This window comes from Qipengyuania huizhouensis (assembly GCF_019711635.1).
Classification (GTDB): Bacteria; Pseudomonadota; Alphaproteobacteria; order Sphingomonadales; family Sphingomonadaceae; genus Qipengyuania; species Qipengyuania huizhouensis.
The window spans coordinates 1-55,820 of record NZ_JAIGNT010000007.1; the positions used below are offsets into that span (position 1 = coordinate 1).

The 55,820-nt window shown below is 61.9% G+C and carries 54 protein-coding genes, 4 tRNA genes and 1 other RNA gene (1 of these 59 running past the window's edge); 28 read left to right on the forward strand and 31 right to left on the reverse strand.

Translation table 11 applies throughout. The features are described from left to right. Positions 1-216: 216 nt before the first annotated feature. Together tsf and rpsB are read right to left on the reverse strand one after the other, a co-directional pair. A complete protein-coding gene (tsf, locus tag K3180_RS07720) occupies positions 217-1,143 on the reverse strand; it encodes a translation elongation factor Ts (RefSeq protein WP_221539644.1) in 927 nt (308 codons plus the stop codon). Positions 1,144-1,258: 115 nt separating this feature from the next. Continuing rightward, on the reverse strand, positions 1,259-2,008 hold the full coding sequence (gene rpsB, locus K3180_RS07725) for a 30S ribosomal protein S2 (RefSeq protein WP_221539646.1): 750 nt from the start codon (positions 2,006-2,008) through the stop codon (positions 1,259-1,261). Between the two features lie 349 nt (positions 2,009-2,357). Between rpsB and K3180_RS07730 the strand changes: the two genes are divergently transcribed. Continuing rightward, positions 2,358-2,609: a hypothetical protein gene (locus K3180_RS07730; protein ID WP_221539648.1), complete on the forward strand. Its 252-nt coding sequence runs from the start codon at positions 2,358-2,360 to the stop codon at positions 2,607-2,609. Here K3180_RS07730 and K3180_RS07735 read toward each other — a convergent pair. Then, positions 2,578-3,420, reverse strand: coding sequence for a CDP-alcohol phosphatidyltransferase family protein (locus K3180_RS07735; RefSeq protein WP_221539649.1), 843 nt, complete (start codon positions 3,418-3,420; stop codon positions 2,578-2,580). The genes K3180_RS07730 and K3180_RS07735 overlap by 32 nt on opposite strands. Then, positions 3,417-4,166, reverse strand: coding sequence for a phosphatidylserine decarboxylase (locus tag K3180_RS07740; protein WP_221539650.1), 750 nt, complete (start codon positions 4,164-4,166; stop codon positions 3,417-3,419). The genes K3180_RS07735 and K3180_RS07740 overlap by 4 nt, the downstream gene beginning before the upstream one ends. Before the next feature lie 100 nt (positions 4,167-4,266). Between K3180_RS07740 and K3180_RS07745 the strand changes: the two genes are divergently transcribed. Further along, positions 4,267-5,343 (forward strand): phosphatase PAP2 family protein, encoded by a 1,077-nt coding sequence (locus K3180_RS07745; protein ID WP_221539652.1) that lies wholly within the window; start codon positions 4,267-4,269, stop codon positions 5,341-5,343. Here K3180_RS07745 and K3180_RS07750 read toward each other — a convergent pair. Together K3180_RS07750 and K3180_RS07755 are read right to left on the reverse strand one after the other, a co-directional pair. Beyond that, positions 5,304-6,446: a beta-ketoacyl-ACP synthase III gene (locus K3180_RS07750; protein ID WP_221539654.1), complete on the reverse strand. Its 1,143-nt coding sequence runs from the start codon at positions 6,444-6,446 to the stop codon at positions 5,304-5,306. The two genes, K3180_RS07745 and K3180_RS07750, sit on opposite strands and share 40 nt — an antisense overlap. Positions 6,447-6,554: 108 nt before the next feature. Continuing rightward, positions 6,555-7,757, reverse strand: a complete 1,203-nt coding sequence (locus K3180_RS07755) for a winged helix-turn-helix domain-containing protein (protein WP_221539655.1) — start codon at positions 7,755-7,757, stop codon at positions 6,555-6,557. Positions 7,758-7,784: 27 nt separating this feature from the next. Here K3180_RS07755 and K3180_RS07760 point away from each other — a divergent pair, with 27 nt between their 5' ends. Beyond that, positions 7,785-9,224, forward strand: coding sequence for a serine hydrolase domain-containing protein (locus tag K3180_RS07760; RefSeq protein ID WP_221539657.1), 1,440 nt, complete (start codon positions 7,785-7,787; stop codon positions 9,222-9,224). 80 nt (positions 9,225-9,304) lie between these two features. Here the strand turns inward: K3180_RS07760 and K3180_RS07765 are convergent. Next, positions 9,305-9,390 (reverse strand) — tRNA-Tyr (locus tag K3180_RS07765). A 155-nt stretch (positions 9,391-9,545) separates the two neighbouring features. Here K3180_RS07765 and rlmB point away from each other — a divergent pair. Together rlmB and K3180_RS07775 are read left to right on the forward strand one after the other, a co-directional pair. Further along, positions 9,546-10,337 (forward strand): 23S rRNA (guanosine(2251)-2'-O)-methyltransferase RlmB, encoded by a 792-nt coding sequence (gene rlmB / locus K3180_RS07770; protein ID WP_221539660.1) that lies wholly within the window; start codon positions 9,546-9,548, stop codon positions 10,335-10,337. Positions 10,338-10,358: 21 nt separating this feature from the next. After that, positions 10,359-11,204 carry a hypothetical protein gene (locus K3180_RS07775; protein WP_221539661.1) on the forward strand — a complete coding sequence of 282 codons (846 nt, stop codon included), beginning with the start codon at positions 10,359-10,361 and terminating at the stop codon, positions 11,202-11,204. 74 nt (positions 11,205-11,278) lie between these two features. On the opposite strand, the gene K3180_RS07780 is transcribed toward K3180_RS07775, so the two are convergent. From K3180_RS07780 to hrpB, 7 genes are all read right to left on the reverse strand, one after another. Further along, complete coding sequence (locus tag K3180_RS07780) at positions 11,279-11,551, reverse strand: HU family DNA-binding protein (RefSeq protein WP_006834374.1); 273 nt, start codon at positions 11,549-11,551, stop codon at positions 11,279-11,281. 213 nt (positions 11,552-11,764) lie between these two features. Further along, entirely contained in the window at positions 11,765-14,158 is a 2,394-nt protein-coding gene (gene lon, locus K3180_RS07785) for an endopeptidase La (RefSeq protein WP_221539663.1), read from the reverse strand. A 297-nt stretch (positions 14,159-14,455) separates the two neighbouring features. Then, the gene (locus tag K3180_RS07790) at positions 14,456-14,797 is read right to left on the reverse strand and encodes a YbaB/EbfC family nucleoid-associated protein (protein ID WP_221539665.1); all 342 of its coding nucleotides are present in this window, start codon (positions 14,795-14,797) and stop codon (positions 14,456-14,458) included. Positions 14,798-14,807: 10 nt separating this feature from the next. Further along, the gene (locus K3180_RS07795; RefSeq protein ID WP_221539667.1) at positions 14,808-16,646 is read right to left on the reverse strand and encodes a DNA polymerase III subunit gamma/tau; all 1,839 of its coding nucleotides are present in this window, start codon (positions 16,644-16,646) and stop codon (positions 14,808-14,810) included. A gap of 50 nt (positions 16,647-16,696) precedes the next feature. After that, positions 16,697-16,791: signal recognition particle sRNA small type (ffs, locus tag K3180_RS07800), an RNA gene on the reverse strand. 34 nt (positions 16,792-16,825) lie between these two features. Further along, a complete protein-coding gene (locus tag K3180_RS07805; protein ID WP_221539669.1) occupies positions 16,826-17,104 on the reverse strand; it encodes an ETC complex I subunit in 279 nt (92 codons plus the stop codon). Between the two features lie 15 nt (positions 17,105-17,119). After that, entirely contained in the window at positions 17,120-19,567 is a 2,448-nt protein-coding gene (gene hrpB, locus K3180_RS07810) for an ATP-dependent helicase HrpB (RefSeq protein ID WP_221539853.1), read from the reverse strand. 205 nt (positions 19,568-19,772) lie between these two features. Here hrpB and K3180_RS07815 point away from each other — a divergent pair, with 205 nt between their 5' ends. After that, positions 19,773-20,576 carry a hypothetical protein gene (locus K3180_RS07815; RefSeq protein ID WP_221539671.1) on the forward strand — a complete coding sequence of 268 codons (804 nt, stop codon included), beginning with the start codon at positions 19,773-19,775 and terminating at the stop codon, positions 20,574-20,576. Positions 20,577-20,627: 51 nt separating this feature from the next. Here the strand turns inward: K3180_RS07815 and K3180_RS07820 are convergent, their stop codons facing one another. Then, positions 20,628-21,644, reverse strand: coding sequence for a polyprenyl synthetase family protein (locus K3180_RS07820; protein ID WP_221539673.1), 1,017 nt, complete (start codon positions 21,642-21,644; stop codon positions 20,628-20,630). A 67-nt stretch (positions 21,645-21,711) separates the two neighbouring features. Between K3180_RS07820 and K3180_RS07825 the strand changes: the two genes are divergently transcribed. Beyond that, positions 21,712-22,026, forward strand: coding sequence for a chorismate mutase (locus tag K3180_RS07825; protein WP_221539674.1), 315 nt, complete (start codon positions 21,712-21,714; stop codon positions 22,024-22,026). On the opposite strand, the gene K3180_RS07830 is transcribed toward K3180_RS07825, so the two are convergent. The 5 genes from K3180_RS07830 to K3180_RS07850 all read right to left on the reverse strand — a co-directional run bounded on the left by K3180_RS07830 (position 22,023) and on the right by K3180_RS07850 (position 26,001). Further along, a complete protein-coding gene (locus K3180_RS07830) occupies positions 22,023-22,661 on the reverse strand; it encodes a peptidase (RefSeq protein WP_221539676.1) in 639 nt (212 codons plus the stop codon). The genes K3180_RS07825 and K3180_RS07830 overlap by 4 nt on opposite strands. Before the next feature lie 40 nt (positions 22,662-22,701). Then, entirely contained in the window at positions 22,702-24,198 is a 1,497-nt protein-coding gene (locus K3180_RS07835) for a sensor histidine kinase (protein WP_425594522.1), read from the reverse strand. Further along, positions 24,146-24,826 carry a response regulator transcription factor gene (locus tag K3180_RS07840; protein ID WP_221539679.1) on the reverse strand — a complete coding sequence of 227 codons (681 nt, stop codon included), beginning with the start codon at positions 24,824-24,826 and terminating at the stop codon, positions 24,146-24,148. Before K3180_RS07840 ends, K3180_RS07835 begins: the two co-directional genes overlap by 53 nt. A gap of 87 nt (positions 24,827-24,913) precedes the next feature. After that, positions 24,914-25,219 carry a PepSY domain-containing protein gene (locus tag K3180_RS07845; RefSeq protein ID WP_221539681.1) on the reverse strand — a complete coding sequence of 102 codons (306 nt, stop codon included), beginning with the start codon at positions 25,217-25,219 and terminating at the stop codon, positions 24,914-24,916. A gap of 62 nt (positions 25,220-25,281) precedes the next feature. Further along, entirely contained in the window at positions 25,282-26,001 is a 720-nt protein-coding gene (locus K3180_RS07850) for an SIMPL domain-containing protein (RefSeq protein WP_221539684.1), read from the reverse strand. Positions 26,002-26,133: 132 nt separating this feature from the next. Here K3180_RS07850 and K3180_RS07855 point away from each other — a divergent pair, with 132 nt between their 5' ends. From K3180_RS07855 to K3180_RS07865, 3 genes are read left to right on the forward strand one after another with little or no spacing between them, the layout of a single operon-like run. After that, positions 26,134-27,696: an amidohydrolase family protein gene (locus K3180_RS07855; RefSeq protein ID WP_345719450.1), complete on the forward strand. Its 1,563-nt coding sequence runs from the start codon at positions 26,134-26,136 to the stop codon at positions 27,694-27,696. Between the two features lie 42 nt (positions 27,697-27,738). Further along, on the forward strand, positions 27,739-29,544 hold the full coding sequence (locus K3180_RS07860) for an ABC-F family ATP-binding cassette domain-containing protein (RefSeq protein WP_221539685.1): 1,806 nt from the start codon (positions 27,739-27,741) through the stop codon (positions 29,542-29,544). Beyond that, positions 29,541-30,122 carry a uracil-DNA glycosylase family protein gene (locus K3180_RS07865; RefSeq protein ID WP_221539687.1) on the forward strand — a complete coding sequence of 194 codons (582 nt, stop codon included), beginning with the start codon at positions 29,541-29,543 and terminating at the stop codon, positions 30,120-30,122. Before K3180_RS07860 ends, K3180_RS07865 begins: the two co-directional genes overlap by 4 nt. Positions 30,123-30,160: 38 nt before the next feature. On the opposite strand, the gene K3180_RS07870 is transcribed toward K3180_RS07865, so the two are convergent. After that, positions 30,161-30,634, reverse strand: coding sequence for a DUF6456 domain-containing protein (locus K3180_RS07870; protein WP_221539689.1), 474 nt, complete (start codon positions 30,632-30,634; stop codon positions 30,161-30,163). Positions 30,635-30,726: 92 nt separating this feature from the next. Between K3180_RS07870 and K3180_RS07875 the strand changes: the two genes are divergently transcribed. Beyond that, a complete protein-coding gene (locus K3180_RS07875) occupies positions 30,727-31,299 on the forward strand; it encodes a helix-turn-helix transcriptional regulator (RefSeq protein ID WP_221539691.1) in 573 nt (190 codons plus the stop codon). 19 nt (positions 31,300-31,318) lie between these two features. On the opposite strand, the gene secF is transcribed toward K3180_RS07875, so the two are convergent. From secF to yajC, 3 genes are read right to left on the reverse strand one after another with little or no spacing between them, the layout of a single operon-like run. Next, the gene (gene secF, locus K3180_RS07880; protein WP_221539693.1) at positions 31,319-32,296 is read right to left on the reverse strand and encodes a protein translocase subunit SecF; all 978 of its coding nucleotides are present in this window, start codon (positions 32,294-32,296) and stop codon (positions 31,319-31,321) included. Positions 32,297-32,308: 12 nt separating this feature from the next. Then, positions 32,309-33,904 (reverse strand): protein translocase subunit SecD, encoded by a 1,596-nt coding sequence (gene secD, locus K3180_RS07885; RefSeq protein ID WP_221539695.1) that lies wholly within the window; start codon positions 33,902-33,904, stop codon positions 32,309-32,311. A gap of 26 nt (positions 33,905-33,930) precedes the next feature. Beyond that, positions 33,931-34,257: a preprotein translocase subunit YajC gene (gene yajC, locus K3180_RS07890; protein ID WP_221539696.1), complete on the reverse strand. Its 327-nt coding sequence runs from the start codon at positions 34,255-34,257 to the stop codon at positions 33,931-33,933. Between the two features lie 207 nt (positions 34,258-34,464). Here yajC and K3180_RS07895 point away from each other — a divergent pair. Continuing rightward, positions 34,465-34,541: transfer RNA gene (locus tag K3180_RS07895), tRNA-Pro, on the forward strand. A 91-nt stretch (positions 34,542-34,632) separates the two neighbouring features. On the opposite strand, the gene K3180_RS07900 is transcribed toward K3180_RS07895, so the two are convergent. Then, on the reverse strand, positions 34,633-36,615 hold the full coding sequence (locus tag K3180_RS07900; RefSeq protein ID WP_221539698.1) for a putative bifunctional diguanylate cyclase/phosphodiesterase: 1,983 nt from the start codon (positions 36,613-36,615) through the stop codon (positions 34,633-34,635). Positions 36,616-36,936: 321 nt separating this feature from the next. Between K3180_RS07900 and K3180_RS07905 the strand changes: the two genes are divergently transcribed. Further along, on the forward strand, positions 36,937-37,572 hold the full coding sequence (locus K3180_RS07905) for a PilZ domain-containing protein (RefSeq protein WP_282098550.1): 636 nt from the start codon (positions 36,937-36,939) through the stop codon (positions 37,570-37,572). Here the strand turns inward: K3180_RS07905 and K3180_RS07910 are convergent. Continuing rightward, positions 37,556-37,702 (reverse strand): hypothetical protein, encoded by a 147-nt coding sequence (locus tag K3180_RS07910; RefSeq protein WP_221539703.1) that lies wholly within the window; start codon positions 37,700-37,702, stop codon positions 37,556-37,558. The genes K3180_RS07905 and K3180_RS07910 overlap by 17 nt on opposite strands. A 53-nt stretch (positions 37,703-37,755) precedes the next feature. On the opposite strand from K3180_RS07910, the gene K3180_RS07915 reads away from it, so the two are divergent. The 5 genes from K3180_RS07915 to K3180_RS07935 all read left to right on the forward strand — a co-directional run bounded on the left by K3180_RS07915 (position 37,756) and on the right by K3180_RS07935 (position 41,028). Further along, positions 37,756-38,172 carry a holin family protein gene (locus K3180_RS07915; protein ID WP_221539704.1) on the forward strand — a complete coding sequence of 139 codons (417 nt, stop codon included), beginning with the start codon at positions 37,756-37,758 and terminating at the stop codon, positions 38,170-38,172. 21 nt (positions 38,173-38,193) lie between these two features. Then, a complete protein-coding gene (locus K3180_RS07920; RefSeq protein ID WP_221539706.1) occupies positions 38,194-38,628 on the forward strand; it encodes a type II 3-dehydroquinate dehydratase in 435 nt (144 codons plus the stop codon). Positions 38,629-38,702: 74 nt separating this feature from the next. Next, positions 38,703-39,188 carry an acetyl-CoA carboxylase biotin carboxyl carrier protein gene (gene accB, locus K3180_RS07925; protein ID WP_247710408.1) on the forward strand — a complete coding sequence of 162 codons (486 nt, stop codon included), beginning with the start codon at positions 38,703-38,705 and terminating at the stop codon, positions 39,186-39,188. 3 nt (positions 39,189-39,191) lie between these two features. Continuing rightward, a complete protein-coding gene (gene accC / locus K3180_RS07930; protein ID WP_221539708.1) occupies positions 39,192-40,541 on the forward strand; it encodes an acetyl-CoA carboxylase biotin carboxylase subunit in 1,350 nt (449 codons plus the stop codon). Between the two features lie 103 nt (positions 40,542-40,644). Beyond that, positions 40,645-41,028, forward strand: coding sequence for a cytochrome c (locus K3180_RS07935; protein WP_221539709.1), 384 nt, complete (start codon positions 40,645-40,647; stop codon positions 41,026-41,028). 70 nt (positions 41,029-41,098) lie between these two features. Here K3180_RS07935 and K3180_RS07940 read toward each other — a convergent pair whose 3' ends face one another. After that, the gene (locus tag K3180_RS07940; protein WP_221539711.1) at positions 41,099-41,560 is read right to left on the reverse strand and encodes an Lrp/AsnC family transcriptional regulator; all 462 of its coding nucleotides are present in this window, start codon (positions 41,558-41,560) and stop codon (positions 41,099-41,101) included. A gap of 236 nt (positions 41,561-41,796) precedes the next feature. On the opposite strand from K3180_RS07940, the gene K3180_RS07945 reads away from it, so the two are divergent. The 4 genes from K3180_RS07945 (at position 41,797) to K3180_RS07960 (ending at position 45,117) form a co-directional block, all read left to right on the forward strand. Further along, a complete protein-coding gene (locus K3180_RS07945; RefSeq protein ID WP_221539714.1) occupies positions 41,797-43,479 on the forward strand; it encodes a sensor histidine kinase in 1,683 nt (560 codons plus the stop codon). Positions 43,480-43,558: 79 nt separating this feature from the next. After that, positions 43,559-43,635 (forward strand) — tRNA-Ile (locus K3180_RS07950). A 34-nt stretch (positions 43,636-43,669) separates the two neighbouring features. Then, positions 43,670-43,746: transfer RNA gene (locus tag K3180_RS07955), tRNA-Pro, on the forward strand. A gap of 27 nt (positions 43,747-43,773) precedes the next feature. Next, a complete protein-coding gene (locus K3180_RS07960) occupies positions 43,774-45,117 on the forward strand; it encodes an MATE family efflux transporter (protein WP_221539716.1) in 1,344 nt (447 codons plus the stop codon). Here the strand turns inward: K3180_RS07960 and K3180_RS07965 are convergent. After that, positions 45,114-46,472 carry a M20/M25/M40 family metallo-hydrolase gene (locus K3180_RS07965; RefSeq protein WP_221539718.1) on the reverse strand — a complete coding sequence of 453 codons (1,359 nt, stop codon included), beginning with the start codon at positions 46,470-46,472 and terminating at the stop codon, positions 45,114-45,116. The two genes, K3180_RS07960 and K3180_RS07965, sit on opposite strands and share 4 nt — an antisense overlap. Positions 46,473-46,609: 137 nt before the next feature. Here K3180_RS07965 and ettA point away from each other — a divergent pair, with 137 nt between their 5' ends. Beyond that, positions 46,610-48,283 (forward strand): energy-dependent translational throttle protein EttA, encoded by a 1,674-nt coding sequence (gene ettA / locus K3180_RS07970; RefSeq protein WP_221539720.1) that lies wholly within the window; start codon positions 46,610-46,612, stop codon positions 48,281-48,283. 73 nt (positions 48,284-48,356) lie between these two features. On the opposite strand, the gene K3180_RS07975 is transcribed toward ettA, so the two are convergent. Further along, positions 48,357-48,749, reverse strand: coding sequence for a CBS domain-containing protein (locus K3180_RS07975; protein ID WP_221539722.1), 393 nt, complete (start codon positions 48,747-48,749; stop codon positions 48,357-48,359). A 238-nt stretch (positions 48,750-48,987) separates the two neighbouring features. Between K3180_RS07975 and K3180_RS07980 the strand changes: the two genes are divergently transcribed. The 4 genes from K3180_RS07980 (at position 48,988) to K3180_RS07995 (ending at position 53,117) form a co-directional block, all read left to right on the forward strand. Beyond that, positions 48,988-49,263 (forward strand): hypothetical protein, encoded by a 276-nt coding sequence (locus tag K3180_RS07980; protein ID WP_221539725.1) that lies wholly within the window; start codon positions 48,988-48,990, stop codon positions 49,261-49,263. Between the two features lie 144 nt (positions 49,264-49,407). Continuing rightward, positions 49,408-49,845: an FKBP-type peptidyl-prolyl cis-trans isomerase gene (locus tag K3180_RS07985; RefSeq protein WP_221539727.1), complete on the forward strand. Its 438-nt coding sequence runs from the start codon at positions 49,408-49,410 to the stop codon at positions 49,843-49,845. A 246-nt stretch (positions 49,846-50,091) separates the two neighbouring features. After that, a complete protein-coding gene (locus tag K3180_RS07990) occupies positions 50,092-51,876 on the forward strand; it encodes a sensor domain-containing diguanylate cyclase (protein WP_221539730.1) in 1,785 nt (594 codons plus the stop codon). A 242-nt stretch (positions 51,877-52,118) separates the two neighbouring features. Further along, positions 52,119-53,117 (forward strand): RcnB family protein, encoded by a 999-nt coding sequence (locus K3180_RS07995; RefSeq protein WP_247710409.1) that lies wholly within the window; start codon positions 52,119-52,121, stop codon positions 53,115-53,117. 91 nt (positions 53,118-53,208) lie between these two features. On the opposite strand, the gene K3180_RS08000 is transcribed toward K3180_RS07995, so the two are convergent. Next, positions 53,209-53,766 carry a cytochrome b gene (locus K3180_RS08000; RefSeq protein ID WP_221539732.1) on the reverse strand — a complete coding sequence of 186 codons (558 nt, stop codon included), beginning with the start codon at positions 53,764-53,766 and terminating at the stop codon, positions 53,209-53,211. Positions 53,767-53,871: 105 nt separating this feature from the next. On the opposite strand from K3180_RS08000, the gene K3180_RS08005 reads away from it, so the two are divergent. Next, positions 53,872-54,540 (forward strand): prolyl hydroxylase family protein, encoded by a 669-nt coding sequence (locus K3180_RS08005; RefSeq protein ID WP_221539750.1) that lies wholly within the window; start codon positions 53,872-53,874, stop codon positions 54,538-54,540. Between the two features lie 9 nt (positions 54,541-54,549). On the opposite strand, the gene K3180_RS08010 is transcribed toward K3180_RS08005, so the two are convergent. After that, positions 54,550-55,820: the 3' portion of a lysine--tRNA ligase gene (locus K3180_RS08010; RefSeq protein WP_221539752.1), read on the reverse strand. Its footprint extends 358 nt past the window's final position; only the last 1,271 of its 1,629 coding nucleotides appear in the window; its start codon lies beyond the right edge, outside the window; the stop codon is at positions 54,550-54,552.

A 55,820-nucleotide genomic window follows, 5' to 3' on the forward strand; every position in this document is an offset into this window, starting at 1 on the left:
CACATGGGCGCCTCAACAAGCTAAGCTCAGTTCAAATTATCCCTTGCCAACGGAGAGCCGTCCACACATGTCGTTAGTGGAATTTCCCGTACCCATCCTCGCTCGCCGCCCAGATGGACGATAACCTTACCCACGTCGCGCAACCAATTCCCCCACGCACGAAAAAGGCCGCCGAAGCGAACTCCGGCGGCCCAATCGTTTAGCAAGCGCTTTCGCTTAGCCGCCGACGGCAGCCGCGACTTCTGCTGCGAAGTCGCTTTCTTCCTTCTCGATGCCTTCACCGAGCTGGAAGCGGACATAGTCCACCAGTTCGACCTTGGCGCCGATGTCCTTGCCGGCCTGCTCGACGACCTGCGAGATCGGGGTCTTGTTGTCGATCACGTAGATCTGGCTGAGCAGCGCGTTTTCCTTGGCATATTTGCCGATCGCGCCTTCGACCATCTTTTCCTGGACGTTCTCGGGTTTGCCGCTTTCGGCAGCCTTTTCCTGCGCGATGGCGCGTTCACGCGCGATCACGTCGGCGTCGAGACCGTCGGCGGTCAGCGCCTGCGGGAAAGCGGCGGCGATGTGCATGCCGAGCTTCTTGCCGAGATCTTCCAGCTTGGCCTTGTCGCCTTCGCTTTCGAGAGCGACGAGGACGCCGATCTTGCCGAGGTCGGGGGCAACCGCATTGTGCATGTAGGGCACGATCACGCCGTTGGTGACCGAAACGGTCTTCATGCGGCGGATCTGCTGGTTTTCACCGATCGTGGCGACATTGTCGGTCAGCTTTTCGGCAACCGAACCGCCATCGGGATAGCCCGCAGCCTTGAGCGTTTCGACATCGTCACCATCGGTGCCGAGCGCGACCTGTGTGGTCTTGCGGACGAAATCCTGGAACTTGTCGTTCTTGGCGACGAAGTCGGTTTCCGAGTTCACTTCGACGGCGACGCCCTTGGTGCCTTCGACGGCAATGCCGACGAGACCTTCGGCCGCGGTACGGCTCGACTTCTTCTGGGCGGTGGCGAGGCCCTTGGCGCGCAGTGCGTCGACCGCAGCTTCGATATCGCCATCGGCGGCTTCGAGCGCCTTCTTGGCGTCCATCATGCCCGCGCCGGTCTTTTCGCGCAGGGCTTTCACGTCAGCAGCAGTGAATGCAGCCATGATAAATTCCTTTTCGATTCTATGTGCGGGCACCGGGCCTGCTGTGATCAGCGGCCCGGCGCGTACTCCGCTTGTATGACGGGAGCATGGCGCTCCCGCCTTACGAGGATTGGCTTCAGGCCGCGGCTTCTTCCGGCGGATTTTCCATCGCGCCGACATCGCGTCCGCTATCGGTCACGCCTTCGCCCTTGCCCGAACGGGCCGCATCGGCAACCGCATCGCAATAGAGCTTGATGGCGCGGGCCGCATCGTCATTGCCCGGGATCGGGAAGGCGATGCCGCTCGGATCGACATTGGTGTCGAGCACGGCGACCACGGGAATACCAAGCACGTTGGCTTCCTTGATGGCGAGATCTTCCTTGTTGGCGTCGATCACGAACATCACGTCCGGAATGCCGCCCATGTCGCGGATGCCGCCAAGCGAAAGTTCCAGCTTGTCACGCTCGCGCGTCAGCTGGAGGATTTCCTTCTTGGTCAGGCCCGACATTTCACCCGAAAGCTGCTCGTCGAGCGTCTTGAGACGCTTGATCGACTGCGAGATCGTCTTCCAGTTGGTGAGCATGCCGCCCAGCCAGCGGTGGTTGACGAAGTGCTGACCCGAAGCGAGCGCGGCTTCGCGGATCGGATCCTGCGCCTGGCGCTTGGTGCCGACGAACAGCACCTTGCCGCCCGAACGTGCTGTCGAACTGATGAAGTCGAGCGCGCGCGCAAAAAGCGGCACGGACTGCGACAGGTCGATGATGTGAATGCCGTTACGCGCGCCGAAGATATACGGCTTCATGCGCGGGTTCCAGCGGTGGGTCTGGTGGCCGAAGTGTGCGCCGGCCTCGATCAGTTGCTGCATGGTGACGGTAGGAGCCGCCATGGTCATTTCCTTTCCGGTTGTACCTCTGGAAGGCTGGAACCCGAGGATAGCGGAGCTTCCCGCGATCGGGCACCGGTATGAGCGCCTTCCATGTGGATTTGCCCGCCGTTCGAAATGGCCCGAATTGGCCGATTCACTGGCGAACGCCGCGCGCATAACGATGTCCGCCGAATAAATCCAGTGCCAATTCATCGCGGAAAAGGGGAAACCGGGCGCAAAAAGCGCTTGACAGGTGAGAACAAAAAGAGAACATTGTTCCCATCGCCGGAACATCCGGCGGCATTCCGGGGTTTTCCCGCAAATTCGCCCCGGCTGTCAACAGCTTTATGCACAGGCGGCCGGGCAGGAGATGACCGATATGTTCGCGATTGTTCTCAGTACCGCTCTCGTCCTCGCCAGCATGGCAACGGTCCTCGTGCTTGCCGATAGCGGATTGCGCTGGTGGTCCGCCTTCGGCCTGCTGAAGCAGCGGATGAAGATCGGTTATGCCACTGCCGGTTGCGGACCGCGACCTGCGACCATCGGCTCCAGCGCGCCCGGGTTCGAACGCCAGCCGCGAACCTATCCGATCATTCGGCAGTCGGCACAGCGCGCCGCCTGACCCGCGCATAACGCATTTGCGTAAAAGGAAGCAGTACCAGATAGCCAATACCGATTGCGCTGAGCGTCCACCAAGGTTCGACCAGCAGCGCCGCAAACAACAATCCTGAGAACGCCAGTACCCACAGACGGATGCCCTTGCGCGGCCGCAGGGATGTCCAGCTCGGTGTGGCCATGTTGGAAATCATCAGTAGCGCGGTCGCCACCAGCCACGGGGCGACGAAGGCCGGTTCGCGGAAGACGTCGAGCCCGGTCGCCGACCAGAGATAGAATGGCATGAAGGCAAGGCCCGCCCCCATCGGCGCGGGAACTCCGGTCAGGAAGCCGAGCGATTTGTGCGGCTGTTCTTCCATGTCGATCTGCGCGTTGAACCGGGCCAGCCGCAGCGCGCAGCAGATCGCCAGCGCCAGTGCGGCGAACCAGCCCCAGCTAGGCTCCGCCGAAAGCGACCACAGATATATGATGATGGCAGGCGCGGTGCCGAAGCTGAGCGAATCGGCAAGGCTGTCCAGTTCGGCTCCGAAACGCGATTGTGCCTTGAGCAGCCGCGCGATGCGGCCATCCATCCCGTCGAGTATCCCTGCGACGATAATCGCAACCGCGGCGGCCGCCCACTGCTCCGATATGGCGAAACGGATGCCCGTGAGGCCCGAACACAGTGCCGCTGCCGTAATCGCATTGGGCGCCATCGCCCGCAGGCTGAGCCCGCGCGACTTGCCCATCACCGGCTGCTCGTCCTCGGCAGATTTTGGACCCAGGCGGGCGCGCTCTTCCGGCTCGCGGCGAGGCTCGGGAGTGGGCAGCAGGCTCATTGCGACACACCTTCCAGCAGGGGCTGGCTACCCACGGCCGCTATCACCGTTTCCCCGGCCACAACCCTTTGACCCACCATGACATAGGATCCGGTCCCGGCAGGCAGGTAGATATCGACCCGGCTGCCGAAGCGGATCATCCCTACCCGCTGCCCTACGCCCAGCGTGTCCCCCGGTTTCACGAAGGAAACGATCCGACGCGCAATGACACCGGCTATCTGGGTGAATCCGACCTTCAGCCCGTCGGGGCGCTCGATCAGGATATGCTGCCGTTCATTGTCTTCACTCGCCTTGTCCAGGTCGGCGTTGAGGAATTTGCCCGGGACATAGACCACCCGCCGGACGACGCCCCCGATGGGGGTGCGATTGATATGAACATCAAGCAGTGAAAGAAAAATCGACACCCGCATCACGGGTTCGGGAGCAAGACCATCCACACCCGTACCATCGTCGACCGTCAATTCGCGCGGAGGTTCGACCTGCGTGATCTGAACCACCCTGCCATCGGCGGGCGAAACTATGAAACGATCATCTTGGGGAACGACGCGCTCAGGGTCGCGAAAGAATGCGAATATACCGAGAGAGAGAAAAGCCATGGGCCAGGCCAGCGTTTCCCAGGCCAGCCAGGCGAAGACCAGCGAAAGTCCGAGCGCGGCAAGACCGAATTTGCGTCCTTCCGGATGTATCCGCGGGAGGCTGGAGGGCACTTCCCCGCGTCCTTGATTATCCTGTAAGTCTCCTGCCATACACGTCCACTACGCGGGGAAAGCCGCTCTCACAAGCTTGCGACGTGCAATATTCGGTCGGTTAGAATTTCCTTCACCAAAGCATGGTAAACACCGGGTTATGAAACAGCTGGCCAAGATCACGCGCCGATGGTGTGGCGAAGTTCCGATCTATCTTTACGCGCTCGGCTGCGGCGGGGTTGTTCTATATCTCTGGGCAAGCTTCGATATCCCTTACGAGGGAGCCGGTTCCACCACCAGTTTTCAGATCATCTACACGGCGGCTATCGGCTGGTTCTTCTTCGATATCATCTACCGGTTGATCCGGGAAAGGCCGGACCGCCCGTTGGCGTGGGCGAAGAACAGATATTTCACAAGCAGCTCGCTGGCCGCCCTCATCGCCAGCGTTCCGGTATTGGCTATGTGCGCGATTCTGATACCCGTCTTTTCGAGCCTCAAGGCGATGATCCCGCTGTTCACCCAATTCGATTGGGACGTGACGTTTATCGTCTGGGAACGCAGCCTCCTGTTCGGAAACGATGCCTGGCAGGTGATGCAGCCGGTTCTCGGCTATCCCCTGGTCACTGCCGCAATCGCGGTTTCCTATCATATATGGGTGTTGCTGCTGTACCTGGGCGTCACAGTTGTGGCGCTTTCGGGCTCCGTCAACGACGACCTGCGGCGCCGCTTCTTTCTGAGCTATGCGCTTGCGTGGTCTCTGGTCGGCGGCCTGCTTGCGACCTTGCTGGCTTCGGTGGGACCAGTATTTGCCGAACCGATCCTGGGAATTCCCGATTTCGCGGCACAAATGGAATATCTTCGGTGGGCAAACCAGCAGGTGCCCGTGATGACCATTCCGGTACAGGACATGCTGCTCGAGAGCTATACCACCAAGGACAATGGTCTTGGGCGAGGCATCAGCGCCATGCCTTCGATGCATGTCGCGGTTTGCGTGCTATTCTGGCTGACGGCGCGCGAAGTGTCGAAGACGGCAGGACGCATCTTCTTCTGGTTCATGGTGCTGATCTGGATAGGGTCGGTGCACCTCGCCTATCACTATGCGCTGGACGGTCTGGTTTCGCTCGCCGCGATCTGGGGTATCTGGAAGCTGGTTCCCCATGTCTTCAAGGCATGGGACTCGCTACCCCTGCCCTGGTCTCAGCCGGCCTTTAGGACGAATACCGTCCCGGCGGAGTAGCCAGCCCCGAAGCTGCAAATCAGCCCGGTATCGCCTTCGGCCAGATCTTCGCTGTGCAGGTGGAAGGCGATGATCGAACCGGCGCTCGATGTATTGCCGTAGGTATCGAGCACGGTCGGGCTTTCGTCCTCGCTCGCTTCATGACCCAGAACCCGGTGAGCGATGAGGCGGTTCATCCCGGCATTCGCCTGATGCAACCACATGCGGCGCAAACTTGTCGGATCGAGATCGAGCCGCTGCGATTCATCGATGATCATCTGGGCAACCATCGGGACGACTTCCTTGAACACCTTGCGCCCTTCCTGGACGAACAATTTATCCGGTCCGCCGGCTTCCTCGGGATAAGCGCGGTTCAGAAAGCCGAAATTGTTTCGAATGTTGTTGGAGAAAACAGTCTTCAGCTTCGTCCCGAGTATTTCCCAATGCTCTTCAGGAGCTATCGCAGCATCCTCCACCAGAACGGCGGTCGCCACGTCCCCGAATATGAAGTGGCTGTCCCGGTCGCGCCAATTCAGATGGCCGCTGGTAATCTCCGGACTGACCACGAGGACGCTCTTCGCATTGCCGGCCCGAATATAATCCGCCGCCGTCTGGATACCGAATGTAGCGGAGGAGCAGGCAACATTCATGTCGAAGCCGAAGCCTTCAATGCCCAGTTCCTGCTGTATTTCGATTGCCATCGCCGGATAGGGCCGCTCCATATTGGACGCTGCACAGAGCACTGCATCCACATCCTCGGCCTTGCGCCCTGCCCGTTCCAGCGCCTCGCGCGCGGCCTTGACCCCGATCTCGGCGAGGATCGACAACTCGTCGTTCGAGCGCTGCCTCCAGCGCGGCGCCATGATCTCGGGGTCGAGCACCGGCTCCTTGGCCATTACGTGGCGAGCCTTGATCCCGCTTGCCTTCTCGATGAACTCGACCGAGCTTTCGGTCAGCGGCTCGACCTCGCCAGCAGCGATCGCTTCGGCATTCGCCGCGTTGTGGCGACGCACGTACTCGTTGAAACTGGCGACCAGTTCCTCGTTGGAGATGCTGTCTTCGGGCGTGAACAGCCCCGTCGCGGAAATGACGGGGCGGCCGGTCAATCGGGCAATATCGGTCATCCGAGTTGCCTAGTCTCACGCTTGGCGAACGGCAAGTGAGAGCGAAGCCAGCGGCCTGCTTTCGCGTGCATCAGTGCCCAGAGCCGACATTCAGCACTCTGCCTCCGATCAGTTATCAAGTCCGCCTCCCTGTGCTTCGGATCGGCCTTCGATCGCCATGATGTCACGGGCGAGAAACGGCATTGTCTGCTGGGCGATGCGTAACTCGCCCAGTGCCTCCTCGCGCTTGCCTTGCGCGAGCAAGGTGCGGGATAGCGAGTAGCGCAGATCTCCAACGCCAGGGCGTCTGGCGATCAAGGCGCGAACGTCCAATTCGGCTTGCCGTGCCAGGGTTTTCGGTGCGCCATGTCGCAACACCATGTCCGATTGGACGCGGGCCAGCAGCGAACGGGCAATCAGGTTCGCCTCAGGGTCGTCTGCCAATGCCTGGAGGCTGTTGCGCGCGCCGACCAGGCTTTGTTCGTCCCCAAGTCGCCAGAGCCTGTATGCCTCGGCATAACGCGCACGCGCGTCTGCTGAAATTCCGGCAGCGCCCGACGAGAAAGCCGTAACCTGCGCGTGGATGCTATTCGCAAAATGCAGCACCGCACGATCCGTTTGCGAAGGCGATATACGGTACTGTTCCGCAAACAGGACAGCGCCTGTCCGGCCATCGACGAGCTCGGTTGCCAGGTCGCGGTCTTGACCTGAATGTTCGAGCGATAGCCGTACAACATAGGCTGGCGATGTGCCTGAAGGTGGAAGGTGGTCGATGACCTGAACGCCCTCGAACTTCGAAATCGCGCGTACCATGTCGCGGCGGAGCGCCTCCCCATCGGCGGGATCGCTGCCGGACGAAGGCGACGTCGCAACCACAGCCAGCAGCGGTATGGCGGCATCATCCGTATCGCGATACTGCCATGCCAACAGCATCGCTGCGGCAAGGATCAGAACCACGCTCGCCGCCAATCCGATCTTGCGGCGGACAGACCATCCGCGTCCAGGTTGCGCAATGCCGATCTGCAAGGTGGTCCGATAGCCGTGATTGCGGACCGCTTCGATGGCCGTCCCGTCAATGCCGATCTGTTCCAGAGACTCGCGCAGCAAAGTCACCCTTTGCTTGATGGTCTCCCGGGTAACTTGCGCGTTCCAGACGATGTGCGCGATGTCCGCGAACGAGACCGGGTCGGGGCTTCGCGAGACAAGCAGGTCAAGCATGCGAAACGACAGGTCGGGCAAGCGGTGTTCATCGCCATTCGCGATGACTGCGTGACGCACCCGGCAAAGTTCCACCCTCATTTCACCAATCTTCACCGTTCTTTTCTTGTCCACTGCCTGCTTCGACCGCAGCCTCGGGGCATGACAAAGCACCTTACACGCTCCGCCCTAATCGCTCTCGCCACTATCGGATGCAACACTCCCGTTTCAGCGAACACCTCAGAAAACTCCGCCGACGCGCAACGCCGGATCGCCGATGCCATACTGGCCGCTCAGGTCGAAGCCAACGGCGTGCCCGGCATGGCAGCGGCCGTAGCCCGCGACGGTGAGCTGATTTGGACCGGCACGGCAGGATATCGCGATCTGGATCGGAAACTGCCGGTCGAGCCAGACACCAGCTTTCGGCTCGCCAGTGTTTCCAAACTGGTGACGGCAACGGCGGCGACCGTGTTGTACGATCGGAAGATGCTGGACCTTGATGCACCGGTCCAGCGCTACCTTCCTGACCGCCGCCTCGCTTGGCCTTCGGACATCTCCCTGCGGCAGCTGGCTGCGCACACATCGGGCATTCCGCATTATCAGGATGTCGATGCCGCACGCGGAGGAATCCATTTCGGCACGGTGGACGAAGCGGTCGAGATTTTCGCCAACCGCCCGCTCCTTTTCGCACCCGGCACGAGCTACCAATACAGTTCCTACGGATATACCCTGCTAAGTGCCGCCATTGAGGGTGGCGCTGGTATACCTTTCCTCTCCTTTGTTTCGCGCGCGATCACCAACGATCTGCCTTTGCACCCGGATCTCGTCCCCGATCCGCAGCATGACACCGTGGCCTATGAATTCGAAGGCGGCACGATCAAGCCTGCCGATCCGCACGATTACAGCTACTCATGGGGCGGCGCGGGTTTCCGCGGGACGGCACCCGGCGTCGCGATGTTCGGGGCACGGGTGATGCGCCATGGTTTCCTCTCGTCCGAGGCACGGGCGATGATGTGGACACCAACTCAGATGAACGATGGCTCACCGGTGGCTGACGGCGAAGACAGGATTGCGTTCGGCTGGCGCATCGGAACGGACTCGGATGGCCAGAGGATCGCGCATCATGCCGGCGTTGCGATTGGCGCACGCAGCGCGCTGATAGTTTACCCTGACAGCGGGGATAGCGTCAGCGTTTTGTCGAACGCCGTCTGGGTTTCGGACATCAAGGAAACCGCAGCGACGCTGGCCGCGCCGTTCCGGGCCGATCCGACGGGTCCGCAAACGCCGTGTCCGATCCGGGCAACCGCATATACAGGCAGCTTTGGCGACAAGCCGGTTGCCGGGACGGTGCGGTTCACAATGCTGGACGGGATATGTCGCGGGACACTGGGCCTCGGCAATGCCGCTGGCAACTGGTTCGACGCATTGCCGCAGGGCAGCACCGACTATCTGACGGTCATATCGATCTTTCCCGGCGACCGACTTGATCGCGGTGCTCTGGTGACACCCAGCGGAGCCTATGATTTCCGCCGACAGGACGACGGCAGCTACGTTGCGGTGCTGAGTCCGACCCGCAAGTTCGTCGTCCGATTGCAGCGCTGAACGAAGACACCGGTGCTGCTCGCTTCCTCGCTGGCAGCTGCCAATATGCTTGTGTCCTAGGCCGTTGAAAGAAAGGGGGGTGGTGGACAGGGCTGGATTCGAACCAGCGTACGCTTGCGCGGGCAGATTTACAGTCTGCTGCCTTTAACCACTCGGCCACCTGTCCACACCGGTTCACCATCTTTCCCGAAAACGGGCGAAAGAGCGGGGATGCGCTGGGGCATCCCCTGCCGAGAGGCGCCCCTTTGGCGAAGCGGCGCTTGCCTGTCAATGCCCTCGCTGGCAGGAGCGCGACGCAATCTCGATTACAGGACATGAAGCATGGCAAAAGGCGAACGCAAACGCGCATTGAGGGGCCGGGCCGGCCGCATGAAGGGCGGGCGCGGAAGCGGCCGGGCAAGTCCGGGACAGGTCCGTCTGTGGGGACGCCACGCGGTCGAAGCGGCGCTCAAGAACCCGGACAGGCAGCACCGCAAGCTTTGGGCGACGCGCGAAGGCGTGGCCTCGCTCGACGGCGAACTGCCGGCCGATTTCCCCGTCGAATATGCCGATGTCCAGGACCTCGCCCGCCTCGTTGCCAAGGATGCCCCGCATCAGGGACTGGTTCTCGAGTGCGCGACGCTGGAAGACCGTTTCCTCGACGAAGTTCTCGACGGCGATCCGGCGCGTCCGATCATTGTGCTCGATCAGGTAACCGATCCGCACAATGTCGGCGCGATCATGCGCTCGGCGGTGGCCTTCAACGCAGCCGCCCTCGTCACGCAGGATCGGCACGCGCCTCCCGAAGGCGGGGTGATCGCCAAATCGGCATCCGGCGCGCTCGAGACGCTGCCATGGATTCGCGTGGTCAATCTCGCCCGCGCAATGGAAGAAATGGCCGAGGCAGGATATTGGCGCATCGGTCTGACCGGCCATACAGAAACTACATTCGCCGAAGCGTTGCCCACAGGTCCCGTAGCAATTGTTCTGGGCGCGGAAGGCGAAGGCATGCGCCAGAATATCGAAGCGCATTGCGATGCCTTGGCGAAATTGCCGATTTCTAACGAAATCGAAAGCCTCAACGTGTCCAACGCGGCGGCGATCGCGCTATATGCGGTAGCTACAAGGGACTGACTACAGACAGGGGGATTTACCGTGACGAGTATTTCGATGAAGCTGCGCGCATGCGGACTGGCTACGGCGAGTTCGCTAGCGCTCACAGGCTGCCTGCTCACGCCGGGTGCCTTCACCAGTGAATTGCACCTGATGCAGGATGGCGCTTTCAGCTACAGCTACGACGGCGAGATCCAGATGCTCGCCCTGTCGAAACTAGCGGAAATGGCCGATCAGCCGGAAGAGTTCGAGGCCGAGTGCTGGGACGAGGAATTCGAAACCCGCGAATGCACACCTGCCGAAGTCAAGGAACAACGCGCAGAATGGGACGCGGCCGCAAGCGAACGCGAGGCGGAACGCGAGAAGGAGGCCGAGCAGATGAGGGCCGTTCTCGGCGGGATCGACCCTTCGGATCCCGAAGCGGCGCAGGAACTGGCCGACAAACTGGAACGTCAGCGGGGCTGGGAAATGGTCACCTACAAGGGTGACGGGCTGTTCGATGTCGACTTCCGCATATCGGGCAGCCTGACCCATGATTTCGCTTTTCCGACGATCGAGAAGATGCCGATGGGCAGCATGTTCGTCACCGTAATGTTGCGAGACGAAAATCAGGTCCGTATCGATGCTCCCGGATTTGCGGCACAGGGTGGCGGGAATCCGATGCAGGGCATGATGGCTGGTATGGCCGGCCTCGCCCAGCTGGCGGAGGATGAGGACATAGGAAAGATCGCCGTGCCCGAGGGTACGTTCACGATTGTCACTGACGGACGCATCCTCGCCAATAATACCGATGAAGGTCCGGCGGCGCATTCACTAGGTCAGACGCTGGTCTGGGAAATCAGCCCGCGCACGGAACAGGCACCGACGGCCCTGATTGCGTTCGACTGAATAGATGAAGACACGAAAAACGCCGCGGCCACTCGCGTGACTGCGGCGTTTTTATGTAAGGACAGAAACGTGTCTTAGTTGACGGCGTCCTTCAGGCCCTTGCCAGCCTTGAACTTGGGCTGGTTCGAAGCAGGAATGTTCATCGGTTCGCCGGTACGCGGATTGCGACCGGTCGAGGCCTTGCGCTTGGCGACCGAGAAGGTGCCGAAGCCGACCAGACGAACTTCATCGCCCTTCGAAAGCGACTTGGTGATAGCGTCGAACACACCTTCGACAGCGCTTGACGCGTCGCTCTTCGACAGGCCGCTAGCTTCCGCGACAGCACCGATCAGATCGTTCTTGTTCATATTCTTTAGAACCCCCTCAATTCGAGTTTTGAATTATGGCCTGGTGAATCGTTTCACCCGAGAGGCAGCGAATTGAGAGGCTTTTGGCCCGCGTGTCAAAGGCAAAATCCGCAATAATTGGCGGTTTTTGGCCTTGAAGACCCGATTGTGCGGCAAAACGAGCTTTTGTTGTGCCGCAACGAGACATCTCGCTGCGGCGCAACAAATCAATTGCTAATGCGCCGTCGGCGATGCGCCGGTCACTTGTGGGTGGCCCGGCTGGCTTGCCAGATCGTCCGCCTCGGTCCACTCGATCGGATCGGGGAGCGAAGTCAAAGCGTGTTCGAGCACTTCGTCGACGTGGGATACCGCGACGATCTCGAGCCCTTCCTTCACGTTTGCCGGAATTTCGGCGAGATCCTTTACGTTCTCTTCGGGAATAAGCACCTTCTTGATCCCGCCCCGCAGCGCCGCGAGCAGTTTTTCCTTCAGGCCGCCGATAGGCAGAACCCGGCCGCGCAGTGTCACTTCGCCAGTCATCGCCACATCGGGCCGTACTGGCACGCCCGACAGGGTCGAGACGATGGAGGTAACCATGCCGATGCCCGCGCTGGGACCGTCCTTGGGCACAGCGCCTTCGGGCAGGTGGATATGGATGTTCTTGCGCTGGAAGATGCTCGGCTTGATACCGTAATGCGGGGCGCGCGCCTTCACAAAGCTGAAGGCCGCGGCAACGCTTTCGTTCATCACCTCGCCCAGCTTGCCGGTCGTCTTGATCTCGCCCTTGCCCGGCGTGGTCACGCTTTCGATGGTCAGCAATTCGCCGCCCACCTCGGTCCACGCCAACCCGGTAACCGCGCCGACCTGCGCTTCTTCTTCGCCCATGCCATGCTTGAACTTGCGCACACCGGCGAAGTCGGAAAGGTTTTCGGGCGTGATCGTGACGCTTTCCGCCTTCCCTTCGAGGATGCGGCGCAGGCTCTTGCGGCATAGCCGGGCAAGCTCGCGCTCCAGCGTGCGGACGCCTGCCTCACGCGTGTAATAGCGGATCAGGTCGCGCAGCGCCTCTTCGGTCAGCTCGAACTCGCCTTCCTTGAGGCCGTGATCCTTGACCTGCTTGGCGAGCAGGTGGCGGGTCGCGATCTCGACCTTCTCGTCCTCGGTATAACCTTCCAGCCGGATGATCTCCATGCGGTCGAGCAGGGGCTGCGGCAGGTTGAGGCTGTTCGCCGTGGTGACGAACATGATGTCCGACAGGTCGAGGTCGAGTTCCAGATAATGGTCCTGGAACTTGTTGTTCTGTTCGGGATCCAGAACCTCAAGCAAAGCCGAGGCCGGATCGCCGCGGAAATCCTGGCCCAGCTTGTCGATCTCGTCGAGCAGGAACAACGGGTTGATCTTGCCCGCCTTCTTGAGATTGCTGACGATCTTGCCCGGAAGCGAGCCGATATAGGTGCGGCGGTGGCCGCGGATTTCGGCTTCGTCGCGCACGCCTCCCAGCGACTGGCGAATGAATTCGCGCCCGGTCGCCTTGGCGATGCTCTTGCCGAGGCTGGTCTTGCCGACACCCGGAGGGCCGACGAGGCACAGGATCGGGCCCTTCAGCTTGTTGGTGCGCGCCTGCACGGCGAGATATTCGATGATCCGGTCCTTGACCTTCTCCAGCGCATAATGATCCGCGTCGAGGATTTCCTGCGCCTTGCCGATATCTTTCTTGACCTTGCTCTTCTTGCCCCAGGGCAGGCCGAGCAACACGTCGAGATAGTTGCGGATGACGGTCGCCTCGGCGCTCATCGGCTGCATGGCCTTGAGCTTCTTCAGTTCGCTTTCCGCCTTAGTGCGCGCTTCCTTGCTGAGCTTGGTCTTGCCGATCTTCTCGGTCAGTTCGGCGATCTCGTTGCCGCCGTCCTCGTCGCCGTCGCCCAGCTCGTTCTGGATCGCCTTCAACTGCTCGTTGAGGTAATATTCGCGCTGGGTCTTCTCCATCTGCCGCTTCACGCGGCCACGGATGCGGCGCTCCACCTGCAGGACAGACAGTTCGCCTTCCATGAAGGACATCACCATTTCGAGGCGCTTCAGCGGATCGGTCTCGACCAGCAGGGATTGCTTGTCGGAAACCTTGGCCTGGATGGCCGCAGCGATGGTATCGGCGAGCTCGCCCGCATCATCGATTTCGCCGAGCTGTTCAGCAGCATCGTCGCCGATCTTCTTGTTGAGTTTGGCATATTCGCCGAATTGCTCGATCACCTGGCGCATCATCGCGCTGATCTCGGTGCCCGAAGCGGTCGGCTCCTCGATCATCGAAACTTCGGCGGCGACATATTCACCGACCGTGCGCAGTTCGTGCAGCTTGGCACGTTCCTGCCCTTCGACCAGCACGCGGACGGTGCCGTCGGGCAGCTTGAGCAGCTGGAGGACCTGCGCGATCACACCGGTGTCATAAAGATCGCGGGCTTCGGGATCGTCACAGCCCGGATCGAGCTGCGACAGGAGGAAAATGTCCTTCGAACCTTCCATCGCAGCTTCGAGCGCCGCAACCGACTTGTCGCGCCCGACGAAGAGCGGGACGACCATGCCGGGAAAAACGACAATGTCGCGCAGGGGAAGGAGGGGAAAGGTCTCGGTCATATAATCAGTCCATTTGCGGCCCGGAGCGGGGCCTGCGTCTCGCGAGGGAATATGGGTAGCGGACCGCCCGGGCGCAATGTCCGCCCCGGGTTAAGCTGTGCACAGCGCGATCTGTTAAGCTTCGGCAGCTGCAATCCGAGACATGGACCGCATGGACCACTGTCCAGGAGGCAAAAACCTGACAACTTGTGCAGCGGGGGATTCGAGGGCCGAGCCAGCTCGAAAACAGGCATGCCATCCGGCGCTAGCACGGGGTCACCGATGTAGGACAGCAGCCCGTGCCGGAGCGTAGAAGCGTTACCCAAATCCGGGAATATTCATGCCCGGCGGCAGGCCCATGCCACCCTGGATCTTTTCCATTTCCTCGGCCGACTTGCGGTCCGCCTTGTCGCGCGCATCGTTGAAAGCTGCGGCCACGAGGTCTTCGACCATCTGCTTTTCTTCCACCTTCATCAGGCTTTCGTCGATCGTCACGCCGATGATGCGTCCGCGTGCTGTGGCACGCACCTTGACCAGACCGCCGCCGGCCGCGCCTTCGACCTCGATATTGTCGAGCTTGGCCTGAACATCGTTCATCTGGGTCTGGATCTGCTCGGCAGCCTTCTGCGCGGCAGCGATCATTTCTTCCATCGACTTCATAGGATCGTCCTCATGCTCTGCGGTTCCAGGGAACCTCGCGCCGGATCGGGGGAAGTTCGGCGCCGTCTTCGATTATTTCGGCATCGGGAAAGGCAGCTTCAACCGCTTTCACCATGGGATGTTCTCGCATGGCCGCTTTTGCAGCCTCGCGCTCGGATTTTTCGTGCTCGACCATCGAGGGTCGCGCCTGCTCCGGATCGCCAGTTTCGAGCTGCCAGCGGGTCTCGGTCACTGCATAGAGCGCATCGCGCAGTACCGGTTCGATGGCATCGGAATATTTCGCGTCGCGGGCGTAGACCAGCCTGCCCATCTCCACGCTGATCGGGCGGATTTGCAAGCGCATGATGCTTTCGGCCTGCAATTTTCCGGCCGCAGAGACCTTTTCGACCAGCTCTTCCCAATCGAGCGAGGCCGTCGGAGCGCTCGCCCCGCTCTCGCCAGCCTCGCTTGCAGGGGCCGGCCCGCGCGCTGCGAGGTCCTCGATCTGTTTGGCCAGCTTGCCGGGATCGGGCATGTCTGAGGCGTGCAGCACGCGCAGCAGCGCCATGCGCGCCGACACCAGCGGATCGGGCGCCTGCCGCACTTCCTCGTGCCCCTTGAGCAGGAGTTGCCACAAGCGGTGGACCTGGCCGACAGAGAGACGCTCCGCCCATTCGGTCAGCTGTTCGCGTTCCTCGGCAGTGGTCGCATCGGCTTCTCCGCCCGAAACCTGCGCGAGCGCAATCCGGTGCGTGAGGTCCATTAGCGAACGCATCAGCGCCAGCGGTTCGACACCCAGCGCATACTGGTCGTCCACCGCAGTCAGTGTGGCCTTCGCATCGCCATTGAGGATGTGGGCGAAGAGCCGCCGCTGTGCGCCCCGGTCGGCGAGGCCCAGCATGTCGCGCACGCGCTCCGCCGTGACCATGCCGCCGGTATCCATGTCGGCATGGGCAATGGCCTGATCGAGGATCGACAGCCCGTCACGCACCGAACCTTCGGCGGCATTGGCGACGATGTGAATCGCCTCTTCCTCCGCCTCGACGCCTTCCTTGCGGCAGATCTCGGTAAAATGCGCCTCGAGCAGTTCGACAGGTATGCGCCGCAGGTCGAACCGCTGCGTCCGGCTGAGCACCGTGACCGGCAGTTTATCGACCTCGGTCGTTGCGAAGAGGAACTTCACATGCGCGGGCGGTTCTTCCAGCGTCTTGAGCAACGCGTTGAAGGCGTTGCGCGAGAGCATGTGGACCTCGTCGATGATGTAGATCTTGTAACGCGCACTGACCGCGGCATAGCGTACCGCCTCGATGATTTCGCGCACATCGTCGACGCCAGTATGGCTGGCGGCGTCCATTTCGATCACGTCGATATGGCGGCCTTCGGCGATGGCCGTGCACGGTTCGCACACGCCGCAGGGGCTGATCGTGGGACCGCCCTTCCCGTCCGGCCCGATGCAGTTCAGGGCCTTGGCGATGAGGCGCGCGGTCGAGGTCTTGCCCACCCCGCGAACACCGGTCATCAGAAAGGCATGGGCCAGCCGGTCGCGCGCGATCGCATTGGCCAGTGTGCGGACCATGGCATCCTGCCCGATCAACTCGGCAAATGTCTGCGGACGGTATTTGCGCGCGAGCACGCGATAGGGCTGTGCCGGTTCGGCAGAGGGAGCGGTGGAGGCTTCGGTCGGGACCGCTGCCGCTTCGACAGGTTCCTTTGCCGGTTCCTCGGCAGGAGCAGGCGGCGTCTCGGGCTCGGGCACATCGCCGAACATCGAATTCTGCCCCGCGGCCTCCAGTTCGGCGGCGCTCGGCGCATCCTCTTCCGCATCGGTCTCCCAGGGAAGGCCGTCAGTACTATCCGGTGAATCACCCATGCAGGTTTAGGTAGGCGCAGACGCGCCGAATGTCATGAAGGGTGTGGGAAAATAAAGGAGCCGAGCGACCCGCCGCAATTCACCTGGGCTGCTTCCTTCCGGACCTGACCCGGTGAGCGAACGCAAACGTCCACCCGACTCCCGGCGCGCCATATGGCGATGTGGGAGCTAGAAATCAATCACCGAAAGTTGTCGGCGTAAGCCTGGATCTTGAGAGACCTGGGAGGCGTGGCGTGAACGCGAGCGGCGATGCCGTATTTCTCGGCATAGGCTTTCGCCTCTTCCTTGGTCGGAAACGTCAGCAACACCTGCGCCTGCGTATCGCTGCTGCCGGTCCAGCCCATCAACGGGTCTGCGTGACGCGCCTCGGATTGCTCGAATTCGAGCACCCATTCATCGGTACGGGCCCTGCCCGACTGCATCGCGTTCTTGGGTCGCTGATAGATTCTGGCGGTCATGTAGTGCCCTGTAATTCAGCCTTCGCTTCTTGAAAAGGCGTTCTTGGTCTTCAAACTGGGCTTTTCCATCCAGGGCTCCTCAGGCCAGCGGTGCTTGGGATAGCGGCCTTTCATGTCCTTGCGCACATCGTCCCAGCTGCCGCGCCAGAAGCCGGGCAAGTCGCGGGTCGCCTGGATCGGGCGTCCGGCGGGGCTGGTCAGCTTGAGCAGGAGCGGAGTCTTGCCCACAACCGGATGGCGATCCAGTCCGAACAGCGCCTGCACGCGGACTTCGACGCTCGGCGCATCGTCTCCGGTATAGTCGATCCGGTGTGAGGTTCCGGCAGGCGAGGTGAATTCACGCGGCGCCTCGCGGTCGAGCCGCTGGCGGGTGTCCCAATCGAGCATGCCGAGCAGCGCATCGACGAGCTTTCCCCTGGGCACGTCGCAGTCGCGCCGCCCCCCGAGCAGCGGTGCCAGCCATACATCGGCGGTCTCGGCCAGCTTGGAAGCAGCGAACGCGTCCAGTCCGATGAAGGCGGCGCGCGCCTGCAGATCGGCAGGAACAAGTTTTGCCGTGTTCTTCAACGCCTTTTCCACCAACATATCCACAAGCGCCTGTGGATCGGGGTCGGGATCGGGGCCGGCAGCGAGCGTTATGGCGCCCAATCGCTTCTCCAGCAGCGTTTCGACTCGGTCGCCTTTCCAGCGCATTACCGGGCGGCGTTCGATGCGCTCGTCCAGCCAGAGTTCCAGATCACTCTCGTCTAGAGCGATAGCGGAGGTAATCCGCGCGCCTTTCGCCTGTCCCTGCGCATCGCCGATCACTAGGAATTCGGCGCGCGCCAGAGAGGATGCCGGATCGAGCATAAAGCCGCGCCCGCCCGCAGCAATCCAGTTCTCGCCCGAAGGATCGCGGCGCTTGGCCACGAAGTCGGGACGACCTGCAGCAAGGAGGATGGCTGGCGGGACGTCCCGCCTCTCACGCCGCTGGGTCAGCGTGTTCGCCAGCTTCGCCCATCGTTCGGCCAGCTTGCGGCTGGCCTCCGCACGAGTTCCGCGATCGCCGTTCCACCGGGCAAGTCGGGCCTCGAGATCCTCTCCGCGCCCGCCCAGCCCGCGCTCCTGCAGGAGCAGCGCCAGCCGTGCAGCAGTGTCTGCCGCGCCATGCTCTGCGCCGAACAGCACCATCGCAGCCGAGGACGGATCGAGCGGCAGGCCCGCAAGCTGCTGCCCCCGCTCCGTAATACGCCCTTCCCCGTCCAGCGCACCGAGCCCTTCCAGTGTCTGGCGCGCCGCCGAAACCGAGGCGGCTGGCGGGGGATCGAGCCATTGCAGGCTCGCCGGATCGCTCGTCCCCCATTTGGCAAGGTCGAGCACCAGCGGCGCAAGGTGGGCAGTCTCCATCTCGGGCGGATCGAAAGCGGGCCTTCCCGCATGTCCGGCTTCCTCCCACAAGCGGTATGCTACGCCCGGCCCCTGCCGCGCCGCGCGCCCCGCTCGCTGCGCGGCGGCAGCCTGGCTGGCGCGATGGGTTACGAGATGCGTCGTCCCGGCCGCCCGGTCGAATTCGGCACGGCGCGAAAGGCCGGCATCGACCACCACGGAAACCCCGTCCAGCGTCAGCGAGGTTTCGGCAATCGCGGTCGCCAGCACGATCCGCCGGCGGCCCTCTGGATCGCGGCGGATCGCGGCGCGCTGGTCGGCGGGCTGGACCTGGCCGTGAAGCGGCAGGACCAGCGCTTGGGGCAGCTGCTCCGCCAGCCGCTCGCGGGTCCGCTCGATCTCGCCCACGCCCGGCAGGAAGGCGAGGATATCACCCTCTTCCTCGCGCCAGGCAATGGCGATTGCCGAGGTCACCGCGTCTTCCACGCGCGTCTGGGGCGAGGAACCCAGCCAGCGGATGTCCAGCGGATATGCGCGGCCCTGGCTTTCGATAACAGGCGTGCCTTCGCCCATCAGCGAAGCGAAGCGCGAGCCGTCGATGGTCGCCGACATGACGAGGACCCGCAGGTCCTCGCGCAGCACCGCCTGAGTTTCCAGCGCCAGCGCCAATCCAAGGTCGCTATCGAGATGCCGCTCATGCGCCTCGTCGAATAGCACGGCGGAGATGTCGGACAGTTCGGGATCGTCCAGGATGGTGTTTACGAAGATCGCTTCGGTCACCACCAGCACCCGTGTCCTGGCAGAGCGCTTGCTATCGAGGCGGGTGAGATAGCCGATGGTCTCGCCCGGCTTCTCGCCCAGCATCTCTGCCATGCGCTCCGCCGCCGCACGTGCGGCCACGCGGCGGGGCGAAGTCAGGATGATCGTGCCGGTGCACCAGTCTTCGCCAAGCAGCGCAGGCGCGACCGCGGTCGTCTTGCCCGCCCCGGGCGGCGCGACGAGCACCGCTTCACTTCTTGCGCGAAGGGCCGACAAAAGGCCGGGCAAGACAGCATGTATGGGGAGCGCTTCGGTCACGGATTCGCTCTTCGCATACATCCCGCCCCTGCACAGCCCCCACTCCAACGGCATTTTTCAAGCCGTTGTAAAATGACCCTTTCACCATTGCATTAGGTGAAACCGAGAGAAAGCTGCTATTCTGCTGCTTCCTTGTTCTTCCGATCGGGTGGGTGGAGCGGGGTTTTTTGCCGATGCATCGCCAACAGGCGGGCATGCGAAGGGCCGCGAAACAAGGGAGAAATACATGAAAAAGATAATGACGGCGCTTGCCGCCTTTACATTCGCTACGAGCATGACCGCTTGCAGTAGCGCGGATGACACCGAAGCCGTCGCGGAAACCGCAGGCATCGCGGGCGACTGGAAGGTCGATCTCGATTCGGCACAGTGGGAAAACGATGTCGGCGAATATGTACTTGCCGACGGCACCTACAACTGCCTTTCCTGCAATCCGCCCTTCGAAGTAGCAGCCGATGGCGGCTGGCACGATGTCGCAATCCCTGCAACCGACAGTATAATGATGGAAGTTGTCGATGATAATACGGTTCGCTCCGCGGGCCGCCTGAATGGTGAAGACACAGGCAGTTCGACCTGGACCGTGAGCGAAGACGGCAATGCACTGGAAGTCAGCTGGACGAACCTTCGCGGCGATCAGCCGGTGAGCGGCAAGACCAGCTATACCCGGACCGAAGCTGGACCCGAAGGTTCACATGCGGTGTCGGGCAAATGGACCACTGCCGGTGTGAGCGACATCGATGAGGCGGGCCTGCGCTTCAGCTTCGGGCTCGACGGCGACACGATCACCAGCCGGGGCAATTCGGAAAGCTATACCGCAACTCTCGGTGGTGATGCCGTGGCGATCGACGGAAACGATGCCGGCGAAATGGTCAAGGTCGAGAGGACCGGTGACAACAGCTTCCTCGAAACCTACACCCGCGATGGCGAGATTGTTGCAACTACCGAACTGACAATCGACGGCGACACGCTCAATGGTGTCTCTACCGATCCGCGCAACGGCAGCGTCGTGCGCTGGTCGGCAACACGCCAGTAACAATGTGATCTCCCGGCCGCCACGCGCGGTCGGGAGCCATTTTGCTCTGAATCAATACCCCCGTGAAACCGCGAAAAGCGCGGCCTGCGTCATGGCGCGGCGGGCCTTGCCGTCGGGGAAGATCGACAGGGCATCGATAGCGCGCTGTGCGAAATGCCGCGCGCGGGCCTTGGTGTCGGCGACGGCGTTATGGCTGTCGATCAGGCGGATCGCCTCTTCCAGATCGGCGTCCGATGTGCGGAAACCGCCGATGGCGGCCTTCCAGAATTCCCGCTCTTCCTCGCTTCCGCGCGCGTAGGCGAGGATGACCGGCAGGGTCATCTTGCCTTCGCGAAAATCGTCGCCGCGATCCTTGCCCATTTCTTCAGCATCCGAATCGTAATCGAGCGCGTCGTCGACCAGCTGGAATGCGACCCCGAGATTGCGGCCATATTCGTCGAGCGCGCGCTCTTCCTCCTCGCTACTTTCGGCGACCACGGCCGCAATACGGCTGGCGGCGGCGAAAAGCGCGGCGGTCTTGGCGCGGATGATGTGGAGATAGCGTTCCTCGCTCGTATCGATCTTGCGCTGGGCAGTCAGCTGGTCGACCTCCCCCTCGGCGATGATCGCGCTGGCGCCCGAGAGAATCTTGAGCACCTTCAGGCTGCCGTCCTCGGTCATCAGCTCGAAACTGCGGCTGAAGAGGAAATCTCCGACCAGCACGGTGGCGGGATTGCCGAAAATGATGTTCGCCGCCGCCTTGCCGCGCCGCAGGTCGCTGCCGTCGACGACATCGTCATGCAGCAGGGTGGCGGTGTGGATGAACTCCACCGCGGCGGCGAGCTTGTAATGACGTGCGCCGGTGTAACCCACCAGTTCAGCGCCCGCGAGGGTCAGCATCGGCCGGAGACGTTTACCGCCGCCGGAGATCAGATGCCCGGCCAGCGCGGGAATCAGGGGTACCTCGCTCTGCATCCGATCGAGAATGACCTGGTTGACTTGATTCATGCCCTGCGCGGTCAGCGCCAGCATGGGCTCGATCGAGGGCTGCGGGGCCTTGCGCGGCAGGGGAACGACGTCTGCTGTCATGTCAGCTTGGCCATGTCCTGCCTAACCTTTCTTGGCAAGAGCCGGATTGGCGCTAATCTGGCAAGCGATGACGCAGGACGCGCAACAACCCGCCGCCGAAGACCCAACGCTCGCGAGTTTTCGCAAGAGCATCGACAATATCGATGCCGCGCTGGTCCATATGCTCGCCGAACGATTCCGGATCACGCAGGCGGTCGGCGCCTATAAAGCGAAAGCTACTTTGCCCCCCGCCGATCCGGCGCGCGAGGCCGAGCAGATCGCCCGCCTTCGCCGCCTGGCCGAAGAGAGCGAGCTAGACCCGGAGTTCAGCGAGAAATTCCTGCGCTTCATCATCGACGAGGTTATCCGCCACCACGAAAGGGCGCGGCAGGACGAAGCCTAATCGTCGTGCTTGCGGTCCCTGCCTGACGGATTGGGGACGGCAGTCGTGCGCCGCTGTTGCCTTACAGGACGTTCCGCCCGGGCGGGCGGGCGGGACTGCGGCGGGGCAGGACGAACCTGTCTCGCGCCAGCCGCGGCAGGCGGGACCCGACCTTGTCGCCTGGACTCGCGGGCCTCCCGGCGCTGGTTGCGTGCTGCGGCTTCTGCCGCACCGCGTACAGCGCCAGCAGCGAAACCTTCGTCCCTGTCGCGGCGGCCGCCGGTACGATGATCGCGGTAATGTCCATCGCGATCACGCCTGTAGCCGCCCCAGTTATCGCGAATGTCACGGGCACCACCGCGCCGCGCTATCCAATAGTTGCGGTGGCGGTCGTTCCAGCGGTGACGATGGCCGCGCCGGTCGTATACGTAGTAGCCGGTGCCGGGGTAATAATAGTCGTCGTACCAGCCGTAATAGGAATCATAATACGGGTCGTAATAGGGATCGTAGTACCCGCCCGAATTATATCCCACGCCCACCGATACGCTGGAGCCATAGGGATCGAGCATCGTGGCGCAGCCTGACAATGCCAGGCCGGAAGCCATGACGAGCCCCATGCGAAGCGCGGGGAATTTACGGGGTGCGATCTTGTCCATGACACGTGTTATGTCAGCGACGGATTGAACAGCGCGTGAATTAGATACCCGGCCGCGGCAGGCGCAAGGTTACCATCAGACCGCCCAGGTCCTCGCTTTCACTCAGTTCAACCGTGCCCGCATAGATTTCTGCCACATCGCGGACAATGGCCAGGCCCAATCCGGTGCCCGGTTTGCCCGTGTCCAGCCGCGCACCGCGATCGAAAATCCGCTCGCGCTGCGCTTCGGGGATGCCGGGGCCGTCATCTTCCACCCAGATAATGCACTGCTCCGAGCCCGGCTGCGCGTCGACGGTGACGAATACGCTGCCTCCACCATATTTTGCGGCATTCTCGATCAGATTGCCGAGGATTTCGTCGAGATCCTGGCGCTCCATGGCGACGGCGGCATGGCGGTTTCCGTCCAGGTCGAAGCGCGTATCCTCGTAAATCCTCGTCACCGCACGCAATACGCTTTGCACGCTGGGCCAGACTTCGGCGCGGGTATGCCCCGATGCGCGCCGTCCGACCGCCCTCGCCCTGGCAAGGTGATGCTCGACGTGACGCTGCATGGTTTTCGTCTCGCGGCAGACGAGGTCCGACAGTTTGGGATCATGGGCCGTTGCCGCATTGGTCAGGACCGTAAGCGGCGTCTTGAGCGCGTGGGCGAGGTTCCCTGCATGGGTGCGGGCCTCTTCCGCCTGTCTTTCGCTATGGGCCAGAAGCGCGTTGATTTCCTCCACCAGCGGCTCGACCTCGAGTGGTAGCGGATCGTCGATCCGGTTGGCCCCGGCCGAGCGCATCGACTGGATTGCAGCGCGTACGCGGCGGAGCGGGGACAGCCCGTAATAGCTTTGCAGCACGGCCATGATCAACAGCCCGAGGCCGAGCGCCGCGAAGCTCCACACCAGGATCGAGCGGATGCGTGATATCTGGAAATCCAGTTCTTCCCGCGCCGAAGCGACGGTAAAGGTCCAGCGCGTTTCGCTGTCCGGCAGGATGATATTGCGCTCCACCACGCGCAGCGGTTCGTCGGGGAACTGGTTGCTGTCGTAGAAGTGGGGCGCGTCGTCCACATCGTCGCTCCGCACCTCCAGTGTCCGGTCCCACAGGCTGCGGCTGGGATAGGGGTCCCTGCCCGGCCCGGTAATCTGCCAGTACACGCCACTGTTGACCTCGAGAAAGCGCTGGTCGCCGAGCGAACGATAGAAGCGCACGTCTCCCCAATCGTCGACCTCTGCCGAAGCGATCAGGGCGGTGAGGACGTATTCGAGCTGGTCGTCGAAATTGTTCTGGACCTGACTGGTCAGCGCCCTTTCGAGCGCAAAACCTCCGCCAAGCAGCAATACCGATATCCAGATTGCCGCGATCGCCATCATGCGTGCGGCCAGGCTCCGCCGCGGGGCGGCGGGCGTGGCTACGGTGACGGGATCGCCATCGGATGCGGACGCAGTGGCGTCTGCGTGCGGGGAACCCGCCGCCGGACGCGCGCCGCCCACACCTTCTTCAGGATGCGCGCGGCTGGTCAGCGGGGTCGTCGAGGCTGTAACCGAGTCCACGGATCGTTGTGATTACCTCTGCACCCAGCTTCTTGCGGATGCGTGTGACGAAGACCTCGATCGTATTCGAATCGCGGTCGAAATCCTGATCGTAAATGTGTTCGATCAGTTCGGTACGGCTGACTACCTTGCCCTTGTGGTGCATGAGATAGGACAGCAGCTTGTATTCCTGCGCAGTCAGCTTGACCGGTTCGCCCTTCAAAGTCACCCGGCCCGAACGTGTGTCGAGACGCACGTCGCCGGCGGTCAGTTCGCTGGAGGTATTGCCCGAAGCGCGGCGGATAAGCGCACGCAGGCGGGCGATCAGTTCCTCGGTCTGGAAAGGCTTGGCGAGATAATCGTCCGCGCCCGCATCGAGACCGGCCACCTTGTCGGACCAGCTGTCACGCGCGGTGAGAACAAGGACAGGGAACTTTCGCCCTTCCTTGCGCCACATGCCGAGCACGGTCAGCCCGTCGATCTCCGGCAAGCCCAGATCCAGGATGACGGCATCGTAATCCTCGGTCGAACCGAGAAAATGCCCGTCTTCGCCATCGGTCGACAGGTCGATCGCATAACCGTTCTGTTCCAGCGTGCTCTTGAGCTGCAGGCCGAGCGTCGGCTCGTCTTCGACGATCAGGATTCTCATGAATTTCCGTCCTCGCTAATAATCTTGCGCATGTCGTTCATGTAGATGAACGCGTCAAGATGAACGAGGTTTCTGATCGCCGAATACTCAGCGGCTGCGACGCAGGATCCGGCCCGTCCGGGCGTCCACATCGACATAGAGCACACGTCCGTCGCGAATGAATTTAAGGCGATAGGCCATGGCCGTCGAATCGTAATCGAAACCTAGATATTCCGCATTCTTCATCATCGGCAGAACGCGATTCTCGATCTCGCGAGCGCGCAGGATATTGCCTGCGCGCATTTCCTTGCGCGCTTCGCCCTGATCGGAACGACGCTGCGCTTCCGCCGGTGTTGCGGCAAGCGGCCCGGCAATGAGGCCAAAGGCGAGCAAGGATGCGAGGATTGGTTTCATGACAGCTGTGTGCCTATCGCCGGAGCATTGAACAAGGTGTGAATACCCTTGTTCACACCGGTTCAGCGGGTCATCTCGTATTTCACCGTGACGCTGATGCCCGTGCTGACGAGGCCCGGCTCGACCGGTGCCGATTCGTCCTTGGCCATCATGCGGCTGGCAGTGACCACGATCGGCTGCGGACCCGAACGGCCCCGGATGGATTCGTTGATCTCCAGCAGGCGGATGTTCGAATAGCCTGCCATCGAGGCGTATTCGCGGGCCTGGGCTTCCGCCCTTTGCATCGCGGCACGGCGGGCCGAAGCCTTGGCAGCTTCGTCATCCTCGAGACTGAAATGCGGCCCGTTGAGGTCGGTCGCACCTGCCGCCACCAGCGCGTCCAGCACTTCGCCGGTTTCCTCGATCTCGCGCAGCTTGACCGTGACGCGATTACTGGCCTGGTATCCGCGGAACACCTGTTCCTGCCGCTGCTGGTCGTAATCGTAGCGCGCATTGAGGTTGATGCTGCTGGTCTGGATATCGCGCTCCGCCACGCCCAGCGATTTGATGCGATCAATCACAGCGCGCATCGCCTGCGAATTCTGGCGCAGCGCCTCCACGGCCGTCGGCGCGTTGGTCGTCACCCCGGCGCCCACCGTTACGATATCCGGTTCGGCCTCCACTTCTTCCATCACGGTCAGTTCGACCACAGGGCCGGATGACGCGATCTGTACTTCGGCGGCATGGGCGCTCATCGGAACGGCGGCAGTAAGCATCAGGGCTGGAACGGCATAACGCGTCATGGGCAAATCTCCTTTTGTCGAGCGGGTATGTCCACTTTGCACCTTTACGCACGGCTGAACGAAGCCGTTCCGCTAAATGCTTTGCCCGAAAGGAAATTGGTCGCTAGCCAGCGGCTGAGCAGGGGAAGAGTAGTGATCAGATTACCGAAATTCGCGGCTATCATCTTCGCGGCACTGGCAAGCGTACAGGTTGCAGCCCAGCCGATGGAGCAGGTTCCGGAACGAAGCGAAGGCGAAGGCCCCTTCCCCGTGCTGATCATTTCGGGTGCCAACATGATCGAAGGTTCGGGTGCGCCGCCGACCGGGCCGGTGGATATCGTGGTCGAGGGAAATCGCATCACCGCGATCCACGGCGGCAGCGCGCCTGACGAAGTTCGGGCACGCGCCGGACGGATCATCAATGCTCAGGGAATGACCGTGCTGCCAGGCTTCGTCGATACGCATGGACATAACGGCGATACGGGCAAGGCCCCGCAGCCTGCCTATGGCTACAAGCTATGGCTCGCCCATGGGGTCACTAGCGTCCGGGGCGTGTCCTTCTACTGGGGCCCGGACCAACCGGACCTGTCCGATAGCCGCCGCAGCGCCGCCAATACCATCACCGCCCCGCGCCTGTTCCCCTATGCCGCCATGGGCGACAAATGGGGCGGCGGCGCGATCGACAGCGAGGCGCAGGCGCGTGCCTGGGTGCGCTGGGCGAAGGCGCAGGGATATTGGGGCATCAAGTTTTTCAACTCGCTCGAACCTGCCATTCTGGAAGCAGCGCTGGACGAAGCGGACAAGCAGGGCCTCGGCACTGTCGCCCACCTTGCACAGCCAGGAGTGCAGCGCGTGAATGCGCGCAAGGCCGTCGAGCTCGGGATGGACGGCATCACCCATTTCTACGGACATTTCGAAAGCCTGCTCGATGACAATGCCCTGCCCCGCTATCCGCAGGGTTATAACTACAGCGACGAACAATCGCGCTTCGGCTGGGTCGCACGGCTGGCCGATCAGGTGGTCGAGCCGGGCAGCGAGGAATGGGGCGAGTATATCGACTTCCTCGTGGAAAGCGACGTGACCCTGAGCCCGACATTCAACATCTATTCCGCCAGCCGCGACGTCATGGCGGCGAAGAACCGCGATTGGCATTCCCGCTATACGCTGCCCAGCCTGATGGATTTCTACGCGCCCAGCGCAACCAATCACGGCAGCTATTACAAGGACTGGAGCACCGAGGACGAAGTCGCCTGGCGCAAGTTCTATCGCTACTGGTTCGATCTCACCGCCGAGTTCCATCGCCGTGGCGGACGCGTCACTGTGGGCAGCGATCCGGGCTATATCTACCAGACCTGGGGCTTCGCCTATATCGGCGAACTGGAGATGCTTCGCGAGGCCGGTCTCTCGCCGCTGGAGGTCATGCGCGCCGCCACCGTCGCAGGAGCCCAGGAGATATACGAACCGCGCGGAGAAAACCCGCCCATGGGTACCATCCAGGTGGGCAAACTGGCCGATCTGGTGATCGTACCGGGCAATCCTCTCGACAATCTCAAGCTGCTCTACGGCACCGGTCATACGAGGCTGAATTACGACAGCGGAGAGATCGAGCAGGTCGGCGGCGTCCGCTGGACCATCAAGGACGGCGTGGTTTACGACGCGCCAGCGCTTCTCGAAGATGTAGCGCAGATGGTGGAGGCGCAAAAAGCGGCACGCTAAGCGCTTGCAGCATGGGGATAGCGCGACTACCTCGCGCCCCCTATGGCACAGCCCCCTATCCTCAGTCTCGAAGGCATGGCCCTGCAGCAGGGCGGCAAATGGCTGTTCGGCGGGCCGGACAACCCGCCGCTCGACCTGCACATCGGCCCTCGTGACCGCCTGGCACTGATCGGCCGCAACGGCGTGGGCAAGACCACGCTGTTCCGCATGATCGACGGGCAGATCGAGACTGATGCGGGTACCCGCAAGGTCAAGCCGCACGCGAAGATCGTCCTGCTCGAACAGGACCCGGACATTTCCGGTCACACCACGCTAATGGACTGGGCGCTGGACGGCGACCATGCGCCGCAGGAATTCGAAGTCGAGGCCATTGCAGGCCAGCTGGGCATCGACATGAGCCGCGAGACGAGCGGCGCAAGTGGCGGCGAAAGACGCCGGGCCGCCATTGCGCGCGCGCTGGCGCAGGAACCCGACCTGCTGCTGATGGACGAGCCGACCAACCACCTCGACCTCGGCGCGATCGACTGGCTCGAAAGCTGGCTCGACCGCTACAAGGGTGCCTTCGTCGTCATCAGCCACGACCGCACTTTCCTCAAGCGCCTGACGCGCGCGACCATCTGGCTCGACCGCGGAAACCTGCGCCGAAAGGAAGTCGGCTTTGGCGGTTACGAAGCCTGGGAAGAGCAGGTCTATGCCGAGGAAGCGCGCGCGGCGGAAAAGCTGGATGCGAAACTCAAGCTCGAGGCGCATTGGCTCGAACGCGGCGTCACCGCGCGGCGCAAGCGCAATCAGGGCCGCCTCGAAAAGCTGTGGGAGATGCGCGCGCAGCGGGCATCGATGATTTCTGCGGGCGGGACCGCCAAGCTCAAGCTTGCGACGGAGGAGGAGTTCAAGTCCAAGTCCGTCATCACCGCAGACAGAATCACCAAGGCTTACGGCGATCGCACCATCATCAAGCCCTTCTCCCTTCGCATCCAGCGTGGCGACCGGATCGGCATCGTCGGCGCGAACGGGGCGGGCAAGACGACGCTGCTCAAGATGCTCACCGGCGAGCTTGAGCCAGACAGCGGCACGGTGGAGATCGCCAAAACGCTGACCGGCGTGATGATCGACCAGCAGCGGCAGCTCCTCACCGCCGACAAGACCGTGCGGCAGGTGCTGGCCGAAGGCGGCGACTGGATCGATGTGCGCGGAGTACGCAAGCACGTTCAGGGATATCTGAAGGAATTCCTGTTCGACCCGAAGATCGTCGACATGAAGGTTTCGGTGCTTTCGGGCGGCGAGCGGTCGCGCCTGCTGCTGGCGCGCGAGTTCGCCAAGGCATCCAACCTCCTCGTCCTCGACGAGCCGACCAACGATCTCGACCTTGAAACGCTCGACCTGCTGCAGGAAGTCATCGCCGATTACGAAGGTACCGTGCTGATCGTCAGCCACGACCGCGACTTCCTCGACCGTACCGTGACCATCACGCTGGGCCTCGATGGTACGGGCAAGGTCGATGTGGTCGCGGGCGGCTATGAAGACTGGCAGGCGAAGCGGCAGCAACCGGTCGCCGGAAAGGCGAAAACCGCCAAAGACGAGAACAAGCCCGCGCCTCCGCCCCCTCCGTCAAAGCCAACCAAGCTGTCCTACAAGGACCAGCGCGATTACGAGCTGTTGCCCGCGCGCATCGAGGAACTCGAAGCCGCGATTGCGCGCGGTGAGCAGATCCTCGCCGACCCCGATCTCTACACTTCCGATCCGCAACGCTTCGCCAATGTCTCCAAAGGCATCGAAAATGCGCGGACCGAGAAGGAAGCGGCCGAGGAACGCTGGCTGGAGCTGGCCGAGCAGGTCGAGGCGCTTTGAGCCACGAAGAACTCGTCCGCGAAATAGCAGGCTGTCGCCTTTGCGCCGCTCACCTCCCCCATGGGGTCCGCCCGGTCGCCAGCTTCTCCCCCACGGCGCGCCTGCTCATCATCGGCCAGGCACCCGGGTCGAAAGTCCACGAGACCGGCATTCCCTGGGACGACAGGAGCGGCGACCGGCTGCGCGAGTGGACGGGCCTGTCGAAAGTCCAGATGTACGATGCTGCGCGCGTCGCGCTGGTGCCGATGGGTTTTTGCTATCCCGGCAAGGCAAGTGGCGGTGACAATCCGCCTCGCCCCGAGTGTGCGCCGCAATGGCACCAGCGGGTGCTCGACGTCCTGCCCGACCAGCGGCTGACCTTGCTGGTCGGCACCTATGCCCAGGCGTATTACCTGCCCGATACGCGAAAAATGCCGATGACCGAACGCGTCCGGGCTTTTCGCGAATTCCTCCCGCACTTCTTCCCCCTGCCCCACCCTGCCTGGCGGAGTGCGATCTGGATGAAACAGAACCCGTGGTTCGAAGCGGAAGTCCTGCCGATCCTGCGTGACGAGATAGTTCAGGCACTAGAGACATAAAGCTGTCAGGTTGACACAGTTGACACTGTCCAGGGCATTCATTCGATCCTGTAAAAATCGGCAACCCGGTCGAGCGCGAGCTTGAGCACAAGCTTGCCGCTACGTGCAGGCCAGCCAAGATCCCTTTCGGCTTCGGGCAGGTTTTCGCAGGCGCAGGCGACACGCCAGAGAATGTCACTGAGGCCATTCCCGGCTTCGGCCATCGCTCCGTCGAAACGTGCCTTGGCGGATAGCTGGCGTTCCGTCGGTGTCAGGCCGTCACCGCCGCCGCAGTCGACCCGCACCGGGTCCCAACGCATTGTGACCGATGGCGATAGCTGGGCACGTTCGTAATCCGCTCTCAGCCGCTCGCCTGCATCGAACAGGCGGTCATCGAGGTGTCCACGCGCATGCAGCCATGTGAGCGGGGATTCGCGCAGGTTTACCGTTACTGTGCGCCTTTTTCCCCTGACCGATCCTCCGCGCCTCGGCCCTACTTCTGTCAGTTCGCGTTCGACCAGCTCTTTATGCATGCCTTTGTCTCCAGATTGTGCGGACCGACCTTGCGTTGAAGCGGTTAATGTAGGAAAGACAAATCACCGATTTGGTTAGCAGGGAGTTGGAAGTGATCAACCGTATCCGCGATATCCGCAAGCAGAAGGGAATGACCCTGGCGGACCTTGCCGAAGCGTGCGACCCGCCAACCACGCCGCAGACGCTCGGCCGGTTGGAAACGGGCATGCGCAACCTCTCGCTGAAATGGATGGAACGGATCGGTGCGGCCCTCGGAGTCGAGCCGGAGATGCTTGTTCGCTCGGAAAAGGCAGGCCACCCGCAGGTGGTGGCGGCGCTTGGGCAATCCGGGGCGGAAGCGCTCGGCACAACGCGGGATGCCATGCTCGCCACCGATCTGGGCGGAGACGGCGCGCTGGTGGTCATGACTGTCGACTATCCCCACGGCGAATATCGCCCGGGTGACCAATTATGGCTCCGCCAGCTGGCTCCGGAAGACGCTGCCCGCGCTGTCAATCGCGACGTGCTGGTGCCGAGAAAGGGTGGCCGCTTCGCCTTCGGCCGGTTGATCGACCGGCAGGGGAAACTGGTCGGCCTGCTGCCGGCCGGACATGGGGAAAAGCAGCAGGTGGTCGACAGTCCAGCCTGGATCGCTGTAGCAGAAATGCTCGTCCGCCGCCTCTAACCGGCAGCGGACAATAGCCTCATACTTCGCCGCGCAGCTTCTTTTCCTGTTTGTCGGCGACAGTCTCCTGGGGGATGAAGCTGTCCGAATTGACCCCCATCCAAACGAGCAGCGGTCCGGCCATATACACCGAACTGTACGTTCCGACGAAGATGCCGAGCGTTATGCCTGCAGTCAGTCCGAACAGGCTGGCCGGTCCGAAGAGCAAGAGGGGGACGAGTGCGATGAGCAGCGTCAGCGATGTCATCACGGTACGCGCCAAGGTCTCGTTCACCGACAGATCAAGCAATTCCGGAAGTGGCATCTTGCGATACTTCTTCAGGTTCTCGCGAATGCGGTCATAGATAACGATCGTATCGTTCAAGGAGTAGCCGATGATAGCCAGGATCGCAGCGATGATCTGCAGGCTGAATTCGATCTGGAACAGGGCGAACATGCCCAGGGTCAGCGACACGTCGTGGAATAGGGCAAACAGGCCGCCTACGCCGAACTGCCACTCGAAGCGGATCCAGATGTAAAGCGCGACCGCGAGCATGGCTGCCATCAACGCCCATACGGCGTCTTCGCGGAATTCGCCCGATACCTTGCCGGAGACATTGTCGTTCCCGTCCAGCCTGAAGTCCGGATAATTGCCCTGCAGCTCCTCGACTACGGTATTGGCGGCCTCCTGCGCGGCCTCGTTGTCGGCCGACACTTCGTCCGGCAGCCGGACGCGGATCGAAACCTGGTTGTCCTCGCCGAAGCGCTGCACCACCGGTGAGCCGTAACCGAGATTTTCGATGTCCTCGCGTAGCTGGGCAACGGGCGCATCGGTTCGCTCGGTAAAGGTCGCACGCACTTCGAGGCCGCCGGCGAAATCGACGCCGTAATTGAGGCCCTTCGTCATGACGAGCGCCCAGCTTGCCGCGATCAGCAGTATGCTGACGACGAAGAACGGCACGCGCCATTTGAGGAACTTGATATTGGTATCGTCGGGGACGAGCTTGAGCAGTTTCATCTTCCGTCGTCCTTAAATGTTGAGGTCCGTCGGCCGCGTCTTGCGCAACCAGCCTGCCACCCACATCCGGGTAAGCGGTACGGCGGTGAAGACTGAGGTGAACAGGCCCACGACCAGCACCACGGCGAAGCCCTTGATCGGACCCGAACCGAACTGGAACAGCAGCACACCGGCGATGAAGTTGGTGACGTTGGCGTCGTAAATGGCGCGGCTGGCTTCGATATAGCCGTTTTCCACCGCCGCCATGACCCTGCGTCCGCGTTTGCGTTCCTCGCGGATGCGCTCGTTGATCAGCACGTTGGCGTCGACCGCCGCACCGATCGTAAGAACGAAACCGGCGATGCCGGGGAGCGTCAGGGTCGAACCGAGTGCGGCCATGATCCCCAGCAGCATGAGGACGTTGATAACCAGCGCCACCGTCGCATAAATGCCGAACCGGCCATAAGTGACTATCATCAGCGCCATGACGAGCAGTGTTCCGATGCCCATGGCAAGGAGTCCCTGCTTGATCGAGTCCGCCCCGAGATCTGGCCCGACCGTGCGTTCCTCGACCACGGCGAGATCGACCGGAAGCGCGCCCGAACGTAGCTGGATCGCCAGTTCGTTTGCGGATTCGGTGGTGAAGCTGCCGCTGATCTGCGACTGGCCGTTCTGGATCGGCTCGAGCATCCGCGGGGCAGAGATCACCTCGCCATCGAGAATGATGGCGAACTGACGGCCGGTATATTGGGTGGTAAGCGTGGCGAAGCGGCGCCCGCCTTCGGGGTTGAAGGTAATGCTGACGACCGGTTCGTTGGTCTGCTGGTCGAAGGTCTGGATGGCACCGGTGAGCGTTTCACCATCGATGCCGCCAAGCCGCTGCACGACAACGCCGGTACCCTGATAGACTTCACGGTCCGCATAGGGGAGGACTTCACCGCCGGGGACGAAGCCGCGGCTGACTTCTTCTGCCGTAGCCTCCCGTTCAACCAGCTTGAACTCCAGCTGCGCGGTCTTGCCGAGCAATTCCTTCAGCTGTTCGGGATCCTGCAGGCCGGGGACCTGTACCACAATCCGCGTATCGCCCTGGCGCAGGATGGTCGGTTCGCGCGTGCCAAGCTCGTCGACGCGAATTCCGATGGTGCGCAGCGCGCCTTCCATCGCGGCATCGACTGCGTTGCTGAGACCCGCCTCCGTCTGGGTCAGGACAAAACGCTGACCATCGACGACCTGGAGATCCCATTCGCGCACCGGCCCGGTGCCTGCCATCAAGTCTTCGATTGCGGCCCGTGCCCGGTCTATGTCCCCCGCGTCGTCGAGCAGGAAGCTCAACTCACCGTTCTCGCTGGAGACGTCGCCGATGCGGATTCGCGGTTCAGCGCGGCGCATGGCGTTGCGCACGCCTTCTTCCATGTCCTCGAGCCGCTTGCTCGCCACTTGGGCGCGCTCCGCTTCGAGCAGAATGTGGCTGCCCCCTGCAAGGTCGAGCCCGAGATTGACGGTCGGATTGGGAAGCTGCTCGGGCCAATCATTATTGGTCAGCGAAGCGATCGAGGGAAGCGCTGCGAGCACGCCAAGTATGGCAATGCCCCAGAGCATGACCTTCTTCCAGGTCGGAAATTCCAGCATGGCGGCGTTCTATCCTTTTCGCGCGCTCAGTCGTTCGCGGGCTTGGCTGGCTTCGCGCTCAAGACCTCGCCGATGGTCTGCTTGACCGCGCGCACCTTGACGCCCTTGGCCAGTTCCAGTTCGACGAATTGATCCTCGACCTTGGTAATCTTGCCGACCAGGCCGCCCGCGGTAACCACCTCGTCGCCCCGCTTCAGGCCTTCGACCTTTTCCCGGTGCGCCTTCTGCTGACGGAGCTGCGGACGGATCATCAGGAACCAGAAGACCGCGAAAATCGCGACCCAGGGCAATACCTGCAGCCAGATCGGCGGCTGGGCAGCGGCGGAACCGGCGGCGGCGAGAATGTCGAGCATGGAAGTGTCTTGCCTGTCTTTATGAAGCTTGTCGAACCGATGTCAGTTGGGCGCTGGCCGCACACGCTTCAAGGCACGCGGTCATCCCCTCCTGCAAATTGTGGCGCGCGACTAGCAGCAATGTAAGGGGCTGGCAACGAGATGGGCTGCGAGACAGGCGCTTGCCATGCGCGAAAGCCCCGCCTATAGGGCCGCCTCCACTGGCTTCGGGACGTAGCGCAGTCTGGTAGCGCACCATACTGGGGGTGTGGGGGTCGCTGGTTCGAATCCAGTCGTCCCGACCAGTGGTTTTCATTCAGATCGCCGTGCTCGCACCTCTCGCTGGAATGGGGAGGTGCTGATCACCCCAGCTGCAGTTACCCAAGATCCGGGAAGCTATCCGTTGACGATTTGTTGCAGGGTCGGACCTGTCGGCGACGCCGACACGGCGTTCCCCGCCAATCTTTCGACCAACCCCTGAGTGCCGGTCGCCGCTCCCAGCAAGTGCCCCTGGACCATGTCGCACGACATTGCCCTCACATACGCGAGCTGTTCCATCGTCTCGATATGCTCCGCCACACAGCGAGACCCGACCGAATGGCACAGGTGAACAAGTCCCCGCAGGACATGGCGCGCCCGCGGACATTCGGTGATTTTTGCCGATAGGGAACCGTCGAACTTGACGATATCGAAACTCAGGTCCCGCAGATAGCCGACCGACGCATGTCCTGCGCCAAAATCATCCAGAGCCAGCTGGCAACCTGCCCCTCGCAAGGCGTGCATCTGTTCACGCGCTTCCTCCATATCCGAGAGAATTGCGGTTTCGGTGACCTTCAGTTGCAACCTTTCCGGCGAAAATCCGGATTGCTCCACGATCGTCAAAAGCCTCGTGGAAGCATCGGGCCTGGATAATTGGGCAGCACTCAGATTGAACGACAGCCCGATGGTGCCCGGCCATTTGGATGCTTCGGACAAGGCGCGTCGCAACAAGACATCGTTGAGTTCGTGAATCATGCCGAGCTGTTCGGCGACCCGAATAAATTCACCGGGCACGATCGCACCCAGATCGGGGTTATTCCAGCGCGCCAGCGCTTCTGCCGCAACGATCTCGCCATGTTCAAGATCGACGATCGGTTGGAAATGAACTTCCACCTCTTCAAGGACGCGCCCCGTCAGGAGCAGACCTTCGATCTCTTTCCGCCGCCTGTCGTATTCGAACAGCTCTTCATTATAGAGCCGCCATCCCCCGCGCCCGCTGGTCTTGACCTTGTAAAGCGCGGAATCGGCTTGCCTGAGGAATTCACCTACCGACGTGGTCTGGGCGCCTGCTTCGGTGAGGCCGCACGAAGCAGTCACCTTCAACGACTTGCCGTTCCAGACTACCGGATCGGCAGTCAATCGACAGATTAGGCTGCCCACTTCCGCGAGTTCGGTCTGCCCCAATCCGGCCGGCCAGAAGACGGCGAATTCGTCTCCGCCCATTCGCGCAATGAGCGCGTCCCGGCCGAATTCGTTTTCCATGCGCTGGCCAATCTCCGCAAGAATGGCGTCACCCGCGGCGTGTCCATAGGCATCATTGGCCGGCTTGAAGAAATCGAGATCGAACAGGGCAAGCAGAGAGCCGGGTTGCTCGTTTGATGCGTGCACCAGACCCTCTTCGATTGCTTCCACCAGGGTTTCGCGGTTGGCAAGGCCAGTGAGTCCGTCCCTGCTGGCCTTCAACAAGGCTGCAGTTTCGGCTGCTATTGCGCGGTTTCGCTCGCGATCTACGGCAAAGCGGCCCTCGACCAGATCGGTGAGCGCTTTACCGTGGAAATAGAGCAGGCGGATAACGAGAAGCAGCGCCAGAAAGAGGCTGACCCCGATGCCTTTGAAAGCAGGTTCATCCATGAAGAGCAGGCGGCCGGCTACCGGTAAACCGACCAGAATGACTGGCAGCGTAGCGACCAGTGAGAAACTGCTCAGGCCGAATGCCGCCCCCAGGGTCATGAGGATGCTGTAGAGAAGAACCGCAAAAATCTGGTCTTCGTATTCCACCAGCAAGACCTGGACCCAGACAGCGAAAACGGCAGAGATCAGCGCAGTAAAAAAGGCGATCCTGGAGAGTTCGCTTTCAATGTTGGCGATCTGACCGATCGGCTTTTGCAGGAAGAACCAGTAAAAAAAGCGCCAGCCGAGCACTAGGGCAAGAACTATTCCGAACGGCCCCGGCGGGTTCCCGAGCCCCCTGGTTGCGAGATGAAGTCCCACCAGGTTGATGAGCAAGACAGCGTAGAGCAGCGGGATCTGCCGCTTCAGATTTCTGACGATCTCGCGAAGCTGCTCGGCCCTTTCCCCTTCGGACATCTGGGGAAACAGAAAGCGGCGTAACATGCTCATCGTCGTACCATACGACGATGCCTTAAAATTTTGGTTAATATCGGGATAAGGGTTTCTTCCGCGACCTGGCTAGGCTGTGTAATCGGCGACGCTATTCTAACACAATAACAGTCAAGACCTACCAGTATTTATTTACTAATTCTCATGACCGGCAATCCGTAACTTGAAACGCCTCTCCGATGCTTTTCGCCGAACCGATAAAGGTCTGAGCATCTCTCCGACCAGAAATGACGGAACACTTCACGCGTCTTTCGAAAGCGTTCGAAGGTAAACCCCATAGGTAAAACCACACATCTCCTGGCTAACGCAATGGGGGGTAATATGTGCTTGATCTTGCAGAATAGGTTGAAACGAATTCCGGAGAAGAATGTGCAAGAACGCCGTCAAAGTGAACGGGTCCGTCAGGTGTTCCTTCCCGCATGTATGACAATAGGCGATAGAAATTACGTCGTGGTCATCCGGGACCTTTCGGAATCGGGCATCGGCATTCGCTGTACAATCGCTGCCAAACCGGGACAGAAGGTCAGCATACAATGGGGAAGCAATGACCCGCTCGAAGGAGAAGTGGGCTGGCTTTCCGAGGACCGGATGGGCGTAATAACCGAGTGTTCTCCAATCGCGCATAGCGATGGTTCTCCGCCCCGTGCGAGCCGCTTCGAAGTAAGCCTCCCCGTCAAGGTCTACCACCGCGACACATCCGTGGAGGCAGAACTCGTCAACCTGTCGACAAAAGGTATGTCGATCGCACATCCAGGCCAGCTTGGGTTTGGCGAGTTGGTGACGGTTTGCCTGGGGGCACAAAGCTTCGAGCAGTGCACCATACGCTGGTCGCGTGACGGCGCTTCGGGTCTGTTGCTGAAAGAAGCGCTGAGACTGGATGAGATCAGGCACATACTGGAACTGGCACAGGGCAGTTGGCGCTGGCACGAGCAAACCGCCTTCAGCCAAGCATCCTGAACAGATAAATCCACGGACACATGGAAGGCTGCTGCGAAACCGGGATCAGATCGAGCCCGGCACGCAGGCCTTCATCCCAATTCCAGATGACATCGCTGGCGCCAAGGAGCGGATCGCGCTTACCGAACACTACTTTCCTACACTAACCAATATGGTTCAGATGCAGGAAAGGAGGTCCACTAAATGGCACTAATTGATTCGCTTATCGGCCCTATCGCTTCCATCATCGACAAGATCATCCCGGACAAGGAGGCGCGCGCCAAGGCCAAGCTCGAACTTCTCGCGCTCGAAGGATCGCACGAGCTCAAGGCCATCGAGGCGCGCCTCTCGGCCATCGTTGCAGAGGCGCAGTCGCCCGATCCCTGGACTAGCAGGGCGCGGCCCAGTTTCCTGTATGTGATGTATGCAATGATCCTTTTCGCCCTGCCGATGGGGATCGTTGCGGCTTTTTCCGCCGAGACGGCACAGGATATCGGTGCCGGGATTTCCGCTTACCTGCGCGGCCTTCCCGAAGAACTCTATGCCCTCTTCGGGACAGGCTACCTCGGCTACACCGCTGCACGGCAGTGGGGTAAGGCGAAAGGCGTTGAAGGACGGTGACTTGCCGCTAAGAGTGGGGCCATGACCGGTACGGTATTCGTCCTAAATGGCCCCAACCTCAACCTGCTCGGCACGCGCGAGCCGGAAATCTACGGTTCCGACACGCTGGCCGATATCGAGCAGGCGCTGCACGAACAGGCGGAGGCGCTGGGGCTGGACATCAGCTTCCACCAGACCAATTACGAAGGCCAGCTGGTCGACTGGCTGCATGAGGCGAGTCGGCAGGGCGCCAGGGCCGTGCTGCTCAACGCTGCGGCCTATACGCACACTTCCATCGCCCTGCTGGATGCCATCAAGGCAATCGACGTGCCGGTGATCGAGGTTCATCTTTCCGACCCGGCCAAGCGCGAGGAATTCCGGCACATATCCTATGTCGGCATGGGAGCCGTCGATTGCGTTCAGGGCCTTGGCGCACGCAGTTATTCCGTAGCGTTGGAGAAAGCCGCGGCGCTCTAAATCCGCCCCCTACCCCTTGTCTTGGCGCGCCAGCCAGAGCATAGGCGCGTCCAATAACTGACAAGGGACCATTCATGGCCGATCGCAAAGGCGCCGGACATTCCGGCATGAACGTCGACACCTCTCTCGTGCGCGAACTTGCCGAGATGCTGGGCGACACCGGACTCACCGAAATCGAAGTAGAGGATGGCGACCGCAAGATCCGCGTTTCGCGCGGCGGCGGCGTGGCTATGGCGGCTGCTCCCGCTCCGATGGCCAACCCGGCCCCGGCGGTACCTGCCGCCCCCGCTGCGCCTGCGGAAACCGCACAGGCAGAAGCGGACACGGCTGGCGCCATGAAATCGCCCATGGTCGGCACGGTCTATCTTGCCCCCGAACCCGGCGCTTCGGACTTCGTGAAGGTCGGCGACAGCGTCAAGGAAGGCCAGACGCTCCTGATCGTCGAGGCGATGAAGGTCATGAACCCGATCACCGCCGACAAGGCTGGAACGGTCAAATCGATCCTGGTCGAGAACGCGCAGCCGGTCGAGTTCGGCCAGCCGCTGATCGTCATCGGGTAAGCCATGCCGATTTCTCGAATCCTCATCGCCAACCGCGGCGAAATTGCGCTTCGCATCCACCGCGCTGCGCATGAAATGGGCATCGAAACGGTTGCCGTTCACTCCACCGCGGATGCCGACGCAATGCATGTGCGCCTTGCCGACCACGCGGTCTGCATCGGTCCGCCGGCGGCAGGCGAAAGCTATCTCAACGTCGCCAACATCATCTCGGCCGCCGAGATCACGCAGGCCGACGCCATCCATCCCGGCTATGGCTTCCTCTCGGAAAACGCCAAGTTCGCCGAGATCGTCGAAGCACACGATATCGCCTGGATCGGACCCAAGCCCGAACATATCCGCACCATGGGCGACAAGGTGGAAGCCAAGCGTACCGCTGGCGCCCTCGGACTTCCGCTGGTACCGGGCAGCGACGGCGCGGTGTCGGATTTCGACGAAGCACGCAGTATTGCGGCGGAAATCGGCTATCCGGTCATCATCAAGGCTGCCAGTGGCGGCGGCGGCCGCGGCATGAAGGTCTGCGAGAGCGAAGACCAGCTCGAAACCTTGATGCAGCAGGCCGGCAGCGAGGCGAAGGCGGCTTTCGGCGATGCCACCGTCTATATCGAGAAATATCTCGGCAACCCGCGCCATATCGAGTTCCAGGTCTTCGGTGACGGCAACGGCAATGCGATCCATCTGGGCGAGCGCGACTGTTCGTTGCAACGTCGCCACCAGAAGGTTCTGGAGGAGGCGCCCTCGCCCGTCATCTCCGACGAAGATCGCATGCGCATGGGCGAAACCTGCGCCAAGGCAATGCGCGACATGGCCTATCGCGGCGCCGGAACGATCGAATTCCTATGGGAAAACGGCGAGTTCTATTTCATCGAGATGAACACGCGCCTGCAGGTCGAACACCCGGTGACCGAAGCGATTACCGGCGTCGATCTGGTGCGCGAACAGATCCGCATTGCCGCAGGCAAGGAACTGTCGCTCACGCAGGACGAGATCGAGTTCAAGGGCCATGCAATCGAGTGCCGCATCAACGCGGAAGACCCGTGGACCTTCGCGCCCAGCCCCGGGAAGGTGACGTATTATCACGCTGCCGGTGGGATGCATGTGCGCGTGGATAGCGGGCTCTATGCTGGCTATTCCATCCCGCCCTATTACGACAGCATGATCGCCAAGCTGATCGTCTACGGTCGCACCCGCGAAGGCTGCATGATGCGGTTGAAGCGTGCGCTGGAGGAAATGGTGATCGAGGGGGTCAAGACCTCGGTGCCGCTGCACCAGGCACTGCTCGAACAGGATGACGTAAAAAGCGGCGACTATTCGATCAAATGGCTCGAGGATTGGCTCAAGACGCGGGCTAGCTGACCCAAGCGCGCGAAAGCCTTTGCGGTCGGCGCGAATGAATGCTGGCCGCGATCGGAGATGAGCGGTTTGCCAGAGTGCCCATCGTGGGTGTATGCCGGTTGCCATGAACCGAACCCCTATCCTGATCCTGCCAGCGCTTCTGGCGGCATGCCAGATTGCGCCTGCCGAAAATCCGGCTCCCGCGACATATGGATCGGGCGTTTTCGAAAGGGATACAGCTGAATATCGCGGGCAAAAATTCGCCCGCAACCGGTGCTCCGATTGCCATGCAGTCGAGCCTTTGCAGCTATCGCCGAACCCGTCGGCACCCAGCTTCGTGGATGTCGCGAACACTCCGGGTCTCAGCCGGGAAAGCCTCGCAACGTGGCTCAAGACCACGCATGACTTCCCGAGCGAGATGTATTTCGAGATTCCGGAAGAACATATCGACGATCTGGTCGCCTACATGCTGACGTTGCAGACCGCGGACTACGAACCCGCGATCTAGGCGCGCTGAAAAAGGCCGGGGGACGCAAGAACCTTGAGATTGGCGGACGCTTGACGCCCACCTGCAGCACTCAGAGCGGAACGCCGGGCTCGTTCTTGCTGGTACGGATGGTCAGCGACGTCTTCACGCTGGCCACGTTCGGCGCGGGGGTGAGCTTGCTCGTCAGGAATTCCTGGAATGCCTGCAGGTCGCGCGCCACGATCTTGATGATGAAATCGATCTCGCCATTGAGCATATGCACTTCGCGCACTTCGGGCAGGTCTTTCATCGCCTGCTCGAATTCCCGCAGCGCAGTTTCGGCCTGGCTCTTCAGGCTCACCATGGCAAAGACCGTGATCGAAAAGCCCAGCTTGGAAGGATGGAGTTCGGCGTGATAGCCGCGAATGACCCCTTCTTCTTCCAGCGCGCGGACCCGGCGCAGGCACGGCGGCGCCGTCAGGCCTACGCGATGCGCCAGTTCGACATTGGTGATCCTGCCTTCATTCTGCAATTCGCGGAGCAGACGCCGATCGATCTCGTCGAGATTGGCCATGAGACGTTCCTCTTCTAACTTGAGCCTTTGCGAACACATTGCGCATATGAAATGTTGAAAACGCGCAACCATCCGATTGGCTAACATTATTATGTTTGCCAGCAATTGTCCTCTTTTGCAACGGGGTGTCAGATCCATCTTGGGTAAATGAACACTTAACCATATCTGTTGTCCGTCCTTGAGTGCGATTCTGCGATGGCGGACACTCCAGAGAAGCCCCGTTTGCCGGAGATGGAATGCATTTCGACGACCGCCTTGCTACCGTGCTGCGCCTGCGCGCAACCGGCGAGCGTGCGGCGAAGACGCAGTTCCGCCAGCTTATCGACCTGCTTGGAGAACGTCCGCAAGCTGGAGATCCGGCACTCAAGGCGGCGGCCTATCTTCGCCTGATCGCCCTGGGCGAAATGATTCCGGTCAAGATCCGGACGGCCCTGGTCGGCGAAAGCGGCTGGCGCTTTCGCAATCCCGAACTGGTCAAATGGTTTGGCGGGGCCCACCCGCATGTCGCCGCTGCCGCGCTTTACCGGGCGCAACTTACCGCACCGGAATGGGCCGAGCTAATTCCCAAGCTCCCGATCCGGGCACGCGGTTTCCTGCGTCACCGCCGCGACCTTCCGCCGGAAGCGGTGAAGGTGCTCGACCGCCTTGGCGTGTCCGACTGGGCATTGCCTCAGCCGGAACCGCTCGAACTGATGGACGAGTTGGTACCGCCGGAAGATATCGATGCCCCGGTACATGCTGCGGATGTTCGTCCCGCAGAAGGGGAGCCGAACCGTCCTCCCGGCAAAGAAGACGTGCGTACACTGGTCGAACGGATCGAAAGCTTCCGACGTGCCCGCAAGACTGGCGCGGGCGGCGATGTTGACCCGCAGGCCCCTCGTCTGCCTATGGGCGATGAGGACCGTCCAAACGACGTGGAGTTCGATCACTTCCTCTTCGGCGCGGATGCCGAGGGCAGGATAGATTGGGCAGAAGGCAATATTGCGCCGATGGTGATCGGGATCGATCTTGCCGCTCTTGGTTCTACGGCAGTTGCGCAGGCAATCTCGCGTCGCCAACCACTACACAATACCCGTCTCCCATTGCGCGGGGCGAAACGCATCGAAGGCGAATGGATCGTCGATGCGACTCCGCGTTTCACGCGCGGCGAAGGGCGGTTCTTCGGTTATGCCGGTCGTTTCCGCAGGGTGATGCCCGAAGTGGCGAACCCCCGCAGTGCCGAGGCGGACCGCCTGCGCCAATTGCTTCACGAGCTGCGCACGCCGGTCAACGCCATGCAGGGCTATGCCGAGATTATCCAGCAACAGGTGATCGGTCCGGTGCCGCACGAATATCGCTCGATCGCGGCAACGATAGCCGGCGATTCGGCGCATATCCTGGCCGGCTTCGACGAACTCGACCGGCTGGCGAGACTGGAGACGCGGGCGCTCGATCTCGAGGCGGGGCAGTGTGACTTCGCCGCCATTGCGCGCCGTCAGGTGATGCAGCTCCAGACGGTGCTAAGCCCGCGCGTTGCCCGTTTCGATGCGAAGCTGGGGGATGTGCGCGCTCCGCTCGCTCTCGCCCAGTCGGAAGCGGAAGTGCTGGCATGGCGTCTTCTGGCTACACTCGCCGGAGCGACTGGCGCAGGCGAGGCGATCCGCCTCGATCTCGATACCGAGGGCGACCAGATCGAGTTTGCAGCGACCCTGCCTGCGACCTTGCGCGAGGCGGAGGACATTTTCTCGGTCGAGACGCGCCCTGCCATGGGGGCACTCAGCGCGGGCATATTCGGAGCGGGTTTCTCGCTCAGGCTGGCACGCGCCGAAGCACGCGTTGCGGGAGGCGACCTGATGCGCGACGGCGAACGCCTGGTGCTCTCGCTCCCGCTGCTGACCGGTGCCGAAGCCGTCCCTGCGCCGGAAAGTGCAGCCGGATAGGCAAAAGGCGTGCATCGCCGCTTGCCCTTGGCCTGAAGCGCGGCTAGGCGGCGTTTTCGCCTTCTCGGACGGTTGGCGGGGGCCCGTAGCTCAGTTGGTTAGAGCTGGCCGCTCATAACGGCTAGGTCGCGGGTTCGAGTCCTGCCGGGCCTACCAACCCGCCGTCCGGCATGAAGATCGACGTATGTGTCGGGGAGTGGCGCAGCCTGGTAGCGCACTTGTTTTGGGTACAAGGGGTCGCAGGTTCGAATCCTGTCTCCCCGACCACACGTCGATAAATCCGGAGGAGCGATAGTGACAGCGAGCACTGCCTCCCCGCCTCTGGATACCCGCGCGATCTGGGCGATCGCCTTGCCCGCCATGGTCACGAATGTCGCCACTGCGCTGATCGGCATCGGCGACATGTGGATCGTCGGGCGGCTCGGCGATGCACCGACACAGGGCGCGGTCGATATCGGCGCGCGGCTGTTCGCCGTGCTCTTTACCGTCATGAATTTCCTCAAGACCGGGACGACCGGGCTGGTCGCGCAGGCAGGCACCCGCTCGGGCGCCGATGAGCAGGCTGCCGTCCTTCTGCGCGGGCTGCTGGTCGGGCTGGCGATCGCCGCGATCCTATTGCTGGTAAAGCCTCTGCTGCTGCCCCTTGCCCTCGATGCGCTCGGCGCAACCGGGGAAGTGCGCGAGGCAGCCGGCGTCTATGCCGATATCCGCTACTGGAGCGCACCTGCGGTCATGGCCAACTTTGCCGCCATCGGCTTCCTGGTGGGCCAGCGGCGGATGCGGACGGTCCTGCTCGTCGAAGTCGCCTACAATCTGCTCAACGTCGGCCTTGGCCTCTGGTTCGTGCTGGAGCTAGAGTGGGGCATTGCCGGGATCGGCTGGTCGAGCTTCATCGCCGAATTCGCCAAGCTGGCGGTGCTGGCCGCTATCCTGCTTTCGGGCGCGAAGGGCAAAACCCTGATAGCGCGGGCGCGGTCTGGCGGGATCGCGAAGCTGGCTGAACTTCGCCCCTTTCTGTCGGTCAACCGGGACCTGTTCCTGAGGACTCTGGTACTGGTCATCGCACTGGCAGGTCTTACCCGGCTTTCTGCGGAGCGCGGCGCAGTGGTGCTGGCCGCCAACGGCATCATCTACCAGCTGTTCGTCTTCACCGCCCTGCTGCTCGACGGGTTCGAGAATGCCGCGCAGGTGCTCAATGGCGAACGCGCCGGAGCTCATGACCGGTCCGGCTTCGTAGCCTATGTACGGGCGATCCTGCTGCGGGGGATGGCGGCAGCTGCGCTGGTGGCACTGGGCTTCGCGCTCTTTGCCGATCCGATACTGGCAAGCTTTGCCGCAACGGAAGCGGTTCGGATGCAAGCGCAGGACCTCGCCCCGTGGCTGATCGTCATACCCTTCCTTGGCCTCGCAGGTTTCGTACTGGACGGCGTCTATGTCGGTGCGAGCTGGACGCAGCGCCTGTTCCTGACGATGGTCGGCGCAGCAATCGTTTACGGCGTGGCCCTGTGGCTCAGCTGGCCGCTGGGAAGTCACGGTCTGTGGCTATCCTTCAGTCTCTTCCTGATCGTCCGCGCAGCATTACAGCTGGCTTTCCTACCTTCGCTCTTAAACCGGCACTTCGGAAGATCGGGGACCTAACGAGGCGCTGTCGGCAGGACGATATCCTCGCCGTGATTGGCCAGCACCGCTACAGCGGCGGTCCACACCGCGACGTTCTGGCGAAGCTCGGCCGGATCGACCTTGTCCAGCGTATCGTCCGCCGTGTGGTGCAGGTCGAAATAGCGCGTGCCGTCCTGCTGCAAATCGATCAATGCGCCCTTCTGCTGGCGCACCAGATTGAGGTCTGCCCCGCCGGTCGCCACAATCCCGCTCGGTGCCACGCCGAAACGCGCCACTGCTGCTGCAAGCTGGCGATACAGCGCGGCATCGCTTGAGGTAAAATTGCTTTCCAGCCGCCAGATTCGGCCCGCACCGAAATCGCTTTCCAGCCCCACGAACACCGGCTCGTCGGCATGGGCGACGGCATAGGCTTCCGAGCCCCAAAGGCCGGTTTCCTCCGCCCCTGCGAAAAGCACGCGGATCGTGCGCAAAGGCTGGCCCTGCGCCGCCACATGCATTGCCGCAGCCGCGATGATGCCGCAGCCCGCCCCGTCGTCGATCGCGCCGGTGCCGATATCCCAGCTGTCGAGGTGACAGGCCAGCAGGACCGGCGGCAGCGAGGGGTCACGGCCGACGATGTCGCCCACCACGTTTCCGCTGCGGGTCGTGCCCAGATCGCGCGGGGTCATGACCAGCTTCATGCGGATCGGCTGGCCCTCGGCGCTGGCGAACATGCGTTCGAGATTGTCGGCATCGGGATTGGACAACGCGCCCGCGGGCGTCGGCTCCACACCTTCGGCAAAAGTCGTGGTCCCGGTGTGCGGGACGCGGTGGTTATCGGTGCCGATAGAGCGGATCACGGTCGCCAAAGCGCCCTTGCTCGCGGCGAGCGAAGGCGCAGTCCAGCGCGCCGGACCGGCAAAGCCGTAATGCGAGCCGTCCTGCGATGCGCGCATATCGTGGCTGACGAAGGCGATCTTGCCCACGAGGCTTCCGGGCGCCGCAGCCTCGAGGTCGGAATAGTGCGGGAAATAGACGACTTCCGCCTCGATCCCTTCGGCGCCGGTCGAACTCGATGTCGAGAGTGCAGTGATCGCCATCGGCTGGGCGAAGGGCGCGGTCACTTCGGCCCGCTCCTCGCCGCGAACCCATGTTTCCATGTCGAAAGGTTCGTCGGCGACATTGGCGAAGCCGTTGGCGCGCAGCCAGTCCATCGCCCAGACGCGCCCCCTCGCCTCCTGCTCGGTGCCCGGCATGCGCGGACCCACTTCGGTGGTTATGCCTTCGACGAAATCCCACGCGATCGTATCGCTTTCCAGCGCCTCGTCGGCGCGGTCGGCAGTGGCGGGAACGGAGAGCGAGAGCGCAGCAAGCGCGATGAGCGACCTTTTCATGGGGCCGCTTGCTAACAGCCCCGGCGCGTTTGCCAAGCCCCGACCATTTGTCTCTCCCGCCTTGCTCATCGCCCCTCGCGCGACTATCTGGCGCACCAACTCTCCCATTCTCGCAGATACATCCAAGGATTCGCCCGATGGCCGCGCAATACGCCTTCGTCATGAAGGACATGACCAAGACCTTCCCCGGTGCCAGCAAGCCGGTACTCAGCAACATCAACCTGCAGTTCTACCAGGGCGCCAAGATCGGCATCGTCGGCCCCAACGGTGCGGGCAAGTCCACGCTGATCAAGATCATGGCCGGCATCGACAAGGATTTCACCGGCGAGGCATGGCCGGGCGAGAACATCACCGTCGGCTATCTGGAGCAGGAGCCCGAGCTCGATCCGACCAAGACCGTGCTCGAAAACGTCAAGGACGGCGCGCGCGACATTGCCGACATGGTCGAACGGTTCAACCAGATCGGCATGGAAATGGGCGAGGAAGATGCCGATTTCGATGCGCTCAGCACCGAGATGTCGGAACTGCAGGACAAGATCGACGCGGTCGATGGCTGGACACTCGACAACCAGCTCGAAGTTGCGATGGAAGCTCTGCGTTGCCCTCCCGGCGACTGGCCCGTCAACGATCTGTCGGGCGGTGAGAAGCGCCGCGTGGCGCTGACCCGCCTGCTGATCCAGAAGCCGTCAATCCTGCTGCTGGACGAACCGACCAACCACCTTGATGCGGAATCCGTCCAGTGGCTGGAAAACCACCTCAAGGAATATGCGGGCGCGGTGCTGATGATCACCCACGATCGCTACTTCCTCGACAATGTGGTGGAATGGATCCTCGAACTCGACCGCGGCAGCTACTATCCGTACGAGGGCAATTACTCGACCTATCTGGAAAAGAAGGCCAAGCGCCTCGAACAGGAAAGCCGCGAGGAATCGGGCCGCTCGAAAGCCCTGTCGCGCGAACTGGAATGGATCCGCCAGACGCCCGCGGCCCGCCAGACCAAGTCGAAGGCGCGTATCCGCAAGTTCGAAGAGCTGCAGGAAGGCCAGAAGGACCGCAAGCCCGGCAAGGCGCAGATCGTCATCCAGGTGCCCGAACGCCTCGGCGGCAAGGTGATCGAGGCCAAGAACATCTCCAAGGCCTACGGCGACAAGCTGTTGTTCGAAGACCTGTCCTTCATGCTGCCCCCCGGCGGCATCGTCGGCGTGATCGGGCCTAACGGCGCGGGCAAGTCGACGCTGTTCAAGATCCTGACCGGCAAGGAAACCCCCGACAGCGGGACGGTCGAAATCGGCAGCACCGTCCACCTCGGCTTCGTGGACCAGAGCCGTGATCATCTGAACCCGAAGAACAACGTCTGGGAGGAAATCTCCGACGGGCTCGACTACATGAAGGTCAACGGCCACGACACCAGCACCCGCGCCTATGTCGGCGCGTTCAATTTCAAGGGCGCGGACCAGCAGAAGAACGTCGGCAAGCTGTCTGGCGGTGAACGCAACCGCGTGCACATGGCCAAGATGCTGAAGGAGGGCGGCAACGTCCTGCTGCTGGACGAACCGACCAACGATCTCGACGTGGAAACGCTGGGCGCGCTGGAAGAGGCAATCGAGAACTTCGCCGGCTGCGCCGTGGTCATCAGCCATGACCGCTTCTTCCTCGACCGACTGGCCACCCACATCCTCGCCTTCGAAGGCGACAGCCACGTCGAATGGTTCGAAGGCAATTTCGAAGCCTACGAAGAAGACAAGCGCCGCCGCATGGGCGACGCCGCCGATCGCCCGACGCGCCTGGCGTACAAGAAGCTGACCCGCTGAGAAGGATGATGGGCGTCGGGCTGATAATCAGCTCGCGCCCCGTCCTGTTCTTATGGACTCGCTCTCACCGGCTTCAGGCGAGCGCGCTTTGAGGGGCGGTGCCCAGAGTTTCCAGAGACTGCAAGCGGATCACGCCCACGTATTTCCTATTCTCGTCGAGAACCGGTAGCCAGTCGAGCCTTTCGGCATCGAGCAGAGCTTTCGTTTCGGCAACCGAAGATGACGCAAACGCAGCCTTGGGTTCCGCAGTCATGAAATCTTCCACATGAGCGAAGAACCAGTCGATGCCGTCCGCGATGCCCCGATAGACGATATCTTCACAGGCGATGACGCCATTTAGCCTGTCGCGCTCGACAACCGGCAGCGCGTGCTGGCCATGGTCCCGCATGATGCGGGCGGCTTCTTCGACGAGGCATATCGGCGAAACCTTGGGAAAGTCTGTTTGAATGATGTCTGCTGGGATCATTTTGGCGCTCGTTGGTTTGGCCCCTATCGATCCCTGTGGAAACTCTTTTGAAAACGGTGTTCCCGGTAAGAGGGTACACCGCGGCAGTGCATTTCTCAAGCTCGTACCGAGACCGGCATCTTTGCAAACGCGTATCCGTCCCGGCAAACGACCGGCCCACCGCAAACCACATACAGGAGGCCCGGGGCTATTTGAGATTAACCGTCCGAAATGCTAGACACATGATCTAAACCCATAGTTGTCACACCAGCTCTGGATACCCGGAGATGCCTGCGGGTTTCCCGAAAGGCCGGACATGCCGCATTATTCGCTTCAATTCGAAGATGACGATCTCGGACAGCCCAAACGCCTGGAGTTCACCAGCGAGAATCCCGCTACTGCCCTTTCGCTTCTCGAGACCGAGGGCGTACGCCGCAGTGTAAAGCTGTGGGAAGGCAACCGGCTGCTTGGCAGGCTGATGCGGGATCGGCAGGGTGTTTGGCATCTGGACGAAGAACCGCTGCATCTTTCCTGAAAACCTTCGATCCGTTCACGAACGGCCACTTCATTTGACTCACCCCATAATGTTTTGACAGAATCGCGCGCGAGGCGCTCGACACGCGGGCGCGTTTCCCATGCGGCCCATTCGCGCCGCGAACACGAAATTCGAAGGACTCCCATGACAACTCCCAACAACGGTGACACCGTGACCATCGACTACGTCCTCAAGCGGGGCGACGGCGAGATCGTCGGCAATACCGAACAGGCAGGACCGCAGGAAATCACCCTCGGCAGCGGCCAGATCTTCCCACAGATCGAAGAAGCCCTGACCGGCATGGAAGTCGGCAGCGAGAAGTCGGTCGCGATTCCCTCCGACAAGGCCTTCGGCCCGCGCCGCGAGGAACTGGTGATCGACATTCCCCGCGAGAATCTGCCTGCAGAACCGGCCCCGCAGCCGGGCATGGCAATGCAGGCCCAAGCGCAGGACGGTTCGCCGCTGACGCTCTACATCCTCGAAGTGGGCGAACAGGTGGTCAAGGCCGACGGCAACCACCCGCTGGCCGGCGAGGACGTGACCTTCGACCTCACCCTGCGCGACATCAAGCAGGCTGCCTGAACCCGTTCCCGGGGCGGCTGCGCGCCAGCCGCCCCGCCCGGCTTTCCTACCCGGGCAGCAACCGCTAGCGCGGATGATCGAGGCGATGCGCGAAGGTCCACCGCGTGCCGCGCCCTCCCGGATCGAGCAGAAAGAAGTGCCCACACGCGGACTCGGAAGCTTTGACAGGCGCGGTTAAGCTCCAGTAACTAAAACACTAGGCTGAGAGCCGGTCCTTGTGCAGAGGGTCGCCACAAGGGGGGATACGTGAATAAATCGCGTGATCTGGGTTACTATGGTTGGCCGATGTTCTTTGGCATCGCCTGGCTTGTTTGCGCCCATATCGCCCTTGAGCTCAGCCAGGGAGCGGACGGGATTGCTGCCGTCTGGCCGCCGAGCGGCATTTTCATAGCCGCCCTGTTGTTTTTTGATCGCCGCCGCCGCCTTATGACGACCGCCTGGGTCGCGGCGGCCAGCATGATCTCCAACCTTTGGGCCGGGTCGAGCTTTCTCGCGACATCCGGCTACACGATCGCAAATCTGGTCGAAGGTTATCTCGTCTTCCTCCTCATGGGCGGAAGCTCCTCGGGAAGGCTCTCCCTGTCGCGCCCCTGGAACATGGCCCGCTTCGGCCTCGCTGCGGTTTTCGCAGGCTTCATGAGCGCTCTCATGGCCGGCATCCTGTCCGGCAATCTCGCCTTTGCTTTCCTCTCGTCCTGGGCGAGCACTGTGACGCTCGGCATGCTGATCGTGTCGCCGGTGATACTTTTCATCGCCACCGATCCTCCCAACCGGCACGAACTGTTTTCGCTCAAGTCGCTCTGGACAATGCTGGTGGTCACTATCCTGAGCGTCGCGGCTTTCGGCCAGGCAGATATCCCCCTGCTGTTCCTGCCGGTCATGGCCATTGCCATCGCTACAGCCACCCTCCGCCTCAGTGGTGCTGCAGGCGCCTTGGTCATCATCGCCACCATCGGCTCAATCCTTACCGCACAGGGCGCAGGCCCGGTAACGCTGTTCTTCCCCACGACTGAAGAGCAGGTACTGTTCTTCCAGGTCTACCTCGTAGCCCTGCTGGCATCCTCGATGCCTCTCGCCTATCTGTTGTCCCAGCGCGAGAACGATCTTGCCACCATCGCCGGACATGCTGCCCGGCTGGAAGCGGCAGAACGAGCCGCCAAGGTCGGCCACTGGCGATTCGGCCCGGTGGACAATACGGTTCACTGGTCACGCGAGGCGCTGCGTATCTGCGGATTCGCCGAACACGAACAGCCGAGTTTCGAGCAATGGATTTCGCTCCACCTACCCGAAGATCGCGAGCGGGTTCGCGCATTCATCATCGAAGCTACCACTCATGGGCTGCCGTTCGCATTCGAGTCGCGCATCGAACGCGCGCAGGGCGATATCGTGCATGTCGATTGTCGTGGCGACGTCCAGACCGACGAACATGGCCATGTTACTGCACTTTTCGGAACCATGCTCGACGTGACAGAGCGCGCCGAAACGATGCGACAGCTTGAACTGGCGCGCGCGCGCGCCGAGCGTGAAGCCGCCGAGGTCCGGTCGCTGGCTGCAACCGATCCGCTGACCGGCATGCCCAACCGACGCTGCATCCTGACAAACCTCGCCGAAGCAATGGACGAGTCCCTGCAGAGAGGCACGCCCCTGTCCGTGGCGATGATCGATATCGATCACTTCAAGACAGTCAACGACCGGTTCGGTCACGGATATGGCGATCTCGTACTCAAGAAGATCGCCGATATCCTTTGCGAAGAGACGCAAGACAGTGATTCGGTGGGCCGCTTGGGCGGTGAGGAGTTTCTTTTCGTCTTCCCGGAACGCACCCCTTCCGAACTGGAAGAACGCTGCATCGCGAGAAGGGATCGACTGGCGAAAATCGAATGGGATCGGCAAGTCGATGTCACGCTCAGCATCGGGGTCGCGCAACTGCGGCCCGGATGGGACGAGCAGGATCTCATGAGAGCTGCGGACGAGGCGCTCTACGAAGCCAAGGATGCGGGCCGCAACAGGCATGCCGTGCACACGGCATGACAATATCGCCCATGCAGAAACCCGCCGTCGAGCAAAGGCAAAGATCGGCGCCCCAGCCGTAAGTCAGTGGCGTTCTGTCTTTTCCGGAACTCCTGATGACTTGCATTCATTTTTTTCGATACAAACCTGAACAAATGCCTGCAGGTGCGGTTCAGTTTCGGGTCAGGCCGGTTTGATACAAGATGTGACATTGAAACAGGCCGCAGGTGTGGAGCGGCTATCGAGCCATAAGGATACGCTCCATGACTTTGTCAAAACTGATGAAAGGCAGTGCGCTGAGCGCTCTCGCGATTGCGATTGCGGTCACCGCCCTCCCCGCCCCCGCCCAGGCGGCACAGAATTCGTCCGAACAACGGAGTCAGCGCGACCGCGGCGACCGCTCTGAGCTTCGTAGCGAACGACGTCAGGAACGCCGCAGCGACCGCCGTGAGAACCGGCGCGAGCAGCGCGCGGACAATCGCGACAATCGCCGCGAACAGCGTACTGACAACCGCGATACGCAACGCCAACAGGCCGTTCGAGCCGCTGCCCAGCGGGCAGCCGCGGCGCGCGAAAACCGCTCGGACAGGCGGGGCCGCGAACAAAATCGCAGCGAAAGGCGCGCGGAAGTGGCACAACAGCGTTCAAGCCGTGAGTGGAACCGGCGTAACAACGACAATCGTCGCGACGAGCGTAATCGCACCTATTCGGGCGATCGCAACCGTACCTATCGCGATGTTCGCCGGAACGAGAACCGCCGCGAGGTGCGTGAAGACCGTCGCGAGGCCTATCGCGAGGGTCGGCGTGACGAACGTCGCCGCGACGCGCGTGAGGACCGGTCGATCAGCCGCGATTCCTATCGCAACGGATATCGCGACGCTCGCCGGACCGAACACCGCAGCGATCGCCGCTCCCGCTATTACGACGGCCGCCGCTGGCACGACTACAACCGCTGGGACCAGCGTCGCTGGCGCGCCGACCGTCGCTATGACTGGAACCGTTATCGCCAGACCAACCGAAGCATCTACCGGATCGGCCGCTATTACGCGCCCTATCGCGACTATCGCTATCGGCGCCTGAATATCGGCTTCCGTCTCGGCAGCCTCTTCTTCGGCAGCCGCTACTGGATCAACGATCCGTGGCAGTATCGCCTGCCCGAAGTCTACGGCCCCTATCGCTGGGTACGCTATTACGACGACGTGCTGCTGGTCGACATCTACTCCGGCGAAGTCGTCGACGTGATCCACGACTTCTTCTGGTAAGGCTTTCCAGACTTTCCTTCGCCTCTTGCGGCGTGAGAGTGGACTGCAGGAGGTAACAGGCCCCCGCCGAGCGATCGGCGGGGGTTTTTCGTCAACCGGGCACCTTGCCGAAGGGCAGCATGCGGAAGATCCCACCGTTCCTGTCGAAAAAGGTGTGCTTCAACGCGCCCAGGATATGCAGCGCGATGAGATAGATGAAGATGCTGCCGCCCGTCGCATGAAGGCCGAAGATCGATTTCGCCGCGTCCTCGTTTTCGCCCAATGGCAGTGGCGCGATCGTAAACAAGCCGAACATGTCGATTTCGCGCCCGGCCAGCGAATTGGCAATCCATCCGCCCAGCGGGAGCCCGATCAAAAGGACGTAGAAGATAATGTGGACCGTGCGCGCCAAGATCGCTTCCCATCTGGCGAGGTCGGACGGAAGCGGCGGGACGGGATGCGTCCACCGCCAGAGTAGCCGCCCGATGGTAAGCGCGAGGATAGTAATCCCCAGCGCCATGTGATTGCCCATCGCGGCTCCACGTGCCGCTCCTTCAAGCTGCTCTGCACTCTCGACGATCCGCCAGTTGACGATCACCGCAATGGCAATCACCCAGTGAAAGATCATCGCGCCAGTCGAGTAACGGCGTGCAGTGGCTGTATCGGTCATATCGGCAGGCTCCCGTCCCGTTGGATGAGCTTGAAACTAGCTGGAAGTTGATTTCGCACAAGATGCCTGGTTGCGAGACGCCTTCGCATCGCTAACACTATGGGTATGACGAAGACTGCCCTGATTCCCGACCAGGACGCCCTCAAGCGTATCGGCGCACAGGTGCGCCAGCGGCTCGAGGCCGATCCTGATATCTACAAAGTGCCGACCGACATTGCTGAGATTTTCGCCGTGCCGAACTTCCTCACGCCCGAGGAATGCCGCCGCTTCATCACCATGATCGACGTGGTGGCCCGGCCCAGCGAGCTGCACGAAACTGCCTATATCGAGAAGTTCCGCACGTCCTATTCGGGCAATTTCAATCCGCACGACCCGTTCGTAAAAGGAGTCTCGCGCCGGATCGACGACCTCCTGGGGATGAACCCCGCGACCGGCGAGGCGATCCAGGGTCAGCGCTACCTGCCGGGGCAGGAATTCAAGCCGCATAACGACTGGTTCTATACCGACCAGGAATACTGGAAACTGGAGCGCAAGCGCGGTGGCCAGCGGTGCTGGACGGCTATGGCCTTCCTCAACACCGTACCCCAAGGCGGACACACGCATTTCACCCATGTCGGCGCCTCGATCGAACCGAATCCGGGCGTGCTGCTGATCTGGAACAATGCCAAGCCCGACGGTTCACCGAACGAGGATACGATGCACGCCGGCACGCCGGTGATCGAAGGCTCGAAATACGTGCTCACCAAATGGTACCGCACGCGCAAGCACAATTGACCGAAGACGTCAGGCGCGGGCCAGCGCCTCGGCAATCAGCTTGCGGCTGTTTGCGATCCCGTAAAGTGCAATGAAGCTGCCCATGCGCGGGCCCTGATCGCTGCCGAGCAGTGTCTGGTAAAGCGCCTTGAACCAGTCACGCAGGCTTTCGAAGCCGTATTCCTCGCGTTTGCCGATCTCGTACACCTGCGTCTGCAGGTCCTCCGCGCTGGTGTCGAGCGCTGCTTCGGCCAGATAGGCATCGAGTGCCTTCAACGCCTCCGCTTCGTTTGCGGTCGGCGCACGCTTGTCCAGCGTCGGCACGATGTAGTCGCGCGTATAAGCGACCGCCGTACCGATCAGCACTTCTAGCTCGGGGGTGACACGGCCCGCTCCGATATAGCTTTCGAGATAATCGCGCAGGCTGGCCTCGCTCGCTTCGGCACCCAGCACGCTGGCGAGGTTTAGCAGCAGGCCATAGGTCACCGGCAGGCTGTCGCCCGCGCCCGGCGCCTCTGCCCCTTCGAACCCGCCATTGGCACGCGCGAGATGCCACACCGGATTGCCCAGCTGCTTGTCGAGTTCCTGTTCGGCCAGCCGTTCGCGGAACTGCCAGTAATCGTCCACCGCGCGCGGGATCACTCCGGTATGCAGGCTCTTCGCGCTCTTGGGGTTGGGGAAGATGTAGAAGCCCAGGCTCTCTTCGCTGCCGTAGGTCAGCCATTGCTCGATGGTCAGGCCGTTACCCTTGGACTTGCTGATCTTCTCGCCCTTTTCGTCGAGGAACAGTTCGTAAATCAGCCCTTCCGGCTTGCGACCGCCCAGCGCCTGCACGATCTTGCCCGACTGCACGCCGCTGTCGGTCAGGTCCTTGCCGTACATCTCGTAATCGACGCCCAGCGCATACCAGCGCATAGCCCAGTCGACCTTCCACTGCAGCTTGCTCATGCCGCCCAGCGCCGACTGTTCGACGACAGTGCCGTCTTCATCGGTGAAGCGCACGAGACCGGCTTCGGCATCGACCACCTCGACCGGCACCTGCAATACGCGGCCCGTGGTGGGCGAGATAGGCAGGACAGGCGAATAGGTCTTGCGCCGTTCCTCGCGCAGGGTGGGCAGCATGATGTCGAGGATCGCATCGTTCTTGCGCAGCACTTGCCTCAGCGCATCGTCGAAACGGCCTGAATTGTATTCATCGCTCGACGCAATGAACTCGTAGTCGAACCCGAAGCGGTCGAGAAAGGCGCGCAGCATTGCGTTATTATGCGCGGCAAAGCTTTCATGACCCTTCTCGAAGGGAT

Bases quoted from the DNA above. Each gene is read 5' to 3' on its own strand.
- ettA (WP_221539720.1), top strand. From the start codon at position 46,610: ATGGCCGCGCAATACGCCTTCGTCATGAAGGACATGACCAAGACCTTC.
- tsf (WP_221539644.1), bottom strand. From the start codon at position 1,143: ATGGCTGCATTCACTGCTGCTGACGTGAAAGCCCTGCGCGAAAAGACC.
- K3180_RS07740 (WP_221539650.1), bottom strand. From the start codon at position 4,166: ATGGCAGGAGACTTACAGGATAATCAAGGACGCGGGGAAGTGCCCTCC.
- K3180_RS07815 (WP_221539671.1), top strand. From the start codon at position 19,773: ATGAAAAAGATAATGACGGCGCTTGCCGCCTTTACATTCGCTACGAGC.
- K3180_RS07830 (WP_221539676.1), bottom strand. From the start codon at position 22,661: ATGGACAAGATCGCACCCCGTAAATTCCCCGCGCTTCGCATGGGGCTC.
- K3180_RS07945 (WP_221539714.1), top strand. From the start codon at position 41,797: ATGCATTTCGACGACCGCCTTGCTACCGTGCTGCGCCTGCGCGCAACC.
- K3180_RS07735 (WP_221539649.1), bottom strand. From the start codon at position 3,420: ATGAGCCTGCTGCCCACTCCCGAGCCTCGCCGCGAGCCGGAAGAGCGC.
- rlmB (WP_221539660.1), top strand. From the start codon at position 9,546: ATGGCAAAAGGCGAACGCAAACGCGCATTGAGGGGCCGGGCCGGCCGC.
- K3180_RS07825 (WP_221539674.1), top strand. From the start codon at position 21,712: ATGACGCAGGACGCGCAACAACCCGCCGCCGAAGACCCAACGCTCGCG.
- K3180_RS07750 (WP_221539654.1), bottom strand. From the start codon at position 6,446: ATGACCGATATTGCCCGATTGACCGGCCGCCCCGTCATTTCCGCGACG.
- rpsB (WP_221539646.1), bottom strand. From the start codon at position 2,008: ATGGCGGCTCCTACCGTCACCATGCAGCAACTGATCGAGGCCGGCGCA.
- K3180_RS07845 (WP_221539681.1), bottom strand. From the start codon at position 25,219: ATGAAACCAATCCTCGCATCCTTGCTCGCCTTTGGCCTCATTGCCGGG.
- K3180_RS07915 (WP_221539704.1), top strand. From the start codon at position 37,756: ATGGCACTAATTGATTCGCTTATCGGCCCTATCGCTTCCATCATCGAC.
- K3180_RS07965 (WP_221539718.1), bottom strand. From the start codon at position 46,472: ATGAAAAGGTCGCTCATCGCGCTTGCTGCGCTCTCGCTCTCCGTTCCC.
- yajC (WP_221539696.1), bottom strand. From the start codon at position 34,257: ATGCTCGACATTCTCGCCGCCGCCGGTTCCGCCGCTGCCCAGCCGCCG.
- K3180_RS07940 (WP_221539711.1), bottom strand. From the start codon at position 41,560: ATGGCCAATCTCGACGAGATCGATCGGCGTCTGCTCCGCGAATTGCAG.
- K3180_RS08000 (WP_221539732.1), bottom strand. From the start codon at position 53,766: ATGACCGATACAGCCACTGCACGCCGTTACTCGACTGGCGCGATGATC.
- K3180_RS07850 (WP_221539684.1), bottom strand. From the start codon at position 26,001: ATGACGCGTTATGCCGTTCCAGCCCTGATGCTTACTGCCGCCGTTCCG.
- K3180_RS07745 (WP_221539652.1), top strand. From the start codon at position 4,267: ATGAAACAGCTGGCCAAGATCACGCGCCGATGGTGTGGCGAAGTTCCG.
- K3180_RS08005 (WP_221539750.1), top strand. From the start codon at position 53,872: ATGACGAAGACTGCCCTGATTCCCGACCAGGACGCCCTCAAGCGTATC.
- K3180_RS07730 (WP_221539648.1), top strand. From the start codon at position 2,358: ATGACCGATATGTTCGCGATTGTTCTCAGTACCGCTCTCGTCCTCGCC.
- K3180_RS07795 (WP_221539667.1), bottom strand. From the start codon at position 16,646: ATGGGTGATTCACCGGATAGTACTGACGGCCTTCCCTGGGAGACCGAT.
- secF (WP_221539693.1), bottom strand. From the start codon at position 32,296: ATGAAACTGCTCAAGCTCGTCCCCGACGATACCAATATCAAGTTCCTC.
- K3180_RS07780 (WP_006834374.1), bottom strand. From the start codon at position 11,551: ATGAACAAGAACGATCTGATCGGTGCTGTCGCGGAAGCTAGCGGCCTG.
- K3180_RS07905 (WP_282098550.1), top strand. From the start codon at position 36,937: ATGTGCTTGATCTTGCAGAATAGGTTGAAACGAATTCCGGAGAAGAAT.
- accB (WP_247710408.1), top strand. From the start codon at position 38,703: ATGGCCGATCGCAAAGGCGCCGGACATTCCGGCATGAACGTCGACACC.
- K3180_RS07840 (WP_221539679.1), bottom strand. From the start codon at position 24,826: ATGAGAATCCTGATCGTCGAAGACGAGCCGACGCTCGGCCTGCAGCTC.
- K3180_RS07900 (WP_221539698.1), bottom strand. From the start codon at position 36,615: ATGAGCATGTTACGCCGCTTTCTGTTTCCCCAGATGTCCGAAGGGGAA.
- secD (WP_221539695.1), bottom strand. From the start codon at position 33,904: ATGCTGGAATTTCCGACCTGGAAGAAGGTCATGCTCTGGGGCATTGCC.
- K3180_RS07760 (WP_221539657.1), top strand. From the start codon at position 7,785: ATGACAAAGCACCTTACACGCTCCGCCCTAATCGCTCTCGCCACTATC.
- lon (WP_221539663.1), bottom strand. From the start codon at position 14,158: ATGACCGAGACCTTTCCCCTCCTTCCCCTGCGCGACATTGTCGTTTTT.
- K3180_RS07995 (WP_247710409.1), top strand. From the start codon at position 52,119: ATGACTTTGTCAAAACTGATGAAAGGCAGTGCGCTGAGCGCTCTCGCG.
- K3180_RS07975 (WP_221539722.1), bottom strand. From the start codon at position 48,749: ATGATCCCAGCAGACATCATTCAAACAGACTTTCCCAAGGTTTCGCCG.
- K3180_RS07805 (WP_221539669.1), bottom strand. From the start codon at position 17,104: ATGACCGCCAGAATCTATCAGCGACCCAAGAACGCGATGCAGTCGGGC.
- K3180_RS07860 (WP_221539685.1), top strand. From the start codon at position 27,739: ATGGCACAGCCCCCTATCCTCAGTCTCGAAGGCATGGCCCTGCAGCAG.
- accC (WP_221539708.1), top strand. From the start codon at position 39,192: ATGCCGATTTCTCGAATCCTCATCGCCAACCGCGGCGAAATTGCGCTT.
- K3180_RS07870 (WP_221539689.1), bottom strand. From the start codon at position 30,634: ATGCATAAAGAGCTGGTCGAACGCGAACTGACAGAAGTAGGGCCGAGG.
- K3180_RS07985 (WP_221539727.1), top strand. From the start codon at position 49,408: ATGACAACTCCCAACAACGGTGACACCGTGACCATCGACTACGTCCTC.
- K3180_RS07920 (WP_221539706.1), top strand. From the start codon at position 38,194: ATGACCGGTACGGTATTCGTCCTAAATGGCCCCAACCTCAACCTGCTC.
- K3180_RS07820 (WP_221539673.1), bottom strand. From the start codon at position 21,644: ATGACAGCAGACGTCGTTCCCCTGCCGCGCAAGGCCCCGCAGCCCTCG.
- K3180_RS07935 (WP_221539709.1), top strand. From the start codon at position 40,645: ATGAACCGAACCCCTATCCTGATCCTGCCAGCGCTTCTGGCGGCATGC.
- K3180_RS07790 (WP_221539665.1), bottom strand. From the start codon at position 14,797: ATGAAGTCGATGGAAGAAATGATCGCTGCCGCGCAGAAGGCTGCCGAG.
- hrpB (WP_221539853.1), bottom strand. From the start codon at position 19,567: ATGTATGCGAAGAGCGAATCCGTGACCGAAGCGCTCCCCATACATGCT.